Here is a 57671-nt window from a genome sequence, read left to right as displayed (position 1 = left end):
TCCCGTGAGAACAGCGGGGCCAGGCGGTCCCAGGCAGCCTGAAGCCCTTCCGGCACTACCCGTAGATCCGCCACGACCCCCATGAAATTCGTGTCACCGTTCCAACGGGGCACCACGTGGATGTGGAGATGGTCGTCAACACCGGCACCGGCCGCTTTTCCCAGGTTGATGCCGATATTGTAGCCATTGGGGCTGGCCGCATCCCGCAGGATGGAGCGGCAGAGCCGGACCGTGCGGAACAGGTCAAGCATTTCCGCGTCGGACAGGGAATCCATGTCGGCGGTATGACGCAGAGGAGCCACCATTAGATGACCGTTGGTATAGGGGTAGCGATTCAGCATCACGAGAGATAACGGTGTTCTGTGGAGGATGAGCCGCTCCCGGTCGCTGGCCTGTCCGTTACCGGGACAGAAGATGCATCCGGCGGGTTTTTCATCCACGAGGTATTCCATGCGCCAAGGCGCCCAGACACGTTCCACGACGGATCCTCCCTTCAAGAGCCATAGCTCCCGGTCGATTTTCCCCGGGATTATCCGTGAAAATACTCTAAATTACAAGCACGCCACGCTCCTTCAGTGTCCACACAGAAATAGAATGATTTTTTAGTGTAGCTGTAATTATCCCTTGACAAAGCATTGAACCTGAGAATAAGGTTGTTTAATTTCAATAAAAACGCTGGCGATAAAACCGTGTTGGGCTCGTCACAGCATATCAAAACAAATTTTAGCTTCACTAAAACGTGCGGGCCGCGAAAGGAGCGAACACCACATGAGCAAAAAGCAGGACGCCCTTGATTATCACTCCACAGGACGAAAAGGGAAGATAGAGGTAATTCCGTCAAAACCATGTCTTACCCAGCGCGACCTCTCCCTTGCCTACTCACCCGGTGTAGCCGAACCTTGTCTTGAAATCGAAAAAAACCCTGAAGACGCATATAAATATACTGCCAAGGGGAATCTGGTGGCGGTATTGTCCAACGGTACGGCCGTTCTCGGTCTCGGTGACATCGGCGCCTTGGCCGGCAAACCGGTCATGGAGGGCAAAGGGGTTCTCTTCAAGCGTTTTGCCGATATCGATGTCTTCGACATCGAGGTTGACACCAAAAACGCTGACGAAATAATCAAGGTCTGCCAGTTGCTGGAACCGACCTTCGGCGGCATAAACCTTGAGGACATCAAGGCACCTGAATGCTTTTATATCGAGGAAAAGCTCAAGGAGACCATGAACATTCCGGTCTTCCACGACGATCAGCATGGCACCGCCATCATTTCCGGCGCAGCCCTCATCAATGCCCTTGAACTGGTCGGCAAGAAGATCGAAGACATCAAGATCGTGGTCAACGGCGCCGGAGCCTCCGGCATCGCCTGCGCCCAGATGGCGGTTGAACTTGGTGCGAAAAAGGAGAACATCATTCTCTGCGATACCAAGGGCGTCATCTTCAAGGGACGTAGCGCCGGCATGAACGAGTACAAGGAGCGCTTCGCCGTCGAAACCGAAGACCGCACCCTGGAAGATGCCTTCAAAAATGCCGATGTGGCCTACGGCCTCTCCAGCAAGGGGGCATTCACCCCCGAAATGATCCGTGACATGGCGCCCAACCCGATCATCTTCGCCATGGCAAACCCCGATCCCGAAATCACCCCCGAGGAGGTGGCGGCGGTCCGGGCCGACGCCATCATGGCCACCGGCCGCTCCGACTATCCTAACCAGGTGAATAACGTTCTGGGCTTCCCCTTCATCTTCCGCGGCGCACTCGATGTGCGGGCCACGACCATCAATGAGACCATGAAAAAGGCGTGCGTCTTCGCTCTGGCCGAACTGGCCAAAGAGGACTGCCCGGACTCGGTGTGTCGTGCGTACGGCAATAAGAAATTCGCCTTCGGTCGCGAGTACATCATTCCTAAGCCCTTTGATCCCCGCGCGCTCCTGAGGGTGGCTCCTGCCGTTGCCAAGGCGGCCATGGAGTCGGGGGTCGCCCGCCAGCCCATTGCCGACATGGAAAAGTACATGGAGCATCTGGAGACGCTCCAGGGCAAGGCCAAGGAGACTCTGCGCCTCATCATCAACAAGGCGAAGACCGATCCCAAGCGGGTCGTCTTGCCCGAGGGCGAGAATGAAAAGATCCTTCGGGCCGCACAAGTGATGATCGAAGAGGGGATCGCCTATCCGATCCTCCTGGGCAATCGGCAGGAAATCCGCAAAAAGATCGAAGAGCTCAACCTTGATCTTAATGGCGGCGTCACTATCATTGACCCAGACGACAGCCCCGACACTGAGCGTTACTCCCAAGCCCTGTTCGAGCAGCGGCAGCGGAAAGGGATCACCCTGACCGAGGCCCGCCGCATGATCCGGCGCCGGGGCCGCACTTATTTCGGCTGCGAGATGGTCCGTTGCGGCGATGCCGATGCTCTGCTTTCTGGCATTGATGCCCATTATCCCGACATCATCCGCCCTGCCCTTGAAGTGATCGGCAAGCAGGAAGGCCTCTCCAGCGTCCACGGCCTTTACCTCATGGTTTTCAAGCGGGGCATTTTCCTGCTGGCCGACACCACGGTCTGCATCGAGCCTACCGCCGAGGAACTGGCCGAAACCGCCATACTGGCAGCCGAGAAGGCACGGCTTCTGGATCTCGACCCCCGTATCGCCATGCTTTCATTTTCCAACTTTGGTTCCGTCAACCACCCCCAGGCCCTCAAGGTCAAGCGGGCTGCGGAGATCGTCAAACAGCGGGCGCCGGAACTGATAATCGACGGCGAGATGCAGGCCGACACCGCCGTTGTGCCTGACATTCTGGAGTCCCATTATCCCTTTGCCACACTCAAAGGCGGAGCAAACATCCTCATTTTCCCCGACCTGAACTCGGGCAACATCAGCTACAAGCTCCTTACCCGCCTTGGCGGAGCCGACGCCATCGGCCCGATTCTCATGGGAATGAAGAAGCCGGTGCACGTACTGCAGCGCGGCGATGACGTAATGGATATCGTCAACATGGCAGCCATTGCCGTTGTCGACGCGCAAAGCAACTGAAGCGCCAACATATGGAAATGACAAAGGGGGCCGTCGGCCCCCTTTTTTTGTCGCAAAATCCGATAGGTAAACAAGAAATCGGGTTGTCACGGCCTTGGGGAAAAAGGTAGAATGACCACGTAACGTACCTACTCCGCCTGGGAGTCAGTCCATGGACCAGTTGATACAGACAAGACGAAGCGATGCGCCGATGCTCTGGACCATCGCCCTTTCCATTGCATTGCACGGAGCACTCTATTCCGTAACCTCACTCCTGCCGCGCCATGTGGCCGGCGTTGAAGGGATGCAGGTCGTTTCCGTGGATCTGTCCGGCAGTGAAATTCGCCCCGTTGCGCCATCACCGCCCGACAGCAAGCCGGCACCCGTACCTGAACCTGCTGTTGCGAGCGACATGAGTTTGCCGGTGGAAAACGAGCAACCACCTGCCGAAGAAGTTCTTCCGCCCCCCCAGGCGGTTGAGCCGCCTCCCCCGCCGGTGGTTTCGGCGCCCCCCTCGCCTCTTTCGCTGGGCATGTCCCGCGGCTTTTTCCGCGGCATAGCCGAAGGCGAATCCCTGAGAAGCGATGTCCGCGAATATTACTTTACGCTGCTGGAAACCATAAACGAGCGGTGGTGGACGGTTGCGAACGCGTCTGGAATGGATCTGGGTCGTTCGGAGGCGATGTTCACCATTGTGATGAAGAAAAGCGGCGAGATGGTTGACGTGCAGCTGGTGAAGAGTACGGGAAGTCCGGCCTATGACCGGTTGATTCTCCAGGCGATTCAAGCGGCTAACCCCTTGCCCCCCCTGCCTGACAGCTATACCAGCGAGTTGTTTTTGGCCCCGGTCCGACTTGTGGCGCCCCGGGGACTGCTCTTTTCGTAAAAGGCGTTACGGCGTTTCCTCAAGATCAACAAGATCCGCATCGGCAAGGCCGTCGTGGCCCAGATGCTCCAGCTTGCCGGCCGTGTCACGGAAAGCTGGGTCGACGTCGGCAATCTTGCGATACTCGGTCAGGGCCTTTTCCACGTCTCCCTTTTGCTCGAGGGTAAGTGCCAATTCATAGGTCAGACAGAGGAACTCCTCCGGCGAAAGCTCCGACAGCATCAGCCCCGAATTGAACAACTCCTCCGCCCGGGCCGGTTCTCCCTTGTCCCGGTAACATATCCCCTGAAGCGTGATGCAATCCACAAGGCGACGGGGGTCCTGCGCCGCTGCCTTGAACTCGGCGACGGCATCATCGTACAGTCCCATTTCCTTGTAAGCGATGCCGAGGTTGTAATGAGTCTCCGTGTCGCCCTGGTCGAGTTGTTCCCCCACCCCTTTTTTGAACGCTGAGAAAAGGCCGTCAAGCCCATACTTATCACCCTTCAAGCCGGGGGACGGCGGAACGGATGGGGGGGGCGGCACAAGATCGTTCAGCTCATCCTCAGTGAAATCAAGGGACAAGTCGTCCGTTAATGACGGAGCCTCGCTTTCGGGGCCGGCAAGCCAATCGGTCGATTCATCCAGCACGGAAACTTCGAGCTCGATTTCTTCAAGGTCGGCATCGCCGTCGCCTTCAAGCCCGATCTCAACCTCTTCTTCCCAGAGGGACTCATCGGAATCGAAGTCAACTTCTGCCACCCCGGCAGCGGGAGATTCAGGGACAGCGGGCGAGCCATCCGGCAAGGGAGCCGAATCTTCAGAAAACGATGCGAGTTCCTGCTCCTGTTCACCGGAGACTTCAACATCCTTGTCGGCTGTCCCGCGAACCCTGCGCACCCCTTCGGCAATAGCCTCATTATGGGGAGCGATCTCCTGGAGCGACAGGTAGAACTGTTCAAGGGTCTCGGGCTCGTGGCTGAGGAATTCGGGCTCAAAGCGCTTCAGGAGTTCAAGCGCCTCCTCCACATCACCCCTATGACGCAGACAGAACAAGAGCCCTTTGCAGGCGGTAAGCTCTCCGGGGTAGTTGAGCACGATGCGGTTGTATGCATCCGAAGCGGTTTTCAGGTCGCCCGCTGCCCGGGAAGCGTCGGCCAGAAGATAGAGTGCGCGCGGATTGAAGCGCTCGTCGTTCGCGAACTGCTTCAACAGGGGGAGAGCGGCGGCATGGTTACCGGCGGCCAGTTCATCTTCGGCAACGACGAGGAGAAACTCCCTCCGCTCCGGGAAGAGTTGCCCGATCCGTTCGCAGATGCGTCCGTAGGCAGCAGCATCGCCCTTCGCTCTGATTTCGCGGGCCAGGACGGTGAACTCTTGATACGCTTCATCTGTCTGGCCGATCTTGTTCCGAGTGTCGGCCAGTTTCAGGCGAATAGTGATGTTCTCCCGGTCCAGGGAGTGCATGCGCTCCAGGACCTTTACCCCTTCACGGAGCTGCCCGCTCTTTTCGTAGAAGTCGTAGACAGCCTTGTATTCAGCCAGGGCATTGCCGACAAGTCCCTGCTTTTCATTGAGGGTGGCAAGGGTGAGAGATGTGCCCGAATTGGAGGGGTCGATTTTCTGGATCTGCTTGTAGACCGCGATTGCCTTGAGGAAAAAGCCGTTGTCAGCGTAGAACTTACCGATGACTTCGAACTCCCGCAACGCCTCGTTCTTTCTGCTGGCGCGTACCAACAACTCGGCGTACTTCTGCCGGACCCGCACATCCTTGGGGTCGAGTGTTACTGCTTGCTCGTATTCACGGATCGCCCGGTCGACCTGTCCCTTGATAAGGAACTTCTGGGCACTGTCGAGATGTTTATCTTTTTTGGAGCTCACCGTCCATCCGTTGTCTGTGAAGGTCAAAATACATGTACTTGTAACCTAATGGAAAGAGTGTACCTTGTCAAGCGCGGACACCCTGCGAAATAGCGTAGCTTCGCGCACTATGGGCTGCTACGACGATGGTGCCTCCTGCCGATCTCTTCAAGTAATCGATCAAGGCGGCGGACCTCATCAGGGGTGAGACGCCGGTCGTGGTAAACCGCCCCACCGTAAATGGCGACGAACTCCGTTGCCGCCGGATCGTTCAGTCCTGCGACGACTTCAGACAGTCCCTGCGAGGGATCCGGATCCCGGGGAAGGCCGTAGAAACGGGTGAGCTTTGCACGGAGACGTTTCAGCAGCCGTTTCTCCCTGCCGGCAGGCCTGTGACGGCGAATAGCCAAGACGCACCCCAACGCCGCCAGTGCTCCGATTGTCGCCGCCGCGACCAGACGCACATCCCCCGGCATGCGGAGGTCTTTGAACCGGCTGTTCGCCGTGCGGACCAGCTCGATCTGTTTCTGGAGGTCATAGGTGATAACTGTCTGAATCCAGAGATAGGAGAGCGAGTCGACCACGCGGGTCATTGTGCCAAGCATCCCGGCTCTGGATGCTTCGCCCACTCGAGCGAAGTTGACGGCAAAGGCGCTTGGGTCGACCATTACCCAACCTCGTCCCTCTATGAACGCTTCCACCCAGACATGGGCGCGGTCTTCGGTAACCAGATAATAGCCGGCCAGTTCGTTGTATTCCCCGCCGTAGTAGCCCCCCACCAGCCTCGCCGGTACGCCCGCCACCCGCAACAGCCGGGCGAACGATGACGCAAAAAACTCGCAGTGTCCTCTTTTGCTGCCAAAGAGAAAGGCATCGACCGGATCGTCCGACAGCGGAAGCCCTGTGGTAGCGTAAGAGAATCCGGCATCACGGAACCACGCCTCGATCCTTTCTAGCTTGGCCGCATCGTTTGCTGCGCCGGCAGTCAACCGGCGTGCCAGGTCAATTGTTCTGCCGGAGATCCGTTCGGGCAGTTTCAAATAGCGGTTTCGGTCCACCGTCCCCCTGACGGCAATAGTGTCGGACACCACCGACTGCACCTCATACCTGATCCGCCCCCCCGGACGTCCCCGATTGACAAAGGTAAAATCATTGGCTTGCCTGTTTCGGATTCCGTCCATGCGAATCGGCACGTTGAGCCCCACCAGGTACGTGGTGCGCGAGGGTTCGGGATAGATCACCTGACGCACGGCTCTTCCCTGTGGCTGGGCAGGCGAATCCGCGGTCGGGGTCGTCCCGCGCACCCATCCAGCCGGGGTAGCCGTGTCCAGGACCAGTCCCCGCCAATACAACTCATTCCGCTCCAACCGCTCGCATTCGGCCCTGAACGCAACGGTGTGGACATCGGCTACGCTGGAGGACGTGCCCGGCTCCACGCGCTCACTGAGCCCTGTTGTTTTCTCCCCCGGGGCATTCAGAAAACTGAGGAGCGGAAACTGGGTCCGCGGCAGGATGGCGAAAAAAACGAGCAGTAGCGGCAGTGACGCGGCGGGCATGGCAAGGGCCGCCGTGACCACGCGCCTGAGTGCGCGGGAGGTGAGACTGATACCTTCGTCGACGCTATGAAAGGCCAGAAGAACGAGCGCAATAGCGATAAGGGCCAGCAGGAGCGTCAGATAGAACAGAAACAGGGCGCTCAGGCTGAAGAGCGATGACCCTGCCAGGAGAAAAAGGGAAAGCGCAAATATCTGAAGAAGGTTTCGCGGACTCTTTTCGTTGATCAGCCGCACCGACAGAAGCATGACGAGGAAGTTCACGACCGGCGCTGCCGGATTGGAGCGACTCCACTGGAGTAAGTACGCCGCAAAGGCAACGACCGTGAATAGTGTTGCCGGAATGCCGGCCAGAGGATGCCGTCCCCGGCGATCAAATGCAATGCCCAGCGCCAAGGCCAGCGGAGCCGCGAGTCGCGCTGGCCAGTCCGCATAGAGTACGACGGGGAGATACCCGAGAGCCGCCACGAGGTAGGCGAGAATGGTGATAACGGTCTTAACGGATACCATGGAGTGCCAGTTCCGTGAGCAGTCTGAGCCGATGGGCGCGGGAGGTGTCAGGAGCGATGGTCCGCCCGTCGACAAAAAGACCCACGGGACGGTTTGCCCGGATAGCCCGGTTTACGAGCCAGACCCCGCACCGGATGCGCTCCTCGCGATCGCTGCCCGGCAAGCGGTCCGGGTCGAGGATGATCGGCTCGTCCGCAACAGCAGTCATCCCTTTCACCTTCAGAGAACCGTGGCGTGCCGAAAGACGCCAGTGGATCAGCCTGAACGGCTCCGTACCCGTATAGTCGGAAATCCGGTCCACTTCCCCTTCGTAACCGGGTGAAAGACTCTCGCGCCCCCCTCTTCCCGCCTGCTCCGGCAGAACGGAAAAGCCGGCGCAAGGAAGTGGCGAGGGAAAAACAACGCCTCGAGCATCCAGGGGAAGGACCGTTGATCGGACAAAAAAATTTATGGGAAAAGGAGAGCTCACCACGGCTCGCCCCAAGGTAACGATCCCCCTGCGGGGAAACCTGATCGCGGCAGAACCGGCCTCGTCGGCCTGCCGTTCCACCAGGTTGAAATCGGCCCAGCCGCCCCCCTCCACTGACACACGCAACAGGAACGAGGGCACGAAACGCTTCCGGTTGACAATGACCAGGTAGGCAAAGGTCTCCTGATCAGCATAGATCTCGTCGGGCAGACGCACCTGGAGCGCAAGGCCGCGGATATTGAGCCATCCAGCAACCCCGGAAACGGTCATGAAGCCGAGCAGCGCCGAAACGATCAGATATAGAAGGTTGTTGCCGGTGTTGACCGCCGCGAATCCGATCAGGAGCGTTATGACGATATAGGCGATGCCGGGCCGTGTCAGTCTCAGGCCAGCGGAACGGGTATGGTGGCGAGAATGGCGTGTAATAGCTCCCCCTTGTCCAGGTTCTCGTTGTCAAAACCGAGGATCAGTCGGTGTGCACCAACCGGCGCCGCAATCGCCTTCACATCCTCGGGAATGACGTAGTCGCGCCCCTCCAGATAGGCGTGGGCCTTGGCGGTTTCGGCCATGGAAATGGCGCCCCTGGTGGAAACGCCCGACGTCACGGCACGGTGACTGCGGGTGGCCGCGACGATGGCATGGATGTAATCAACCACCTTATCGGACAGGTAGATGGATTCGCGGACCGTTCGTTGGGCCTCGATGATGTCGTTGACCGTCACAAGCGGCTCCAGGTGGCGGATGCCGTCGCGGATGCTCCCTCCCTTGATGATGGCCTTTTCGATGGCCTCGGGCGGGTAGCCGATGCCGCTGCGGACCATGAAGCGGTCCAGCTGCGATTCGGGGAGCGGATAGGTTCCCACCTGCTCCACCGGGTTCTGGGTGGCAATGACCAGGAAAGGCTCGGGCAGCGGATGGGTGGTGCCCTCCACCGTAACCCGTCGCTCCTCCATGGCCTCCAGAAGCGCGCTCTGGGTCTTGGGCATGGCGCGGTTGATCTCGTCCATCAGCACCACGTTGTTGAAGATGGGACCGGGCATGAAGGTAAAGCGGTTTTCGTCCCGGTTGAGGATGGAGAGACCCGTGATATCCGAGGGGAGAAGATCGCTCGTGCACTGAACCCGGCCAAAGGAGAGCCCCAGTGCCCGGGCCAGGGCGAGGGCCAGGGTCGTCTTGCCCAGGCCCGGTATGTCTTCCAGCAGGATGTGGCCGCCGGAAAGGAGCGCAATTACCGACAGGCGGACCGCGCGGACCTTGCCCTTGAGGTAATTGGTGGCCAGCGTGTCGATGACATTGAGCATTTCAGCGCGTTTAAAGAGGTGCATGAACAGAGCCTTTCAGGAGACGTGGGTCGAGTATCGCCTTCAATAGTACCACAGGAACAGCGGGAGCGACCGCTTCACTTTTCACGCGTTTGCTGCTAAGATGCCATCGCCGTGGCCTCAGGTACTTGGAGTACGGCAATCCTTTCAAGAACGGACCAGTCATGCGCTACATCAGCACCAGAGGAACCATTCAGCCCATTCGCTTCAAGGACGCGGTCATGATGGGGCTCGCCACCGATGGGGGGCTTCTTCTGCCGGAAACAATACCGGCCATCGACCGGGACACGCTCGCGGCATGGAAGACGTTGCCGTTCCAGGAACTCGCCTTCCGGATCATCTCCCGCTACGCCGACGACATCCCGGCCGATGACCTGCGGAGTCTCATTGAGCGCTCCTATGCAACCTTTGATCATCCCGACGTGACGCCGGTCGTGGAGCGGGGCGGCCTCCACATCCTCGAACTCTTCCACGGACCCACGCTTGCATTCAAGGACGTGGCTCTTCAGTTCCTGGGCAACCTCTTCGAATATCTGCTGCAGGAGCGGAACGAACGGATGAACATCGTCGGCGCCACGTCCGGCGACACGGGAAGTGCCGCCATTTACGGCGTGCGGGGGAAGGAGAACATCAACATCTTCATCCTCCATCCCCACGGCAAAACCTCGCCGGTCCAGGCGCTACAGATGACCACGGTACTCGATCCCAACGTGCACAACATTGCCGTGCGCGGCACCTTTGACGATTGCCAGAACATCGTCAAGAGCCTGTTCAACGACCTCCCCTTCAAGGAACGCTACGCTCTCGGCGCCGTCAACTCCATCAACTGGGCCCGGGTACTGGCCCAGGTGGTCTATTACTTCCTCTCTTACTTCCGCGTGGCAAAGACCATTGGCGACGAAGTTGTCTTCTCGGTTCCCACGGGCAACTTCGGCGATATTTTTGCCGGCTACGTGGCCAAGCGAATGGGACTGCCCATTGCCAGACTGCTCCTGGCCACCAACGAAAACAACATTCTCGCCCGCTTCATCAATGACGGAGACTATTCGCTGAGTGCCGTGGTGCCCACTGTGTCGCCGTCCATGGACATCCAGCTGGCTTCAAACTTCGAACGCTATGTCTACTATCTCTTCGGAGAAGACCCTGCCAGGGTCCGCGAGGCATTCGCCACGCTTCCCGCCCGGGGCCGGATCGTCTTCTCCGATGCCGAAATGGAGCACGTGCGCACCGAATTCCTTGCCTGTTCGGTTAACCAGCAGGAGACCGTCGACACCATCGCCTCCTTCAACCGTGAAACCGGCTACCTCCTTGATCCCCACACGGCAGTGGGTGTCCGGGCTGCCCGGCAACTGGTGACCGACGGCACGCCGGTCATCTGCCTTGCCACTGCTCACCCGGCGAAGTTCGCCGATGCCGTGGTGCGCGCAGTAGGGTTCGAACCGCCGCGTCCTCCATCGCTCATGGGAATTGAAGACCTGCCGAGCCGGTGCGAGGTGCTTGACGCACGTATCGAGCAGATCAGGACCTTCATCGAGGAGAAGGCCCGCTAAGGGCCTTTTTCGTTACGAACCGCCATGAAACTTGACTGGAACGGCATCGATACCGTGCTCCTGGATATGGACGGCACGCTCCTCGACCGCCATTTCGACGACCACTTCTGGCTCGAACACGTACCCAAACGCTATGCCGCCCAGAACGGCATCCCCCTGGACGAAGCGAAAAAACTTCTCTACGCTCTGTTCCGTTCCCAGGAGAGGACCTTGAACTGGACCGACCTGGATTACTGGTCGGAGCGACTCGGGCTCGACATCCCCGTTCTGAAGCAGGAGATCGATCACCTAATCGCGGTCCACCCCGGCGTGGTGGAGTTCCTGGTCTTTCTTCGCCGGCACGGCAAACAGGCCTGGCTCGTGACCAATGCTCACGGCAAGACCCTCTCACTGAAGATGCGCAAAACCCGGCTCGGGCCCTATTTCACCGGCATCATTTCCGCTCATGATCTGGGCCTTCCCAAGGAAGACGTGCGTTTTTGGGAAAAACTACAGGAGCGTGTCCCCTATGAGCCTTCCCGAACCCTGCTGGGGGAAGACAGCGAAACCAACCTCGGCACCGCCGAGGAGTACGGCATCGCCCACCTCATCTATGTGAGTCGCTACAGCTCAACAGTCACACCCACAGCATCGGATCGCTACGCCTCGATTCACTATTTTACGCAACTCATCCCAGCCGCCCATACCGACGAGACATGAAAAAAGGCAGCCTGCAACGGCTGCCTTTCTCTGTCACAAATTTCCGGCATTACGTTTTTATTCCAAGTTGTCCTCAATCCTGATGAACCTGCTCTTCTCGCTGATGAGCTCGAAGGTGTCGATTTCCTCAAGAGCAGCGCGAATGTCCTTTTCACGGGCCTCATGGGTCATGATCACGATGGGCACCGATTCACCGGCGCTCCTCCCCTTCTGAATCATCGATTCAATGCTGATATCGTACTTGCCGAGGGCCCCCGAGATTTTTGCCAGCACTCCGGGCTTGTCGACGGCACTGAAGCGAAGATAGTACTTGCCCTCGATCTCACCCATGGGCTTGAGGGCAAGCGTCGTGACTGCCTCGTCCCGATAGCCGAGGGGCGCGCACCGGCGGCTTACGCCGGCAATGATATTCCGGGCGATTTCAATGACATCGCCCACTACCGCACTGGCGGTGGGATCCATGCCGGCGCCGCGGCCATAGAACATCACTGGACCGATAAAATCGCCGGTGAAGCGGATGGCATTGAAAACCCCGTCCACATCGGCAAGTGGGTAGTTGACAGGGATCATGGTCGGGTGGACACGGGCTTCCACGGTATCGCCGGTGCGCTTGCCAATGGCGAGCAGCTTGATCTTGTACCCGAAATCCCGGGCAAAACCAATATCCGCTGACGAGATGGAACTGATCCCTTCGGTGTGGATGGCGTTGAAATCAACCTTTGTCCCGAAACAGAGGGAAACCAGCAGCGCCAGTTTGTGGGCAGTATCGACCCCCTCGATGTCGAAGGTCGGATCCGCCTCGGCATAGCCCAGTTCCTGGGCGGTCTTGAGGACATCGCCAAAATCGGCCCCTTCCTGAGTCATGCGGGTGAGGATATAGTTGCAGGTTCCGTTGAGGATGCCGAGCACCGTGGTGAAGTTGTTTGCCGCCATGTTACCCAGTATGGCCGAGATGACCGGGATGCCGCCGCCTACCGCCGCCTCGAAAAGTACCTGAACCCCCTTGGCAGCGGCCGCCGGGTAGATCTCCTCCCCGTGCAGGGCGAGCAGGGCCTTGTTGGCGGTAACAACGTGCTTGCCGTTGTTGATGGCACGCAGCACGAAACTCTTGGCCGGCTCATACCCGCCGATCAGCTCAATCACCACGCTGATCTCCGGATCATCGAGCACGTCGGCCACATTGCTGGTGAGCGTTCCCGGAGGGAGCTCGATGCCCCTGTCGGTGGTTACGTCCAGATCGGCAATTTTTTTAAGAGTAACCATAGCGCCGACCTTGTCGGCAATGAGGCCGGCGTTGGCCTGGAGGAGCTTGGCGACACCCGTGCCGATGGTGCCGAAACCGATGAGTCCGATCTTGATCTCTTTCATGATTCCTCGTTCTGGTGCCTGTCGGGATTAGTGAGGCCGCTACCCCTTATCAGGGAGCGTTGAAGCGATTTCGTCCAGAATGCCGTTGATAAAAGCCGGCGAGTCCTCGGTACCGAATTTCTTTGCCACCTCGATGGCTTCGTTTATGGTGACGTTCTTGGGAATATCGGACCGGAACAGCAACTCATACATGGCCATTCGCAGGATGCTCAGGTCGACCCGGGCCATGCGGCCGATGGACCAGTTTTTCGATGCGCCGGTGATGGCAGTATCGATCTCCTGGCGGTGCTCCAGAACTCCGCGGACCAGGTCGTCGGCAAAGCTTCGCCCCGCCGCCGCTCCGGGCTCTGATTCGTCCAGCACGAGCTCAAGGAGCGGCGCAGCTTCGCCGGCAGCATAGTCCCTTGAGTACAGCATCTGCAGGGCCAATTCCCTGCCGAGGCGGCGGGCGCCCACTAGCGGAGCTCCCGGTAGAGGCGCGCCGTTTCGATGGCGGTCACTGCCGCATCGAAGCCCTTGTTTCCAGCTTTGGTTCCGGCCCTTTCGATTGCCTGCTCGATGGTATCAGTGGTAAGCACGCCAAAGACGACCGGCACGCCGGTGGCCAGGGAAACATGCGCGATCCCCTTGGAAACCTCGGCAGCCACGTAATCGAAGTGAGGCGTGGAGCCGCGAATCACGGCACCGAGGCAGATTACGGCATCGTAGTTTCCCTTCTGGACCAGTTTCTGGGCCGTAAGCGGAATTTCAAAGGCCCCAGGGACCCTGACGACGTCGATGTCGCCATCATCGCCACCGTGGCGGACCAGAGCGTCCAGGGCACCCTCAAGAAGCCGCTCTCCGATAAAGCTGTTGAAGCGGCTCACAATAATGCCGAATCGAAGTCCGGTAGCGTCGAGCTTGCCTTCGATGAATCGGGGCATGGTATCCTCCTCAGATATTTTCCAGCAAATGGCCGAGCTTTTCGCGCTTGGCCTTGAGATAGTCGAGATTCGTAGTGGTGGGCGGAATTTCGATGGGAACTCGCTCCACGATATTGATGCCGTAACCCTGGAGGCCGATCAGTTTGCGGGGGTTGTTGGTCAGAAGCCTGATGTTCCGCACCCCCAGGTTCACGAGAATCTGGGCGCCGATGCCATAATCACGCAGGTCCGGCTTGAAGCCCAGGGCCAGGTTCGCCTCCACCGTGTCTTTCCCTTCGTCCTGCAGGGCATAGGCTTTTAACTTGTTGAACAGACCGATACCGCGCCCTTCCTGGCGCATGTAGAGGATGACCCCGCGCCCTTCGGCCTCGATCATTTCCATAGCCCGATGGAGCTGGCTGCCGCAGTCGCAGCGCAGGCTGCCGAAAACGTCGCCGGTCATGCACTCGGAATGCACCCGGACGAGCACCGGCTCATCCCCCCTGATCTCTCCCTTAACCAGCGCCAAGTGCTCCAGTCGGTCAACGTCGTTCTCAAATGCAATGGCCCTGAATTCCCCGAAATCCGTGGGCAGAAGCACGTCTGCCGCACGCCTCACCAGGGACTCGTGCTTGAGCCGATAGGCCACCAGATCCGCGATGGTGCAGATCCTGATTCCGTGCTCCTTGGCGAAAACCTTGAGTTGCGGCATTCGCGCCATGGTGCCGTCATCGTTCATGATCTCACAAATGACGCCGGCGGGCTTGAGTCCGGCAAGACGAGCCAGATCGACCGAGCCTTCGGTTTGGCCGGCACGAACGAGCACTCCGCCCGGCTTGGCCCGCAGCGGGAACACATGGCCCGGACGGGCGAGGTCATCTGCCTTTGCGTCATCGGCAACAGCGGTCAGAATGGTGTGGGCCCGGTCCGCCGCTGAGATGCCGGTTGTCACCCCCCGTTTTGCCTCGATGGATACGGTGAAGGCCGTGCCGAACGAGGAAGTGTTTGCCGAAACCATGAGTGGCAGTTGGAGATGATCGCACCGTTCGGTCGTCATGGTGAGACAGATGAGCCCCCGCCCGAACCGGGCCATGAAGTTGATCGCCTCGGGGGTCACCATTTCCGCGGCCATGGTCAGGTCGCCTTCGTTCTCACGGTCCTCATCGTCCACCAGAATCACCATCTTGCCTTGGCGGATATCTTCAATTGCTTCCTCAATACGTGCAACCGGCATTGGTCTCTCCGTCCCTTACATAGGTAATCATTTCATATCTCACAAAAATCCGTTCTTTGCAAGAAGCTCAAGGGTTACCCCGCCGTCCCCCTTTGAGGGTTCCGTACCGCCTCCCAGGAGTCGTTCGATGTATTTGCCGAGAATGTCCGTCTCAATATTGACCCGGTCGCCCGGCCGAAGGTGCTCCAGGGTCGTTTTCACCGCGGTATGGGGAATGACATTGACCGAAAACGAGTCGGCGTCAACCCTGTTTACCGTCAGGCTGATACCGTCCACGGCCACCGAGCCCTTGGCCACCAGGTAACGGCTGAATCCGGAAGCCATCCGGAAGGTGAACAGGATGTTGCCGGACACCTCGCGACGCCCCTCGACCGTTGCCACCAAATCCACATGACCCGTCACCAGGTGGCCGCCGAGACGGTCTCCAAGACGGAGAGCCCGCTCCAGGTTTACCGGAGCTCCCGTTGCCAGACTGCCGATCGTGGTACGTTCCAATGACTCGGGGGAAACATCGAAGGTGAGTTCGCCCCCCCCTTTTGCTACCACCGTGAGACAGGCACCATTGACCGCGACCGAGTCGCCCAGATTCACGGACTCAAGCGGCAGCGCTGTGGCCACGGCAAGGCGTGCCGCCTCTCCCCGGCGCTCCAACCGCCGCGCGGTACCCACGTCTTCAATCAATCCAGTGAACATGCTTCCTCCGGATAGGCCTCGATCATGACGTCGCCGCCGAAACGCCGCACCCGCGCCGTTTCCAGGCGAAATGCCCGCCCCATGCGCTCCACCGATTTTCCGCCGAACAACCCGATGCCGGCGGCACCGCCCAGAACTATGGGGGCGTAAAAGAGAATGAACTTGTCGATCAGTCCTTGACGGAGAGCCGCACCAGCCAGTTCGCTCCCCCCCTCCAGCAGGATCGACTGGATTCCCTTGGCGCCGAGGCGCTGCATGAGATCCCGCAGGTCCACGCGACCTTTGTCGGATGCGCAACGGATGACCTGCGCTCCCCGCGTCTCCAGAAACCCGATTCGCTCCTGATCATCCGACGTGGTCGCGATGATGGTGCCGCGGGCCAAGTCGTCTCCCAGCACCCGCGACTCATTTGGTATCTTTAGGCTGCTGTCCACAATGATTCTGAGAGGATTTTTCCCCTTCACGTGGCGCACGGTTAGTTCGGGGTTATCGGCCAGCAGGGTTCCGACTCCCACCATAACGGCATCTACCTCTGCTCGAAGCTGATGCACATATCGTCTTGATTTATCGTTAGTTATCCAGCGTGAGTCACCAAGCGCAGTAGCTGTCTTCCCATCAAGGGTAAGAGCGCTCTTGAGGGTGAGAAAAGGAAGCCCTGTTGACACGTGCTTCACAAAGGGTTCATTGATCAGCCGACACTCCTTACCCAACACGCCGGTAATTACCTGAATACCTACCGCTTCGAGGCGGGTGATCCCCTTGCCGCAGACCGTGGGGTTCGGATCGACCATGCCCACGAAGACACGTGCTACTCCCGCAGCAACCAGGGCATCTGCGCACGGGGGGGTGCGGCCGAAGTGGGAGCATGGTTCGAGCGTCACATAGACATCAGCTCCGCGAGCCAGCGGGCCGGCTTCGCGCAACGCGTGGACCTCCGCATGGGGGGTGCCGGCCTTGCGGTGCCACCCCTCTCCGACCACGACACCCTCACGCACGATCACACACCCTACCACAGGGTTGGGGGATGTCTTGCCAATGCCTTTCCGGGCGAGAGAAAGGGCACGCCGCATCATGTTTTCATGAAAAGATGTCATGGGATTGGGAGTGAGACTGCTACTTCTTGAGAAGATCCTGGAGCTCGGACATAAACTCGTTGACATCCTTGAAGGAACGATAGACCGAAGCAAAGCGGACGTACGCCACCTCATCTATGTCATGGAGCTCGGTCATGACCCATTCACCGATGGTGGTACTCGGCACTTCCTTTTCTCCGAGTTCCGGCAGGCGGGCCTCCAGCCGGTCCACGAGCCGTTCGATGGTTTCCCGGGACACCTGTCGCTTTTCACAGGCCTTCTGAATGCCTGCGATAAGCTTGAGCCGGTCGAATGGCTCGCGGCGTCCGTCTTTCTTGAGTACCAGGGGCAAGACTTCCTCGATCCGTTCGTGGGTTGTGAACCGCTTGCCGCACGACTCGCATTCGCGCCGGCGGCGGATAGCCGCCCCACCCTTATCGGGGCGCGAGTCCACCACCTTGCTGTCGAGTTGACCGCAGAACGGACATTTCATGACGCTCTTCCTTTCAAGTCCGAGAAACGCTCCACTGCTACGCCGGATTCGCCGATCATCTCGCGGGCAAGGTCATCCGAGTATCCCTCTTCGTACACGATGCGCCGGATGCCGGCATTGATGAGCATCTTCGAACAGATGATGCACGGCATGGTAGTGCAGTAAAGGGTGCCCCCGTCGATATTGGTGCCGTGCTTGGCCGCCTGGATGATGGCGTTCTGCTCGGCGTGGAGGCCGCGGCAGAGTTCATGTCGCTCGCCGGACGGGATGCCGAGTCTCTCTCTCAGGCATCCCACGTCGAGACAGTGGGCCACGCCGGAAGGTGCGCCGTTGTAACCGGTGGCAAGGATGTTCTTGTCCTTGACGATGACCGCTCCCACCTGGCGTCGCAAACAGGTCGAGCGTTTAGCCACCAGGTGTGTGATCTCCATAAAATATTCGTCCCAGGTGGGTCGGGTCATGAGGTCTCCAGTGCGGGAAATACGCGCCAGAATACACCGATGATCCCTGAAAGGTCAAGAAATTAGCCCTTTGACGCGGGGTTGCACCGGGCAAATGCATGATTGACAGAGGAACGCCAAGGTTCGGATAATGAGACATTACTGCCAGCGCGAAAGAGGTTTGCCCATGACCCCTGAAAACCTGCTCACTCGTCATTTCGGCCCGGCAACTACAGCCTGCGGCATCGTGCTCGCCCATAGCCGCCACGTGGCGGCCAAGGCCCTGGCAGTGGCGCGTCGGCTCCGGGACCCGTTGCTCGATCTTCGGTTCATAGAAGAAGCGGCCCTGCTCCACGACATCGGCGTCTGCCGGACCAATTCCACGGGCATCGGCTGCACCGGCGAGGCCCCCTATATCCTCCACGGCATCATCGGTCGGGAGATTCTGGAGGCCGAGGGGCTCCCCCGGCACGCCCTCGTCTGCGAACGTCATATCGGTGTCGGCCTCACCGTCGAGGACATCGAACGTCAGAGTCTGCCCCTGCCTCGGCGCGACATGGTCCCCCTTACCCGGGAAGAGCGAATCGTCTGCTTTGCCGACCTGTTCTTTTCCAAAAAACCCCGCTCCCTCGACCACGAAAAGCACCCCGACGAAGTGAGAGCGAATCTGCGGCGTTACGGCGACCATAAGGTTGCCATCTTCGAGGAGTGGTTGGCTGAATTTGCGGTATAGTTGAAACAGTGAACAGTGAAGGATTCACTCACAGGAGAGGTGAACGAGCCATGGCGGCACCGGCAGCGCTGAAGAGAATATCTGCAACGGTTTGGGAGCTTCCCGTAAGCTACAAAAAGGGAATGCTCGTTCCCGCCCGCATCATTGCCACGGAAAAACTCATCAACGCCATGGATGCTGGCGTTTTCGAGCAGGTATCCAACGTGGCCTGTCTGCCGGGCATCCAGAAATACGCCTTCTGCATGCCTGACGGCCACTGGGGGTACGGCTTTCCCATCGGCGGTCTGGCGGCCATGGACCCGGAGACGGGGGTCATTTCTCCCGGCGGCATCGGCTTCGATATCAACTGTGGCATGCGGCTGGTCCTGACCACTCTCACCTACGAAGAGGTGAAGCCGCGCCTGCGCGAACTGGTGGATGCCCTCTTCTACCGGGTGCCGGCCGGGGTCGGGAGCCATGGTTTTGTGCGGCTGTCCCACGATGAGTTCTGCCGCGTGGCCGAGCAGGGCTCATCGTGGTGCCTGAAACATGGCTATGCCTGGCCCGAAGACCTGGAGATGACCGAAGAACATGGCTGCTTCACTGGAGCCGATGCCACGAAGGTCAGCCAGAGAGCCGTTGACCGGGGATACAACCAGATCGGGACCCTCGGCTCGGGCAACCACTACCTGGAAGTCCAGGTGGCCCGCCCCGAGAACATTTTCGACGAGGATACCGCCCGGGCATTCGGCATTACCGTGCCGAACCAGGTGGTGATCATGTTCCACTGCGGCAGCCGCGGCTTCGGCCACCAGGTGGCCACCGACTATCTCCAGCTCTTCCTGTCGGTCATGGAGAAAAAGTACGGCATCCGCACCAATGACCGCGAACTCGCCTGTGCCCCCTTCCGCTCCCGCGAGGGGCAGGACTACTTTGCCGCCATGAAGTGCGCGGTGAACATGGCCTTTGCCAATCGCCAAGTCATCCTCCATCGCATCCGCGAGGTCTTCTCGGACGTATTCGGTCGCGACCCGGGCGATCTGGGCATGGATATGGTCTACGACGTGGCCCACAACACCGCCAAGCTGGAGACCCACCTGGTGGACGGGAAAAAACGCGAACTGCTGGTTCATCGCAAGGGGGCCACCCGGGCCTTTGGCCCCGGCATGGAGGGGATTCCCGCCCGCTACCGGGAAACGGGCCAGCCGGTCATTATCGGCGGCAGCATGGAAACCGGCTCCTATCTGCTGGCAGGCGACCCGGGAGGCGGCGACACCTTTTTCACCACGGCCCACGGCAGCGGCCGGACCATGAGCCGCCATCAGGCGAAAAAGTTGATCAAGGGACAGAAGCTGCAGCGGGATATGGAGGAGCGCGGCATTTACGTGCGGACCGCGTCCTGGGGAGGACTGGCGGAAGAGGCGGGGCAGGCCTACAAAAACATTGATGACGTGGCCGAGGCCACTGAGTTGTCGCATCTGAGCCGGCGGGTCGCACGGCTCGTGCCCATCGGAAATGTCAAAGGTTGAGCAGGTGATGCTGAAATTTTGACGCGGGCAATGGGCTCGTGCATTCAGATTTTCAGATCAACGACCAGGCCCTTGAGCTCAAGTATCTTGTTGGTGATGGCGAGACGATCTTTGTTCTCGGTCATGATGAGGCGATAGAGATTGTCGGCCTCCCGGTCGATCACGGTGATGATTTCGAAGCAGCGGGGGTTGAGGGTCGTCCCCCCTACCCGCTGGAGGCGGTAGGCATGGGATGTGACGTTTTTCGTGATTCGGCCGATGAGATCGCGAAACGTGCGGAAATTTGCAATGGTCGGCTCCCGCTCCAGCTCGTTGCCGACCTTATCCAGTTCATCCTTGAGGACCTGCAATTCCTGCTCGTAGTTTTCGAACTCAGACCGGTTTCGAGTAAGAGTCCGGACAAACGGTGATCCGGCAACGTCCGACCGGCTAAGAGATTCCTGCTTTCCCTTTTTGTCCACATCGCGGGAAGAAAGGCGATCACTGATCCTCATTGACTGACTCCTGTGTTCTCTGTGTTCTGCATATCGTTGGTGCGCTCCCAGGGCGAATCGGCAGGCGCGATGCAGTTGCCGCGCCAATCGACTGAGATGATGACGTCATCGTCATCCACGCCGATGGTCCTGTCGCAGCTCAGATTCACCATGCCGCCGTAGGTGTAGACCGCACCGCGGTCTTCGTACCAATGGTACAGCCGGTATCCCCCCATGTCGGCAGACACCGACGAGGGAGCCCCCGCTCGGATTATCAATTCGTCCAAAGGGGCGCCCTTCCAGGCCCGCATCTGGGTGCCCACGGGGGAGCAGCCCCAAAGAACCGCGAGTGATGTCAAAATGATCAGGAAATATTTCACGTTCCACCCACACCAGAGAGACGTTCCCGTTGCCGATGCAGGAACAGTGCCTTAGACGACGGCACGGCATTGACTTCGGTATAGTTTCGCCGGACATGGGCGGATAAGGCTCTTTTTTCGCCCCGTTGGGCATGCAATTGTGTATACTGCATGCAAAATAATGCGAAACAAAGCTGTCGGCACCGTATTCCGCGCAGCCGGCAGCCTTCATGCTTCCGAGTGAATTACCTACGCAATCGGGGGGACCATGGCCAAAAAAGTCTTTATCGGCGCTACAGGACAAAACTGCGGAAAAACAACCATGAGCGTCTCGCTCATGCACTTGGCGCGACAGAAATACCAGAGGGTCGGCTTCATCAAGCCCATCGGCCCCAAGATCGAGATGTACAACGGCCTCACCGTCGACATGGACGCCATCCTCATGGCGCGGACCTTCGGCCTGGAAGAAGACCTGGCCCTCATGAATCCCGTGCCCCTCCCCAAGAACTTCACCCGCGACTACCTGAGCGGCAAGTTTGACTGCCATACTCTCAAAAAAAAGATTGTCGAAGCATTCGAAATACTTGACCAGAGCTATGACTTCCTGATTATCGAGGGTGCCGGCCACTGCGGAGTCGGCTCCGTCATCGGTCTCAGCAATGCCTGTGTAGCCCATATGCTCGGGGCACCGGTAATCGTGGTGACTGACAGCGGTATCGGCAGCGCCATCGATGCCGTGCACCTCAACCTGGCCCTCTACGAAAAGGAGGAGGCCGACGTCCGGATGGTCATCGTCAACAAGCTCCGCTCAGACAAGCGGGACTCGATCCTCGGCTTCCTCAGGCGGGGGTTCCCGGGGCGTTCACTCCAGGTTACCGGTGGCTTCAACTATTCTCCCGTCCTGGCAAACCCGACCCTTTCCCATATCGGAAAACTTCTCAATCTCCCCGTTCATGGCGACGCGGACGGGCACAGCCGGATCATCCACCACATTCACCTGGGAGCGGCATCGTCCCAACGGGTGGTGGACGCCCTGGAGGATGCCACACTGCTGGTCCTCACCAGTTCACGGGATGAGCTGATCGTCACCCTGTCGTCTCTGTATCATATCCCATCCTATAGGGACAAGATCGCAGGCCTCGTCATTGCTGGTCACATGCCGGTATCGGAAATAACCCAGCAGATTCTGGACGACAGCATGATCCCCTACATCCGGGTTCATGACTCCACGGCGCGAGTGTTCACAACGCTTATGGAGGACGTTTCCAAGATCACTGCCGAGGACCAGGAAAAGCTCAACTGGATCAGGGCAAATGCCGAGAACGAAATCGATTTCGAGGCAATAGACGCTCTGCTCTGATTGCCTGCGCCATGCCCTATCGCTATCTGCCAGATATCGCCACGGCCGACGTCGCCTTTGAAGCGTGGGGTGAAACTCGTGAAGAGATGTTCTGCGCTGCGGCTGATGCCCTCACCAATGTCATGGTCGACGACCTCGCGTCGGTCACCCCGACTGAAGAGATCGTCATCTCTCTTGCAAACGAAGAATTAGACCTTCTTTTGTTCTCGTTTCTCCAGGAACTGATCTTTCTTAAAGACGCCCGATGTTTCCTGCTCAGGGTCCCCCGGATCATGATCACCGAGACCGAGGAGGTCCTGCACCTCGATGCCATCGCCCGCGGCGAGCGGATCGATAATGAGCGCCATCCCATGATGGTCGATGTGAAGGCGGTAACTCTGCATCTTTTTTCGGTCTGGCGGCAAGAAAATGATTGGTGGGCCCGGGTGGTGCTTGATATATAGGGAGAATAAACTCAAGCCATCCGCGGAGGATGTTTTTAATGAAGATCAACTCGATCACGGCAGTTGCGGCATGCCTTATCCCCTGTTTTCTGGCCAATTCAATGGCCTTCGGCGGTACATGTGACTTCATGAGCCTCACTTCCGCTGGCGGGAACGACTATATCATCAAGACCAACGGTTCAATCTCCAACGTCCAATCGATTATCCTGAAGGTCGGTTACAGTGATGAAAATAGGCTTGCGAGCAAGCAACCGGTTTCGCAAGAGGGAACCGCCCAGTGGACTTTTTTCAATTCCACTCCCCGCTCGGACGGACTTCTGATTTACGCGTCAACGCAACAGCCCCTCCATCTTTCAGGCACAGTGGCGCGCATCCGCTTCGCCCGCGTAACGACACCCCCAACCCTTGCATGCACCATCACCGCGGACTACGTCAAATCGGAAAAGAATCAGGACACGTCGAACAACTCGACTACTTCCGGTTCCTCTGGCAATTCTAGCGCCACAGTTGCTGACGAAACAGTGAAAAGTGGTGATAGTTTTACGACCCAGAATGATCAGGGCACATCCTCTAATGGTCTGGAGACCTCTCAATTTGGCGCAACCTCGATGACAGTTCGCCCAGACGTCCACGATGGAGGCGAAACTCCGCCTCCCCCCCACGAGGAACAAGAACAACCCGAGGATGAACTGCAGCACGATGAAGAGGTCACGCCGACGGCTCAGCCAGAGCTGCCGTCGCAGCCCGATGCTACGCCCCCCCCTTCACCCAGCAGGTCTCCCGAGCATGTCGAGTACCGGAGCATCCTGAGCCGTTTCCAGGCAGAAGCAGGTGAAAGGACTCCGTCCGCGCTCATGGATCTTTTCAGCGAGCCCGTCGCGCAGGGGATCTCCCAGACGCCACCGATCGGGCTCAGTGACGGCGAATCCATTGTGACTCTCACTCTGAAGGCTACCGGGGACGATGGAGCAACGCCCCTTTTCATTCTGAAAGGTGCGCGCCTCCTGGCTCTGACACGTGAGCCGGGCGGGTTTTGGGCTGTCAAGACTCTGCCCGACAGAGGTGTCAGCGAGGCAGTCCTGACCGTCTTGTCAGGAGAGGACAGTGTGGTCTACCCCTTGACGGTGGCCCCCCGCATTAATATCAAACCGAAGGAGGGGGAACCTCTGACCGAAGCCGACTTTACGGCGTTCATCGCTCAACGGGGCGGAGAGCAGGGGCAGGCAGGCGATCTGAATGGTGACGGCAAGCGCGATTATCTGGATGACTACATCTTTACCGCGAACTACCTCGCCGCCACCTCAACACCCCTTTCTGGAGCTCGGACAAAAGAACCATCCCCATCGCCAGCACAACCGTAGCGACAAGTGCTCGGACCGATAACGGTTCCGTGTGAAACAGGGGATTGAGGGCCGGGGCAGGCAGGCGATCTGAATGGTGACGGCAAGCGCGATTATCTGGATGACTACATCTTTACCGCGAACTACCTCGCCGCCACCTCAACACCCCTTTCTGGAGCTCGGACAAAAGAACCATCCCCATCGCCAGCACAACCGTAGCGACAAGTGCTCGGACCGATAACGGTTCCGTGTGAAACAGGGGATTGAGGGCCGGGGTAAAAACGACGGCAAGCTGAAGACAGAACGTAATAACGATGGCACCGACGAGGGGCCGGTTGGACATAATGCCGATGCGCAGCAGCGAAGTCCGGTCGGAGCGGACCGCAAGCACCACTGCCATGCGGTTCAAAACCAAAAACGTGAAGACCATTGTCTGCCACGGCAGCCTCATCCGCAGGGCAATAGCCTGAAATGCCAATGCCGCGGCCCCGATCACCAAGCCATAGCCGGCCGCGTAATATCCTCTCCCTCCAGCAAAAACCCCTTCCTTCGGGTCGACGGGCGGTCGACTCATCACATCCCGCTCAGCGGGTTCTCCTGCCAGGGCAAGCCCCGGCAGGCTGTCGCAAAGAAGGTTCAGCCAGAGTATCTGAATGGGGAGCAACGGCAGCGGCAACCCGAAAAACGGTGCAAGCGTTATGGCCACGAGAGTCCCGATGTTCGAGGTGATCGAGTAGGTAATAAACTTGAGGATATTGGCGTAGATCCGGCGCCCCTCCCGTACGGCCCTGACAATAGTGGCGAAATTATCGTCCAGCAGCACCATGGCCGATGCCTCTTTTGAGACATCCGTGCCGGTTATTCCCATGGCAATACCGATATCCGCGCGCTTGAGCGCCGGCGCGTCGTTGACCCCATCGCCGGTCATGGCCACGAAATGCCCCCGGTTCTGGAGCGCCTTGACGATCGTGAGCTTCTGCTCGGGGGCCACCCGCGCATAGACCCGGATCTGCTCCACCCGCGCCTCAAACTCTTCCGGGCTCAGTTCCGCCAGATCCCGTCCGGTCAGCACCGCGTCGCCGTCATCTTCAAGGATTGCCAATCGCCGGGCAATGATACGGGCCGTGAGCGGGTGGTCGCCGGTTATCATCACTGGGGTGATGCCCGCGTTCCGGCACTGGGCAACCGCCTCGGCAGCCTCCTCGCGGGGGGGATCCATCATGCCGGCAAGACCGAGAAAAATCAGATCGCTCTCAACCTCATCACTTTCCAGCCGGTCGGGCAGATACGGCCAGCGGCGCATGGCCAGGGCAAGCACCCGGAGGCCACGGGCGGCCATTTCAACCGTTACGCGCTCGATCTCTTGCCGGTCCAGGGGGACCTCCCCGTTGTTGGTAAGCATCGCCACCGACCGGGCCGTGAGCACTTCGACCGCACCCTTGGTAAAGGCCAGGACGGTATCGCCATCCCGGTGAAAGGTAGTCATACATTTGCGTTCAGAATCAAAGGGAAGTTCGGCCACCCGCGGGTGGAGGGCCTCGATTTCGGTGCGGATCACGCCGCAGGCACGCCCGTAGGCAAGAAGAGCCGTTTCGGTGGGGTCGCCGACAAGACCTCCTTCCGAGTCTTCACGCGCATCGTTACACAGGACCAGAGCCGTCGTGAAAAGTGTTGCGGCTGATACGCCGGATGAGCCGGCGTCGGTACCCTCAAGATCGCCCGGCCAGACGTTCTCCACGGTCATCTTGTTAAGGGTCAGGGTGCCGGTCTTGTCGGAGCAGACATAGGTGACCGAACCGAGGGTCTCCACGGCGGGAAGTCTGCGGATAAGGGCATTCTGGCGGACCATCTTGCGCGCACCCAAGGCAAGAGTGATGGTCACCACTGCCGGCAGAGCCTCCGGGATAGCGGCAACTGCCAGGGATATGGAGGTTAGCAGCATGAGGAGGAGAGGCTCTCCCCGCAGCAGCCCCAGTGTGAATACCACCGCGCAAATGGCGAGCACCGCCAGCGCAAGGCGCTTGCCGAAATCGGCGAGACGCCGCTGGAGCGGGGTTTTTGTTCCTGCCTCCTGTTGCAGCATCGCGGCAATCCGGCCGAGCTCGGTTCCCATCCCCGTGGCGACTGCGATGCCGATGCCGCGGCCGTAGGCGACCACCGTTCCCTTGTAGGCCATATTGCGCCGATCGCCCAACGGCAAATCCGAATCGAAAAGCTGTTCCGAGAGTTTCTCAGCGGGAAGCGATTCCCCGGTAAGAGCCGCTTCCACGGTCTTCAGATGCACCGCTTCCGCAAGGCGTACGTCGGCCGGCACCACGTTTCCCGCCTCCAGAAGGACCAGATCGCCAGGGACGATCTCTCGGGCGGGCACGCTCAGATGCTCGCCGCTGCGCAGCACCGCAGCGTAGTTGCCGGACATCTCCCGAAGGGCGGCCATGGCGCGCTCGGCGCGATATTCCTGAGCAAAGCCGATAACGGCGTTGAGCACGACAATGGTGATGATGGGCGCAGCGTCCCCCGGCTCGCCGATGATGCCGGCCACCACTGCCGCGCCGATCAGCACAATGATCATGAAATCGGTAAACTGGCCAAGGAACATAACAAGGGGCGTCCGCCGGGCCTTTTCCTCCAGTTCATTCGGACCGTATGCCGCCAGGCGCCGGCGGACCTCATCACTATCAAGCCCGGTGAGGGAGGTTTCGAGTCTGGTCAGAGCATCTTCAATGGATATGTGGTGCCATTCCGTCAATTAGAGATCCTCCACGGCCGTACGCGCCGCAGCGACTATTTCAGCAGGTGACTCCAGGGTAAAGCGGATGGCCTTGCCAAAGGTCACCCGCACTTCGCCCCTGGCGGGCCAGGAGGCTCCGCGGGGAAATACCTGTTCAAGCCCACGGATTCGCACCGGAACCACGGGAATGGCCAGTTCCCGGACCATCACCCCGAGACCCGGTCGAAACGGCAGCAAGGTACCGTCGCGCGAACGTTCGCCCTCGGGGAACACCAGTATGCTCATTCCCCGGTCCGCCAGTCCCCCCATGAAACGAAGCGCTCCCCGGAAACCGCGACTCTGGGGAAGCGGAAACACGGTAAAGGCTACCGATGCGTACTCGTAGGCAAGGCGTTTCCAGATCTTTTGCGCGAAGTTCTTATAATTCCGGAAGAAAAACTCCTCCCAAGCAGCCGTGGCGGTTGTATAGCGCCATTCCGAGGGAAGAGCGGACATGATAACAGGGTGATCGAAGTAACTGAGGTGATTGGAGACGAACAGGACCGGACCGTCCAGCCCACCCAGATGTTCCCCCCCTTCTACCTTCAAACTGGCGTAGTGCCTGATCAAAGGACCATGAAGGATCATGTCCAACACCCGCCGTACAGCCAGTGCCACGGGGCGGGCGGTCCAGAACCTAAACCGCTCGCGGCTGTGGACCTTTGACCGGAGACGGATGACCTCCCGAAGTTCGGCCACCCGCGTGTGGGGGCCAATGACCGTGTCCTCCAGATCGAGACGAAATTCCATCTCTATCGCGTTGACCAGTTCGAGCCTGCCGATGGAGGTGAGCCCCAGATCGGTTGTCAGCACCGCGTCGTCCGTTACCTTTTCAGCCGGGTTCCCAGTGATCCGGGCTATCATCAGCGACAGTCTGTCACTGGAGCCCCCTGCCCCGCCAGTACCATCTCCCTGGGCAACCCGTTCCTTGACAAGAAATTTCCTGATCTTGAGGGTGGTTGTCTTGGGAAACTCAGCGTCGGGCCAGATGGACCAGCCGGTGATCCGGTGAAGATCGTCAAGCCGCCCGTTGATCTCGTTGATGATCTCCTCCACCTGACGACCGCTCTCATCGGGGATCAACACGGCGTGAACCTCTTCCCCTTTCCCGCGGTCCAGACCGATCACGCAGGATTCGCGCACGCCGGCAGCCCGGTTGAGCATGGACTCGATCTCGTCGGGGAACACATTGACACCTGCCCCGGTGACGATCAGCTCCTTTTTTCTGCCCAGAATCCGTAGCCACCCCGCACCGTCGAATTCTCCCAGATCGCCCGTGCGGAACCAGCCGTCGTCAAAGGCATCCCGGGTGGCCGCTTCGTTGCGGTAGTAGCCGGGGAAGACGTTGTCTCCCCGGGTCATTACTTCACCGTCAACGAGCTTCAACTCGACCCCCGGAAGTGCCGGTCCCACGGAGCCGGCCACCTGCCGCTCAAGCGTATTAGCCGTGAGGACCGGCGCACATTCGGTGAGACCATATCCCTCCAACACGGTGAATCCGAGCCCGGCCCAGAAGCGGAACACCTCCGGGGCCAAGGGCGCTCCCCCTGAAACGAACAGGGAAAAGTGGCGTCCGAATTTCCGGTGAATCGGGGCGAACAGCAGCTTGCGCCTTTGGGCCGGCAGGCGCTCGGCAACAGTCAGCAGTCGGGCCAGTACAGGCCCGAGCCCCCGGGCATCAAGCTCCCGCTCGATGGAATCCTTGAGTAACTGGAGAAGGCGCGGCACGGCGATAAGCGCATGCACATCCTCTTCTCCCAGAGCTTCCATGATGGCCGACGGCTTGAGGGTACGGATATAGACCACTGATGCGCCCTGGTACAAGGGGGTCAGAAACCCGCCCATCTGTTCGAACATGTGCGACAGGGGCAAGAGCGAAAGAAACACGTAGTCGCTGCTGACAATGGAGATGTGACGGTTCACCTGGAGCAGGTTGGCAACCAGGTTCCGGTGGGTGAGAATGACCCCTTTCGGCGTTCCGGTGGTGCCGGAGGTGTAGATCAACTCGGCGATATCGTCCGGATCGGGCACGTGGCGGGTAGTTAGCTGCGGGCACAACTCCAGAAGGAAGGGCAGTTCCTCCAGAAGCACCGCAGGCCGGCCGGCGAGTCGCTCAAGCTTGTCCCTGCTCTGGATAACGAGTCGGGCATCGGTGAGGCCGGCGATGGTATCCGCCCGGTCGGCACCGGACATGAAGTCGACCGGCACCACAATGGCGCCGCGGGCAATGATGCCCCAGAAGGCAATGCCCCACCAGGGTGAATTGGGTCCCCAGAGCACGACACGATCCCCGGTCCCCACCCCCCGGTCGGCAAGCCAGGCGTTCATCCTGAGCGAGTAATCATGGAGGAATGCATAGGTATAACGGTACCGCCGCACGCCGGTCCGAAACACGAACGCCGTGTCAAGGCTTCTGCCGCTGAATGAAGAGAAAAGGTCTGCCAGGGTTTTCATGTCGTGTCCGATACCGTCATCAGTGAACTGAAGAACGAATAGAGTATAAGGACGAAACCCTGTCATGCAACTGTATACGTGATACAGGCGCACCTGGCGGGACGATATGCGGACACGGCAACCAATGTCTGGGGGAAATGCCGGGGTGAACCGGCAGGAGTCCGCTGGTCAGCGGGAGATACACTCGGCAATGTGGGCGGAATGCTCTACCACGTCGCGGACAAAGTCGTCCCGACGCTGAAGGCGTGTTCTCCCCAGATACGAGATATACCCCTTGAGGGAGGAATCCATCAGGTACGCGCGACGGACGAGCCTGATCTCACTGTAGAGCAGAAGAGCAAAAACGGGCACGGCTATGTAGGCGGCAGCATTCCTGACCAGCATGGCCGTTCCGCCGACAATGATCAGGCAACCGAGTCGCATGAGACTGCGGGACAGGGCATTATCGAAAACATCGCCCCGCAATTCAATCAGGTGGGAAACGAGGCGTGCCTCGTGGTGGTCGAAAAAACGGGAGGCATTGTAGTGAACGGCAGGTCGATCTCCCCGCCGGGCCTTGGTTTGCACGAGGAAGTGGATGTCGGTCAGCTGTTCATCGGCCGCAATGAATGCTTTGAGCGTGGCACAGGTCATAAGCCGTCTCGGTGACGCAGGCGTCGTTACACAACAAAACCCACTGATAAACAGACCTGTTTAGTGTATACCAGCCTTTTCGCCATGCGCAATCACAAATTTATCTCCCGGAAACGTCATCGTTCCCACTCTCTGCGTGTGCGGTGGGCGAGAACGGCGTTCTCGAAATCGATCTCCTCCAGAATACGCTCGGCTTCTCCCCGAGTGAGACCGACGCTCGGTCTGTTGCCCATCCAATGAGTCAAGTCATCAGTCGGGGGATTGAGGGGCTGCGGTTTCGGCGGCCCCGGAATCAGTTTCCCGTTGATGAAGAGAGCAGCTTCATAGGCCCCCTCCTTCCTTACCAACAGGAACTCGGCGAGACCGCCGGAACTGAGATGTTTTTTCAGGATCAGTTTCTTGACGATCATTGATAGCTCCATGAACAGCGATCAACTTGATATTCTGCGAGATTTTGGATACAGTTTACCAAACTGGCGGATTCAGCCGCCAGTGGCGGTGCCGGGAGGTTTCATGGGCAGATACATACGGGAAGAGCGAACAGCCAAAGAGAAAATCCAAGACACGGTCAACACAATAATCGCTTTTTTTCTCATGATCGTTGCCTCGGCTCTCGTGGTTCTCTTGGTATTTCTGTTCTACGAAAACTCCAAAGGCTGATCCAAGACTCTTTCTTGCCGGCTCGGGCCGTCATCTTTTTTGATGACGGCTTTTTTCATTTCAGGAACCGGCTGTTAACCACGTTCTGGGGCTCTCCCGCCAGGAACGTTGCCACGTTGGCCGCCAGGATTCCCATAAGTCGACGGCGGGCTGCCAGGGAAGCCCATGCCAGATGCGGCGTGAAAATACAGTTCGGCGCCCCGAGGAGTGGGTTGTCGGGACTCATCGGCTCGTGGGCGACCACATCCAACCCCGCGCCGGCAAGTTTTCCGCTATGCAGGGCAGCGGCCAAATCGACTTCATTGACCAAGCCCCCGCGCGCCACATTGAGAAAGAAGGCGCTCGGCTTCATGAGCGAGAGGAGTCGGCTGTTCACAAAGCCGGTATTCTCAGCAGTTTGGGGACAGTTGAGGGATACCACGTCGGAACCGGCGAACAGTTCGTCAAGAGAAACGAACCGGACGGGCACCGGCCCAAGGTCTGCAGGAACGCGGGGGGCATACGCCATTATCTTCATGCCGAAGGCCGCCCCTACTCGCGCCACGGCCCGGCCGATGGTGCCGTACCCGACAATGCCCAGCGTGAGGCCGTCAAGCTCGACAATGGGCGTCTTCCAGAATGAGTGGTCCGGCGAACGGACCCACTCGCGGGCCTTTACGGCTGAATCATGGATCCCCACGTGTACAGCCAGTTCAAGAAGAAGGGCAAAAGTGGTCTGCACAACCGATTCGGTGGAATAGGCCGGGATATTGGCCACGGGAATGCCGCGCTTGCCGGCAGCCTCCACGTCAACGTTGTTGTATCCCGTGGCCAGCATCGATATATAGCGCAACTTGGGCAGCGCCGCCAGAGTAGCCTCGTCGAGCTTGACCTTGCTGGTCAGGACAATATCCGCATCCTTGGCCCGCTCCACCCGCAACTCGGGCGGGGTCCGGTCATAAATAGTGCAGTCGCCCAACTTCTCCAGCGGAGTCCAGGGGTTGTCACCCGGATTGATGGTATAGCCGTCCAGGATGACGATGTTGGGTTTTTGTATCATATATGTCACGCTCCGATTCCTGATATGGGTATGTTGAGAAAGATACGTGTGGAAAGTAGCAGCAGGCAACGATGCTGTCAATGGTCTCAAAACCATCCGGAGTATCCTGATTGCACTAAAGAAATCACGCATTCTGCCGAAACGGTTGGAGAGGAGTCAACAATGACAGATGCCATTACGGATGAAACACGCGCGCCGCGCTTCCCTTTTCCCATTCTCATCGTTGACGACAACCGCCTGCTGCGCACCATGCTGGAAACCAGCTTGAAATCTGCCGGTTACGATGTGGTAATGGCGGAAAACGGCAAAGAGGCCCTGGAAATCTTCAACAAGGGGTACTACCCTATCGTCATGACGGACTGGGTAATGCCGGAAATGGATGGGCTCGAACTCTGCCGGGCCATCCGCGCCGACTGTTCCGGCCGTTATACCTACATTATCCTCCTCACCTCCCAGGACTCGAAGAACGATGTCATCGCAGGACTTGAAGCGGGTGCAGACGAATATCTCGTCAAACCGGCCCACCAGGTTGAGCTGTTGACCCGTCTTAAAACCGCCAAGCGAATCCTCGACCTGGAAAGCTCACTGAAAAAAAGCCTGGAAGAGATCGGCAACCTCTCCCGGATCGACACGTTGACCGGCGTCTACAACCGCCGCTACCTGGATGAGCGCCTTTCCCCCGAAATCAAGCGAGCTTACCGCTATGAACGGGCACTGTCCCTGATTCTTGTCGGGATTAACGACTTCAGCGGGATTACCTCTGCCCACGGACATTACGCGGGCGAGCTGGCTCTCAAGGGGTGCGCCGACGTTCTCGCCGAATCGATCCGCAGGGACATCGACTGGCTGGCACGTTACGATGACGACAGATTCGTGGTTGTTCTTCCTGAAACAGACGCCTCGGGAGCCATGATTCTCGCCAAGAGGCTCCGGATTCGGATTGCGTCGATGGCGCTGAAACTGTACGACAAAGAGATCAAGGTCAATGCAGCCTTCGGGGTAGCCGGTTTTACCGCAACCCAGCAAAAAGAGGGAATGACGCCCCACATTCTGCTCGACAAAGCGGACCGCTCATTGCGGGAAGCCTTGGAAGAAGGGGGTGAAATGATCAAGGGAGTCCAGCTTCATTGATGGGCAAAAATATACCTATTCACCTGTAAAGAACCGCTTGATGCTCCTGCCCATTTCGCGGAAAGCCTCACCGGTTTTCCTGCCGGTTTCCCGAAACCACTCCCCAACGCTCCTGCCGGTCTTTTTGGCCTCCTGACCGGCCTCTTTGCCCATCTGTTTTACGCCCTGACCGATCTCTTTGCCCCCTTCCTTGAATGCCTGGCCCGTCTCCTTGCCAATGGTCTTGAAACCCTCTCCGACCTTCTTACCCCCTTCCTTTATTCCTTCATCGGCACCGGCCGCGCATCCCAGCAGCAAAGCAACAGCAACCACGACTACTGAAAGCACAGCCCGAATTCTCTTACCTCGCGGGAAACCGTTATTTGTTCGCACTATTCGTTACCTCCTTTGCCTCGAATGAGAAGCTCTTCCGCTCGAGGTAGATCCTCTTCGGCCACATAGATTTCCAGCATACCCGTGTCACCTCTTTCTCGACGGAGAAAATACTCGATGCCGCCTTTTCTCAGGACGGTTTCCACACTGGAACGATCCGTTTCATCTTTAGGGTCATAAAAACGTGCCATGATCAGGACCTCCCTTCCCGTATGCCCGAAGGCCGGTTGAAATCGGCCTCCCTTTTGGAGGCACACCTTCATCTAATTAAATAGTAGCATGAAACCGCAAGAAGGATTGCGCCTTTCATCATTAGCCGGAACAGTGAAAAGTATTGGACGCTTAACTATTCATGCAGTATGCTGGCGACTCCGTATACGGCAGATACCGTGAAACGCCAAGGCCGACGGCGCCTGAAAGGAGCGGGATATCATGTTGCTGGAGGATGTGGGAAATGAGGTCTACAAGACATGGAGCAATACCAAACGGCGGGACGAAATAGCCAAGCTTGTCCAGGGATATCGGTCAGGGCTGCCGGCGTTCATTCTCTGCCGAATGACGGAGGCCATTGCCGGCAGTCGCAAGCGTGCCAGGAAGTTCCTGCACGAAATGATGCCCCCTGCGGAACGGCAGGAGGCGGTGACGCGGGAAAGCGGTCCGATGGCGGAGTTTGTGAAGGATTGTCTGCTCTGATTGCGGTGTTACATTCTACAGAAGCTGAACTTCACTCACCCGTACGATCAGCACATCCTGCCGGAAACGCTCGGTGAGCTCCTCGCGAAACCGGTGCCACCAGGGCCGGTCCAAATGCTCAGCCATCACCTCGTAGATCACGATGTCATCGTGCACGGTAGTGGTGGCTGAATCCTTCCACAACCCCTTTGCCGGCGATCTCACATAGGTGGTTATTCCGCCGTAGCGCTCTGTCAACTCGTCCCGGACCCGGACGAATTCCTCCTGGGGGAAATTAGTGCCGTCATTGTCGTAGAGCGGCAGCAGTATCTGGAAGAGATACATGGCCTATCCTCCTTCCGCTCGCTTATTCTGCTCACCGGGCATGCCGACAGTACCGCCGCGGATTGCCTCGAAGGGGCACTCCGTCACGCATCGGCCACAGGCGCTGCATCGCTCGGAGTAGTCGAGCACCACTGTTTTTTTCCCATCTTTTACTTCAAGGCTCAGAAGCCGGCTCGAACAGGCTGCCACACATCTACCACACCCTTTGCACCGCCCCGCATCAATCTCGATCATGGTGTGTTACTATCTCCTCAGCGCCAGCTTGTTTTCCGCGTAACGCCTTGATATCCCGACACGTTTGCGACTGACCAAAGTTTTTTTGACAACAGGTATCGCAATAACGATCGACACTGATTACCATGTACGTATGTACACCACCTCTGAACAGCTGATGCCCTTGCCCGATCTGTGGTTGCCTTTGCCCTCCGACTCGGGAATCGCCACCGACATTCTGACCGCACAGAATGCGCGGCTCTGGGCGCTGGTGCTGGAGGCGCGGTACGTGCCCGTCCGGGTGGAGCAGAACAGCGCCGGCTGGCGAGTGCTCGTTCCGGCGTCGGCTTTTGCACGAGCTCTCAGGGAGGTGCGCCTCTTTGAGCAAGAGAACAGCAATTGGCCCCCTCCCCCACCACCGGCTCGCCCATTGGAAGAGAACACCCTCTCCACCCTTTCAGTACTGCTTCTGCTCGCGATTTTCCACAATCTTACCCGGTTCGGCGTAACCTTGCCCGGTCACGCTTCCTCCGACTGGTTCGACCTCGGTAATGCCAATGCAGCTGCCATTCTCGACGGGCAGTGGTGGCGAGCCGTGACCGCACTGACACTCCATGCCGATGTTTCGCACCTTGCAGGCAATCTCGCCATCGGCGGCTTCATCGCCGTCCTCCTCTGCCGTGAGCTCGGAGCGGGCTTGTCATGGGCGCTCCTGCTCGGCTCCGGTATTCTCGGCAACCTCACCAACGCTTACTTTCAGCTTCCTGCTCATCGCTCAGTGGGGGCCTCGACTGCAGTTTTCGGCGCAGTCGGTATCTTCGCTGCGCTCAGTGCTATGCGCTACGTCCATCACCCGAACCGGCGGGGGTTGATTCCCGCCGCCGCAGGACTGGCCCTGCTGGCCGCGTTAGGCACGGAAGGCGAGCACACCGACCTGGGCGCCCACCTTTTCGGATTTCTCTGGGGAATCGGATTCGGCATTGCGGCGGAATTCAGGCTGGCAACCAGCGGTCGGCCGGGACGGATGGTCAACGCGTTGTTGGCACTGGCCAGCGCTCTTATCGTTATAGTTGCGTGGTGGAAGGCATTCACCGCGGGAAGCTGAGTTATTTCACTCTATGCCCTTCCCCGCCCGGGACGGCCACGAGCACCATTCGGGGGAAGAGGCTGCGATCCGCCTCGGCCATCCGTTCCGGGCCCAGCCGGCTCAACTCCTCGCGCAGACGGTCCGCGGCGGATATCAGCCCGGCCACATCCACCCGTTGGCAGACCGGTCGTACCCGCCGCAGGTAGCCTGCCCCCCCTTGCAAGAGACTCATTGCCCCGCCCAAATTACCGTTGCGCCAGTGATGGAGGGCAACAGCCAGTTGCAGCGCACCCTGGTAAAAATCCCGTATCTCTCCCTCGCTGCCGATCCAGAGATCTTCCAGAGTTTCGTGACATTCGAACCAGTCGCCCCGATTGAACTCACCGAGCGCCTGGAGCAGCTTGCCTGAAATCGATTGCTCGCACAGATCCATGGTTCCTATGATCGCCTCTGCCTACTCAATCTATTCTCACTGACAAGTGAAACAATCTTCGTACAAAGGTCAAGCCAATGCACCCGACTTGGCTCGCGCATCTCCGTATTCCTTGAATGCCCGCAGAATGAGCCGGGCGCCGTCCAGCACCTGACGGCGGTAATCAGCCATGAAAACACCACTCGAACGTTGATTGATCACCACACACACCACGGCGGCACGGTACCTCATCCCTCCAAGAAAATGAAGGAAAAACCCTGCTTCCATCTCCATGTTCTGGAGTTCGAGCCCCGGCCAGGGACTGGCAAGGCGCTCGAAAGCGTCGAGCAGATTCACCTGGGTAGTGCCGACACGTGCAACGCCTCTCCCCTGTTCCGCAAAGAAACCCGCACTGGAGATGGTGAGGCCCCGGGTCCAGTTTAACTCCAGGGTGCTCGCCGCAGCAGTGAGCGAAGCCAGCAGGCCTCGGTCGGACCTAGCGGCATACGGGGCAATTTTACCGGCAAAGCGCGCGCCCGGCAGTTCTGTGCCGGTAAGGACAGAGCCAACCTTCTCTTCCAGCAGGGCGCAGGCCTCATCGGGTAACGGGATGTCATAGTAAAGGGCGGTGTTGTCCAGGCCCACCACATAGTCGGTCAGGATTAGCGTGCCGACAGGGGTGACCGGATTGAGCCCGCCGGAGGTACCGAGGCGCACAAGGGTCAACGGTTGCCACCGCTCGCGCCGGGTCATTGAGGCAAAATCAACCTCGTTGAGTGCTGCCAGTTCATTGAGGACAATTTCCGTTGATGGAGCGCCGATCCCCGAGGTGACAAAGGAAACCCGTTGGCCGGTTTCAGCGGTCACACCGGTAATGGTGCGAAAACCACGGTGGAAACGGTCCACCTCTCTTAGTGCCAGTAACTCCTCAGCCAGCACAGGGACCCGATCGGGGTCCCCCACCACGATCACGCGCCGTGCCAACTCTTCAGGCGCCAAATCGAGATGGTACACTCTGCCCCGTACAATCGGCAGGTCATCCGGGGTGAGCAGTTTGCCCATATATGCCCCCTTCATCGCATAAATCTTGAGGTTACTGTATCGGTGAATTGCACAAAGGCAAGCCTCGCCCCGTCAGATTTCAAGCCCATTGGAGGCGAATCACCCCCTTACTCCTTGACTTGTTCATAAACAGCGATACGTTTCCAGTGATTGCCCCGATGGAATTACGGAACGGCCGGAGAATCTGCCACAATGTCAAGCCAGATCCAGCGCGTGTGACGTGCCGCTCCACGGTGTGTTTTCGCAATCTGGATACGTACCCGTGAAATCCGTGCCGGATGCAGTCCGGCGCATGTCGCGCCGGCGGGAGGTGGCTGTGAGATTTCCATCTGCCCTTGAAGATCCCAACATTTCGGTTCGCCTGCTGAGTGCGGAAGAGACGATCCACTCCCTCCAGAAACGGGAATTTATCGGAGAAGAGCTGGACTCCTGCCATTTCTGGCTGCAGGAGGGCAAGGAAGTCTTCAGGGACGCCGTGTGCGGCATCCTTCCTTATGACAGTTATGACAAGATATGGGCAACGCTCAACCAGATACGCCATATGTTCTGCAGAATAGTGCCACGGGAGGAGCTCCAGGCGCTCGTCGTGGAAATCAGGGCCGGGCTTTCCTACGTGGCGGCAAGAAAATGTCGTGACGAATACGACAAGGATCTGAATGAAATCGAGAAGTCTCTGGGTCTTTCAGCGCATCACAGCCCCACTCTCCAGAATGAACGTGAGCTCAGAAGAGCACTTGAACGATTATCGAGAATCGCAGCCGATGCTCGGGAGAGCCACTGGCGCAAGGTAAACCTCTTTCGCAAACGGTTGTTCCTCACATCCCTGTCCCTTATGGTGCTCCTGCTGATGAGTCTTGTGCTCCTGCCGTTCGTGCTGCCCGCAGGAGCCCCATCTTGGATCGAAATTTTCCTGATCATCAGCTTCGGCACGATGGGGGGACTGGTCAGCGCCCTCAACTCACGAGAACCCCTGGAGAGCCAGACATCCGCCTACTACATCCAGCGTACGCTCCTTTTCCTGCGCCCTTTCATCGGCGCAACAGCGGGCCTCATCGTCTGCCTCATGCAGGCAACCGGCTTAATTTCTCTCCTGCCTGCAATGGCAACGGGAGCCGACTCCCGGGTGTTTCATCCGGCGTATTTGGTGTTGGCTTTTGTTGCAGGGTTCAGCGAACGCTTCTTTATTACCCAACTTGAGAAAGTCAGCGGTGGGGCCAGAGATAGGAAAGACTAGCGATAACACTGTCATGCGACGGCATTATTGAATTATATAGAAGGTCAACCTGAGGCGATACGACCTAGGTCAGACCTAGTCACCGATTGTGGAGGCTTCATGCGATACCGTATCTTAGCAATTGCGATGGTGTCCCTGCTCGCTGCGCTGCCTGCCGCCGGCGCAGACGTGAGAGACTTGGCCACATGCACCACAAAGGTCTTCAACGAGATAAATCTGACTCGCCAGTGGTCCGGTAAGGCTCCCGCCGGCTGCACGGCCACAGTTGCCGTTGAAAAGCGGGCGGACGGCATCTTCGTTACCGCATGGACCGTCGAGGCCACTGCCGGCGGTTGGGTGCTGACCGCCTTATCATCAGCAGCCGGCTATGCCGAGGTGGCCGATAAAAAAATACTCGCCAGGGCCAATCGCGAGATAGTCAGTCGGGCCGCGCGCCTCGGCAAGTGCCTTGATTCGATCAAAGCTGTCAATGACCCGCTGGAGTGCCGCACTCATGCCACCAAGTCCTACCTTGTTGATGAGGTGACCGGCACCGAACACAACCGTCTCATCTGGCTCGACGACAATGGAAGGCATACCGTCGTCGAGTACAGTTTCGGTGATACGGAGGCAACGCCGACGCCTCCGGCCGATCTGTTTGAAGGCACTCCCATCCAACCCGGCGTGATCATTCAGCTGTACCGCGAGGTGAATGCACTACCTTCCCTGAAACCCAATTTCGCCTCATGATACCCTGAGCATGGTATATGAAGAGACCCCCGCCCGGGCATGCCCGAACGGGGGTCTCTCGTGTCACGTCCTCAGCCTTTCGGCGGAGGCGCTTCTACCTGGTGATCTACCGGTACTCAGGCATTTCGTCAAACTGCAGGTATTTGTAAATCGCATCCTTCTTCGGCTCCACCTTCTCCTTGATCGCGGCGAAATACTCCTCCTTGGTCGGGATGCGGCCGAGGTTGGTGCAAATGGCACCGAGTTCGGCGGAGCCGAGGAATACCTGCGCTCCGTCGCCCATCCGATCGTCGAAGTTACGGGTGGAAGTGGAGAACACGTTTGACTTGTCGGGAACGCGGGCCTGGTTCCCCATGCAGAGGGAGCAGCCTGCGATCTCAATCCGGCAGCCGACGGCGCTGTAGATGGAGAAAAGTGCCTCATCCTTGAGTTGCTGCTGATCCATGCGGGTCGGCGGGCAGATCCAGGTACGGACGCTCGGGTTGAACTTCTGGCCGCGCCAGATCTCGGCAGCGGCGCGGAAGTGGCCGATATTGGTCATGCAGGAGCCGAGGAACACGTCGTTGATCGGGGTGCCGGCCACATCGGAGAGGAGTTTCACGTCATCCGGATCGTTGGGGCAGGCCAGAATCGGCTCGGTGATTTCGGCCAGATCGATCTCGATCACATCGGCATAGGCGCCGGTCTCCGCGGCGTTCTTGTCGGCTTCGAGAAGCTGCGGGTTCTTCAGCCACTCGTTGACCGCATCGATACGGTTCTGGAGGGTCTGGGCATCCTGGTAGCCGTCGGCGATCATCTTCTTCATGAGGGCAACGTTGGAGCGTAGATAGGTGGCAACCGACTCCTTGGAGAGCTGGATGCAACCGGCAGCGGCTGAACGCTCGGCAGCGGCATCGGTCAGCTCGAATGCCTGCTCCACGGAAAGATCGGGCAGACCTTCCATCTCAAGGATGCGGCCGTTGAAGATATTGATCTTGTTCTTCTTGGGCACGGTCAGCTTGCCCTGCTTGATGGCCCAGTAAGGAATGGCATTGACCACGTCGCGCAGGGTGATGCCCGGATTCAGTTTGCCTTTGAACCGGACCAGGACCGATTCAGGCATATCCAGCGGCATGAAGCCCATGGCGCCGGCAAAGGCCACGAGGCCCGAACCTGCCGGGAAGCTGATACCGATGGGGAACCGGGTATGGGAGTCACCGCCGGTACCGACGGTGTCCGGGAGCAGCAGACGATTCAGCCAGGAGTGGATGACGCCGTCGCCGGGCTTGAGGGGCACGCCGCCACGCTCAATGATGAACTCAGGCAACGTTTTGTGCATCTTCACGTCTGCCGGTTTCGGATAGGCGGCGGTGTGACAGAAGGACTGCATGAACATGGGCGAGAGGAACTTGAGGCAGGCCAGTTCCTTGAGCTCGTCGGCCGTCATGGGGCCGGTGGTGTCCTGGGATCCGACCGTGGTCATCTTGGGCTCACAGGCTGTGCCCGGCAGTACGCCGGTCACGCCGCAGGCCTTGCCGACCATCTTCTGGGCGAGGGAGTAGCCCTGACCAGGCTTCGGCTCAGGGTTCACCGGCTTGGTGAAGACATCGGTGTCGCCAAGGCCGAGGGCCTTGCGGGCTTTCTCGGTAATAGCGCGGCCGATGATGAGCGGGATACGGCCGCCGGCGCGGAACTCGTCGGCCAGGGTGTTGGGGTTCAGTTTGAAGGTGGAGATGACCTCACCGGCAGCGTTGGTGATTTCCCCCTTCTTGGTGTTGATGGTAATCACGTCGCCGTCATTCATCTTGGTAACGTCGGCCTTGAGGGGCAGTGCACCGGAGTCCTGGGCGGTATTGAAGAAGATCGGGGCGATGACGCCGCCGATAATGACGCCTGCGGTCTTTTTGTTGGGCACGCAGGGGATATCCTGGCCCATGTGCCAGAGGACCGAGTTACAGGCCGACTTGCGGGAGGAACCGGTACCGACCACGTCGCCGACAAAGGCAACCTGGTGACCGGCGGCACGCCAGTCGGCAATATCCTTCAGGCGACCGGGGAAACGGGTTTTGCCCATGGCAAGCGCATGCAGCGGGATGTCGGGGCGGCTCCATGCGTCGCCCGCCGGAGAGAAGTCATCGGTATTGATCTCGCCTTCAACTTTGAAAACCTTGACCGAGATGGTCTCGGGTACGCCGGGACGATTGGTGAACCACTCGGCGTTGGCCCAGGATTCCAGAACCTTCTTGGCGGCGGCGTTGCTCTTGCTAAGCTCAACTACCTGATCGAAACCGTCATAGACAAGGGTCATGCCGGAAAGGGCGCAGGCGGCCTCGTCGGCCAGTTCTGCACTCTTCAGGGCCTCTACCAGAGGAGACACGTTGTAACCGCCGATCATCGTACCCAGGATGCGGACAGCGTCAACCTTGGAGACAAGGGGAGATGTCTTGGTTCCGGCAAGGATCTCGGCCAGAAAGGCGGCCTTGACTTTGGCAGCGGGGTCAACACCAGGGGAGACTCGTTCCTTCAGGAGGTGGAGCAGGAATTCTGCTTTTCCGGCCGGAGGGCTCTCCAGCAGCTTGCACAGATCAGCGGTCTGCTCGGGGTTCAGCGGCAGGGCGGGAATACCCTGGGCCTTGCGTTCGGCTTCGTGGGCGAGATAGGCTTCGATCATAGTCCATTCCTCCTGTGGTTTTACTACTTGAATAGGTTGTTATTTCGGGATGTTGATACGCTCTTGCCCCAAGGGGGAAATGGATACTGTATACAATTTTTGCAATGGGTTGTCAATTGCTTAAGTGGGTTTAAGAAGTAATCATCCCGTGGAATCAGAAGAGAAAAAAGAGCCGGGACAACGCGTATCGTCGCCCGGCTCGCTTTCCGTCCAATGCAGGTATTGCTATTACACCGTCACGTTATTCGTGCGGCGACCTCTTCCGGCGTCAACGGGACTTCCACCTGGACACCGGTGTCCATTGCCTTGAGTACAGCCGCCCCTATTGCCAACTCATCACCACCGATGATCAGGGTAAAACGCGCGTTGAACTTGTCCGACCGGCGCATCTGGCTCTTGAGGCTCTTGCCTTCATAGTCCATTTCCACGGCCACCCCGTTTCGCTGCAGGCCGCACATGAGGCGAAACGCCTCGTCCTGGGCCTCCTCGCCAAGGGCGGCTATGAAGAGATCCGGCCGGCCGACGAAGTGTTGGTCCCCCAGCAGGAGGGCTATCCGCTCCACCCCCATGGCAAATCCAATACCGGGAATGGCGGGCCCGCCAAGGTCAGAGATAAGACCGTCGTACCGGCCTCCAGCAGCAACCGCGCTCTGAGCACCAAGCAGGCCGGTCACCAGTTCGAAGGTGGTTCGGGTATAGTAATCAAGCCCGCGGACCATCCGGTTATTGATGCTGTAAGTGGTGCCTGCCCGCTCCAAATGGCGTCGGGTAGCGGTGAAATGATCGTCGCAGCCTGCACAGAGGCTATCAAGCATGGCCGGAGCGGAGGCGGTCGCCTCCTTGCAGTGGGCCGATTTGCAGTCAAGCGCACGCAGGGGATTGGTCTGATAGCGGCGCTTGCAGTCTTCGCAGAGGCTGTCGAGCCGTTCCCGGAGGAAATCGATCAGGGCTTGACGATATGCGGGACGGCATTCGGGGCATCCGAGGGAGTTGATCTGAAGTGTCGGTTCAGTCAGTCCAAGCTCGGCGAAATAGTGGCAGAGCATGGTGAGAACCTGGGCATCGACCTTGGGGTCGGTAACTCCGGTCACCTCGGCACCGATCTGGTGGAACTGGCGGTAACGCCCTTTCTGGGGCCGCTCGTATCGAAACATGGGGCCCATGTAGTAGAGCTTTGCCACCGGATCCTGGGCATAGAGCTTGTGCTCTATGTACGACCTCATTACGCTTGCTGTCCCTTCAGGACGCATGGTTACAGCGTTCTCTCCCTTATCCACAAAGGAGTACATTTCTTTTTCCACGATATCAGTGGTATCGCCGATGGACCGCCGGAACAATTCGGTTTTTTCAAGAATCGGGATGCGGATCTCCGAAAATCCGTAGAGACTGAAAACCCGGCGTGCTGTGGCTTCGATGTGCTGCCACCGCTCCACTTCCCCGGGAAGAATGTCGTTGAATCCCTTGATACCTGTAATCATGTACGTACCTACTCCTTTAATTGCATTGAAACACACTCAAGGTCAACGGATTGCCGTTGCCCGGAATACACGGTTTTTGCCCTCTTCCTTGCCCCTATACATGGCTTTGTCCGCCAGTTCGAGAAGTTCCATTTTGGACTGGGTGTCAAGGGGATAACAGGCGTAGCCGAGACTTGCGGTGAGCCGGACATCGAGCCCTTCAGAGGCCAGAAAGTGGTGGTCCTCGATGGAGCGACGAATCCTTTCAGCCACGGTTGCAGCGCCCTTTTCACCGGTTTCCACCAGAATTATGGTGAACTCGTCGCCACCGTAGCGAATGATTACATCGACCTCACGGACCGACTTCTTGAGCAATTGACCTACTTCATGGAGGACCTGGCTCCCAAAAAGATGGCCGTGGGTGTCGTTGACTCCCTTGAAGTGGTCCATGTCGATGAAGATCATGGAAACTACCGAGCCGAATCGGTCAGCCCGCTTCAACTCCCGGTCCAGCGAGATGTCAAGGTAACGGTAGTTGAAGAGTCCCGTGAGTTCGTCAACATAGAGCATGTCGCGGGCGCTGGAGTAACGCAGGGCGTTGTCGAAGGCAAGCGATGCCTGCTCCAGCAAAAACTGGATGCTTTTATGTTTGAACACGGCAGGGAACGGCTTGCCCTGGTCATTGACCAGCAGAAGCACTCCCTGCAGGAGCGTACGCTGGCGGATGCTAACCACAAGGGCGCCATTAATCCCCGCAGTTCGCAGGAGACCATCGGAAAAATGGGAACCGTCGAGCCGTCGAAAGCCCCCTGCCGTCTCCGCGGCGTCACTGCAAAGGGTAAGAGCTTTTTCGGCAAGAGCGGCTGCAACTTCAGGCTCAAGCCCCCTCAGCTCCTTGAGGGCGTGGGGTTCGCTCTTTTCGGGAAAGAGGCCGATAGCGCGTGAAACTCCGACCTCCTTGCAGAAAGCATCGACCACAACCGCAGAGAGCCGTTCCAAGTCGATACAGTTGGCTATGTTCTGCCCAACTTGAAAAAGATTCAGCAGCTCCTTGAGCTCGTAGTTTTCGTTGATAAGCCTCCGCTGCTCAAAGCAAAGTGCCACGGTGTGCTTGAATTCATCATGGTTGAACGGTTTGAGAATATAATCGCGGGCACCATTCTTGAGGGCATAGACGGCCGATTCGAGGTTGGCGTGACCGGTGACGAGGATGACATCGACGTTCGGAGCTTTCTGCTTGACGCGGGACAACACCTCGATACCGCTCATTCCGGGCATGACCAGGTCGGTAATGACGAGGTGGTATTCTTGCTTCTCAAGCCGCTTCAACCCCTCGGTGCCCGATGCCACGGTATCGACCTCGTATCCCTCCTCTTTCAGGAGATCAACATACATCTGACGAAAAAAACGGTCATCTTCGACAACGAGAATCCGTTCCATGCACAACTCCCGGGGTAGTGGCAAGTCTTCCCAAGACTATCAGATAATGCGGTCCACTTGTCAACGAAAATGCCCTTTCGCGAAGGTACCCACCGCCCACGTCTCCCCGGTGAAGGTAACCTGCACCGTACCATCCCGGTCAGTACGATAAACATCTATCCCGCGGGCTACCAGGCGGGTGAGCGTTTCAGGTGCGGGAAGCCCGAAGTTGTTTCTGCGCCCGGCGGAAATCAGGGCCACTTGAGGCGATGCTGCGTCGAGAAAGCAAGGGGATGATGAGTAGCGGCTGCCATGGTGCGGCACCTTCAGCACCGTGCAACGCAGACGCGCCGGATCGTTCGCAAGGACATCCTCGGCCGGAGCACCGATATCGCCGGTGAACAGGATGGACGTGCCGCCAAGGGCAAGTCTGAAAACCAGTGAATCATCATTATCAGCCCCCTTCCCCGGGCTCTTGTCGCATGGCCAGAGCGGTTCCACCCGAGCACCGCCGACAGTGAACGGCGCTGTTGCGGCGGACAGGTGCTTGATGGGCACTCCCTGCGCGACCAATCGGGCCCTCAACTCTGCCAGTGACGTGTTTTCCGTGGACTGCCCCGTTTCCCAGAACTCACCAACGGGCATAGCCGTTGCCAGATAGAGAAGGCCTTCCAGGTGGTCGGGATGAGGGTGGGTCAATACAAGATAATCGATAGATTCCACCCCCATACTCCAGAGAGCAGGCACAAGAAGTCGTTCCCCCACATCGGTTCCGCCTCCATGAACGGCTCCTCCCCCGTCCACCAGCATGATCTTGCCGTCGGGAAGAGAAACGAGCGTTGACTCCCCCTGCCCTACACTCAGAAAGGTGATTACGAGCTTGGCATCGCCTCCCGCCATGGCAGGCAAGTGAAGAGCGGAAAGTGCTAAGGCGCCAATTCCTGCGACCAGGATCCGCGCACGGCGACCGGGCAGCAAAGTTAATCCCAGCAGCACCAGAAACGACACGAGCAGATCACTCCTGGTGACGCTGTGAAGGGGGACCGGGGGAATCCGTGCCAGCCACTCGATAATCCGGTTGGACAATGCAACGAGCCAGGAAGCAATAGTAATGAGCGGCCCGGCCGCAACCGGGGCAACCGCAATGAGCGGCAACGCGGCGAATCCGGCCACCACCGCTCCGTACCCCATCAACGGTACGATGAAAACGTTGCTGATAATCCCTGCCACAGTTGCCCGATGAAAGGCATGCCCCACGGGAAGAAACGTGACGAGGGTCGCTGCAGTCGAAGCGGCCAGCAGCAGGATGACGTTCTTGACCACTCCATTATCCAGAGTGCACAACGGATGAGTGAAAACCGGCGTCAGGACCACAAGTCCCCAAAGGGCGAGAAACGACAACTGGAAGGAAATATCGAACAGCGACGGGGGATTGGCAGCGAGCATTGCGAGGGCCGCCATGGTCAATACGTTGATCGGGTCTGTTTCACGCTCCAGCCAGAGCGCGAGGGTGATTACGGCTATCATCAGCACGGAACGGACCGTGGCCGGGGCGGCACCGGAAAGAAACAGGTAGAATGTAACAGGGGGAAGTGTCGCCAGCAGTGCTGTCCGCCGCAGGTTGAATTGCAGGGCAAGGCGCTCGAAGCGACTGAGCAGTAGAAGCAGAGCCCGGTAGATGACCAGAGCAATAATTCCCACATGGAAACCGGAGATTGAGAGGATATGATTTACACCGGCACGTGCGTAGGCCTCTTCCAGCTTTTTAGAGACGAATCCCCGCTCCCCCAGCAGGAGCGCCCGGAGAACGCCTCCTTCGTTGGGAGAATACCGACCGATGACATCGCCGAGCTTGGCTGCCGATCGATCGAAAAAACGTTGCACCGGAAAGGCCACTGCTTGTCGCATCAACAGGATATCGTCGGCATGCCTTACAAACGCCGTGGCGTGGATGTCCCGATACGCCAGGGAGCGCCGATAGTCATATTCGCCCGGAATTCCATAATTGGAGGGCTCTGCAACCTTGGCCCGAAAACGCACCCGATCACCAGTGAGAAACGGTACCATTCCTGCCTTCACATAGACTATGAGCCGTCCGCTTGCGGGCAGTGTCGAACCGGCGGCTATGACAGATTCGGCGGCCAGGCAAAACTTCCCTTCACTGGGGCGGACGTCGGGCCGTGAATCGACAATACCTTCGATGATTACCGGTCCGTAGCCGGTGTATCTGGCCACATGGGTAGACGACAGATCCGGATAGAGAAAAGGGGCAAGGGACGAGGCTCCCCAGACGAAAAAGGTGAGCCCGACAGCAACTATAAGAGGGACTGCGCTCCTGAAGAAAATGAGCGCCGTTGAACCCGCAAGGCAAAGCCAGGCAAGCCAGGGAGGGAACATCAGATCAAAATGGTGCGTGGCGCACAAACCTCCCATTAGGCCGAGCAGCGGCACGAGGAAAGGCCGTTGATGCACTCGATATCCCTACCGGCCGCCCCGCACCGTGCCGAACGGATGCATGAGGAGGGAAACTGGCTTGGCAACGGCACGTGCCGCCATGAGCACCTCACTCGCGGCGGCAGTCATCGCAGTATTTTTGTGACAAACAGGGTTCATCACACAAGACACGGGCTACTCCCTTGAAAGTTTTGGGTAATTTTGGCACCTTATAGCACAGCTTCCTCCATTTGCCAATTGGCATTGGAATGTTATTACTATATACATAAAGAAAATGCGTGGGATATCAGAAGTCATTTGCAGCGTGTCGCCAGTGCCGGACTCAGGCACCATGGAGTCTTTTTTGCCCCCTCCGCTTCGTGTACTCATACTTGAAGACTCGGAAGATGATTACTTCCTCCTCGTGAGAGCTCTCAAGCGCGAGTTCGATATCGTCCCCGAGCGGGTTGATTCGGAAGAGTCGCTCCGCGCCAATCTCTGCGAAAAGAGATGGGATATCGTATTGTCGGATTATTTCATGCCACAATTCGATGCCTTGGCTGCCTTAACCCTCATCCAGAGCATGAACCTGGATATCCCCTTCATCATCGTTTCGGGCAAAATCGGGGAATTTGAAGCGGTTAAAGCGATGAAAGCCGGCGCTCATGACTATATCATGAAGGGCGATTATACCCGCCTGATCCCCGCTATCCGCCGAGAACTCCGCGAAGCCGTGATCCGGCAGGAACAACGTCGGACCGACCACGAACTCCGCGAACAACTCCACTTCCGACAGGCGCTGATTGACGCCATTCCCGCCCCTATCTACTTCATGGATACCACGGGAATTTTCCTTGGCTGCAACAAGGCGTTCGAGGCATTTTCGGGCCACACTCAGGATGAAATCGTCGGGAAGACAATCTATGACCTGATGCCCCCCTCGCTCGCAAAGCACACTGACAGTGCGGACAGGGAGCTGTTCGAGCACGGTGGCATCCAGATCTACGAGAGTGTCATATCCTTTGCCGACGGTGCACTCCATGACGTGATCTTTTATAAAGCCACGTTCACCACAACAGAAAAAAACATCGGCGGCCTTGTAGGGACCATCCTCGACATTACCGAAAGGAAGCAGACTGAGGAAAGACTTCGTTACATGAGCACCCACGACACACTGACGGGACTTTACAACCGAGCCTATTTTCAGGAAGAAATGGAGCGACTTGAGCAGGGAAGGCAATTCCCGGTCAGCGTAGTCGTATTTGACGTGGACCGGCTGAAATACGTCAATGACAGCCAGGGACACGCTGCGGGGGACGAATTGCTGATTCGAGCTGCCTTGGTGCTCAAAGGCGCCTTCCGTGCCGAAGACGTGGTGGCGAGAATAGGAGGAGACGAATTCGCCGTTCTCCTTCCCTCAGCAGACGCCGATGTAGTGCAGGAAGCCCTGCGAAGAGTGATTGGCAAAATAGAGCAGAGCCAGACGGAAGACCATCCTGTTCCCCTCAGTATCTCTTTCGGCGCTGCAACGGCCAGCAAGGGCGACCGCCTCGAAGAGGTACTCAAGCTTGCCGACCGTAGAATGTACGAGAATAAGTTTAAAAAATGCTGCGTATTACCTGCATAAATTGCACTCATGCTGTCTCCTTCCCCGTTAAATAGACAGCTGTTGGGCCATACAAATGGATCGACAGTGCTAAACGTATCCTGATTTTTGCCGATGAGACATTAAGAAGCAGTCCATTCCGGGATTGTTCACCGAAACGGAGCACGAATTATGGAGTTGCCACCTCTTCGCGTGGTGATCGTTGATGACTCTTCCCTGGATGCCGAGCTGATCCTCAGGGAACTTAATCGCAGCTTTGCGACCGAATTCGTGCGCGTGGACACCCCCAGCGGCATGAGCTCCGTGATTGAGGCTGAGCCATGGGACGTAATAGTCTCCGACTATTTCATGCCCCAGTTTAGCGGACTTGATGCCATTGCCCTGCTGAAGAAACTCAACAAGGATATCCCGATCATCATCGTCTCCGGCAAGCTGGGTGAAGATTCGGCGGTTGAGACCATGCGCGCCGGGGCAAGCGACTACATACTCAAAGACAACCTTGCCCGCCTGGTGCCGGCCATACACCGGGAACTAAATGAATTGTCGGTCCGCCGGCAGAAAAGGCGGGCAGAAGAAGAGCTCCGCAAGCTTTACCACGCCGTTGAACAGAGCCCTGTTTCAATTGTCATTACTGATCGGGAAGGCACCATCGAATATGTTAACCCGAAATTCAGCAAACTGACCGGATATGATTCCCACGAGGCCATTGGTCAGAATCCCCGCATCTTAAAATCGGGAGAAACCCCGGCAGAGGAATACCAACGCCTCTGGCAATCCATCAAGGCAGGGCACGAATGGCACGGTGAATTCCTCAACAAAAAGAAAAACGGCCAACTTTTCTGGGAGCGGGCCTCCATTTCCGCCATAAAAGACGAAACCGGCACAATCACTCATTTCGTCGGCATCAAGGAGGACATCACGGAGCAACGCAGGACCAAGGAAGCGGAACTCCGCAGCTGGAAGCTCTCCGAGGCCATGGCGTCTGCGAGCCTCTGCTTCCTGGAAACCGAAAACATCAGCAAGATGGCCCAGATACTGGTTGACCGCTGCGTAGAGATCACCAATGCGTCCTTCGGCTTTTTGTACGAACTGGTGTTCGGCGGCGACGCACGTATTCTCGCCGTCTCGTCCACGGCGGCCGTGCCTGCCGGTGGACTCTGTGCCCAGGTAAAGGGACATATCGAGCGTGAAGGTTTTTTTCTCGTCACCCCTAGTGACGGCCTCCTGTTTGAGCCGGTCAAGGCCGGCACGACGGTTCTCACCAACAACCCCACAACCCTGGATCATCTCATTTGCCGCGACAGCGGGAACCTCGGCCAGATCAATTCCTTTCTCGGCACCCCGCTCAAGGTGGGCAGCCGGGTCGTCGGTATGATCGGGCTCACTGACCGGCCGGATGGCTTTACTGACATGGAGCGCCGGGAAATCGAGGCATTCGCCCAGACTGCAGCGCTTGCACTCCATAGCGCCAGGGCTGAGATCGAGCATAAAAAGGCCATGGATCAGCTTCGCCAAGCGCAAAAAATGGAGGCGATCGGCCAGCTCGCCGGCGGGATTGCCCATGACTTTAACAACCTGCTGACGGTCATCAACGGGTACAGCACCCTCCTGATCCATGAGATGCCCAACGACTCACCGTTCAAGGTTGAAGTCGAGCATATTCTCCAAGCCGGCGAGCGGGCGGCGGACCTCACTCATCAGCTCCTCGCCTTCAGCCGGCGCCAAATCCTCGAGCCCAAATACATCGACATCAATCTTCTTGTGAAAAACGTCGAAAAGATGCTGAAACGGCTCATACGAGAGAATATCATCCTCACGACCCGCCTTGCCGAACAGCTTGGGACCGTAAAGGCAGATCCGGGCCAGGTCGAGCAGATCATCATGAACCTTGTGGTCAATGCCCGCGACGCCATGGAGGAGGGAGGCATTCTTACAATAGAAACAGCGAATGTGGAGCTGGACGGCGCATTCGCCCTGAACAATCCCGGGGCAGTCCCGGGGCGCTACATCATGCTCACCGTAACAGATACCGGCATCGGCATGTCGGAGGAAGTGCGGCGCAAGGTTTTTGAACCGTTTTTCACTACCAAGGCTCAGGGCAAGGGAACCGGATTAGGCCTTGCGACGGTCTATGGTATCGTGAAGCAAAGCGACGGTTACATTCAGGTGTTGAGTCAGCCGGGTAAGGGATCATCGTTCCGGGTTTTTCTCCCGCGCGTCCAGGGCAAAAGCGAGGGGGACATCCTGCTGGATGACGCGCCTGAGATGCTGGGGTCTGAATCGGTTCTTGTGGTCGAAGATGAGGAAGGTGTCCTCAATCTTGTGGTCCACACCCTCTCTGCCCGTGGCTACCGGGTGTTCAGTACGGCATCCCCCGTTGAAGCCATGGAGATATTCAGCCGCAACCGGGAGCGGATCTGCCTCCTTGTGACCGACGTGATCATGCCGGGGATGAGCGGCCCCCTCCTGGCAGAAAACCTCAGAGGGCAGCGAGAGGATCTCAAAATATTGTTCATGTCGGGGTATACTGATGATACCGCAATACCAAGCGAGGCGTCGGATGAACGGACTTCCTTCATCATGAAGCCGTTCACCCCCGATGCGCTGGCCGGAAAAGTTCGCGAATTGCTCGGCACTGTTTCGTGATTATACCGGCATACAGGAGGGAAACCACATGAAAGCCACAATCCTGACGGTCGACGATGAGGAGATGATCAGGGACCTGCTGGTGACGGCGCTGTCCCGCGAGGGCTACGACTGTTTCCAGGCCGGAAGTGCCGACGAAGCGCGGGATGTGTTGCTGAACAACCGGGTGGAACTCGCCCTGCTGGATATCATGATGCCCGGCACATCCGGGGTCGATTTGCTCAAGGAAATAAAGAAGATCAGTGCTGACACGGTTGTGCTGATGGTAACCGCCATCAGCGACATGGAAACGGCCATGCGCTGCATCCACCTGGGCGCCGATGACTACATTCTGAAACCCTTCGACATCGAGCGGGTTCTGCTCACCATCAAAAACTCCCTGGAAAAGCAGCGCCTGCTGATTGAGAACCGGGAGTACCAAGCAAATCTTGAGAAAAAGGTTCTGGAACAGACGGGACAAATCCGCTCGGCCATGGAGGAACTCAACCTCACCTACGACCACACGCTCACAACGCTCGTGCGTGCTCTGGATGCCCGCGAAAAGGAAACCGGCTCCCACTCGGAACGAGTCATGAACTACACGATTCTCCTTGCGGAAACCATGGGAATTCGTGCTGCAGAGGTGGCAATCATGGCCCGGGGGGCGCTCCTGCACGACATCGGCAAGATTGGCGTCTCAGACAACATACTGCTCAAACCGGCAAAACTCGACGAAGTTGAATGGCGCCACATGAAACAGCACCCGCAGATGGGATACGACATCCTCTCAGGGATCAAGTTCCTCAAGGCTCCGGCGGAAGTGGTCTACGCCCACCATGAGCGTTACGACGGAACCGGCTACCCAAAAGGGTTGCGCGGAAGCGAAATCCCGCTCGGCGCCCGGATATTCTCCCTGGTGGACACTCTTGACGCCATGACCTCGGACAGGCCCTACCGCAGGGCACTGCCGTTTTCCGCAGTGTTGGCCGAAGTCGAGCGCTGCATCGGCAGTCAGTTCGACCCCTCGATTGCCGCTACGTTCCTGTCCATTCCAAAGGATAAATGGGAAAAGGCGGGCAAGCGGCTGTTTCTTGACTAGGGGAAGTCCCGCATAGTCCCAGATCATCCCGGAACCTGCAACGCGAGCCCCTTAGCGCAACGGACCGCCCGTACGACTCGTGACCAACCACCGGCGATACCGGCTGTCACCCTTCCGAGCGGGCCAATCGGTCGCGTAGGGTATTTCTACTTATGCCGAGAAGGCGGGCCGCCACTACCTGATTGTTGCCGCATCGTTCAAGGGCCAGCCGGATCAATGCTCCCTGCAGACTACTGCTGACGGTTTCGAACACGGCCCCTTTGCTCTTCCGGCACAGGGTATCAAACTCCGGCTCTAGAACCTTCCTGAAAAATCCGAAGTAATCGTCACCCACACCTCCCTCGACCTTTCGCGGCAACACGGCAGCGGGCAGTAGTGGCGCGAAGTCCTCGGGCATGAGAAAGTCTCCCTTGCAGAGGACAGTTGCCGAATTGATGACATTTTTCAGCTCGCGGATGTTTCCTTCCCAATGTCCCACCTTCAGCATCTCCAGTGCCCTGGGGGCGATTCCTTTGATCTTCTTGCCGTGTTTCCGGGAAAAGGTCTTGATGAACAAATCAGTCAGAAGGGGGACGTCCTCGACCCGCTCCCGCAGGGGCGGCAGGTAGAACGAGACCACGCGCAGACGATAGAGGAGGTCGAGACGGAAGGCTTTTTCCTTCACGGCCTGCACTAGGCTGCGATTAGTGGCAGTGAGCACGCGCACGTCGACCCGAACCGTCTCGTTCCCCCCCACCCTCTCGAACTCCTGGTTCTCAAGCACCCGCAGGAGCTTCCCCTGGTTGGCGAGGCTCATCTCCGCCACTTCATCGAGAAAAATCGTTCCGCCGTTGCACTGTTCGAACTTGCCGATGCGACGCGAGTGGGCATCGGTGAAGGCACCCTTTTCGTGGCCGAACAGTTCGCTTTCAAGCAGCGTTTCGGGCAGAGCCGCACAGTTGACCGCAAGAAACGGACGGTGGCGCCGACGTGAATAGTGGTAAATGGCTCGGGCGAGAAGCTCCTTGCCGGTACCGCTCTCCCCCTGAATCAGCACCGATGCATCCGAATCGGCGACCCTCCCGACCATCTTCCAGACTTCGAGCATCTCCGGCGAAGACCCGATCATCACGTCTTCATAATCGACATCGTCGTCGATACCGCCGCCGCCACCGGTGAAGCGGACCGTCCGGGTCATGAGGTTGCATTCGACGGCCTTGCGGACCGTCTCGGTCAGAGCCGGCAGGTTGAACGGCTTGATAATGTAATCGTAGGCTCCCTGCCGCATGGCCTCTATGGCATTGCGGGTGGCCCGGGAGCCGGTGGTGATGATTACGGCGAGGGCATGGTCGAGCCGTTTCGCCTCACGCAGCACATCGAGCCCCGAGGCGCCCTCAAGGTTCAGATCGATGATGGCCACGTTCGGATGTTCAGCAGCGATGATGCGATAGGCCTCCCGATCCTGGCTGACGGTAAAGACTTCATAGCCTTCGGCGCCGAAGACCTGCTTCAGTTGTTCAAGAACCACCGAATCGTCGTCGAGTACCAGAAGTTTGGTCCCCATACTCCCTCCATACAATGCATTGGATCCGCATTTATCACTTAATTACAATATTCAACAATTACAAGAAGTTGCACGCGGCCACTAAAAAAGGGGCCTCCGACATCGGCAGGCCCCCCATAATGCTTACAATTGCACCAGCACACTACTCTTCATCCTCTTCGCCGTATTCATCAACGCCGAACGCTTCATCATAGCCGAGGTCGTCGGCGCCTTCAGCATCGTCGAGTTCCTCGGCGAAATACTGCTCGGGTGAGCGGTCATCATCCGCAATGGCCTCAAACCGTGCCAGCAGGTCACCCTTGGTGCAGTAACGTCCGTCGCGATGACCGCACACATCGGCGGCACCCACTTCGCAGAGATCGAACAGCTGGATCTCCGAACAGAGTCTTGGCTGCTTTTGGCTCTCTTCCATGATCATCCCCCTCTTGGTTGAAACTGCGGCATGAATCAGCCGCCCATGAACTCCATGGCCGTGGCTACGTCATTGGAGCAACCAATGAAAATGGGAGCCCGCTGGTCGAGAGATTGCGGCTCGATGTCGAGGATGGGCGTCTTGCCGTCAGTGGCCGCCCCTCCTGCATTTTCGATGAGGTAAGCCATGGGGTTCAGCTCGAAAAGTACGCGCAGTTTGCCGTTAGGTGAACCGTTGAGGGCAGGATACATGAAAATACCCTTCCCTTTCATCAGTACCTGGTTGATGTCGGGCACAAAGCCGCCCGAATAGCGAAGCTTGGATCCCTTACTCTCAAGGTGCTGCACGAATTTTTCCGTTTCCGGCAGGTACTTTTTGCGCAGTCCGCCAGGGGAGTAGATGTCTCCGTCCGGCTTCATGGTGACGTTCTCCCGGCTCAGGGTGTACTCCATGAGATGGTTCATGGTGAACTCGTGAACGCCTTTGCCCACGGAATACACCAGCGAAACACGGGGGCCGTAGAGTATGTACATGGCTGCCACCTGATTACGCCCCTTCTGGAGCAGGTTGCACCCTTCGTAAATCGACACGATGGTTCCCACGGCAAGATTCACATCAACGAGCGACGAGCCGTCGAGGGGATCGTACGCCACCGAGTAGAGACCGTCGGCGTCGGCCTGGGCCTGGAAGATCTCATCCATCTCCTCGGATGCAATGTTGCAGACAACTCCTGAATGGATGAGCCGTTTTCTGATGATCCGGTCCGAAAGCACGTCCAGGGCCAACTGCTCCTCACCGTAGAGGTTCGAGGTACCGGCCACGCCGAGATCACCGGTGCGGACTGCGTTGATCACATACTTGCTTGCCTCGGCAATCTCGCAGATCAGGTGCACGAGGTTATCGCTGATATCCTGATTTCGCAGATGACGGCGTAGGTCTACCTGGAATTTCGTCTTGCCCGGCTCGCTGAACGGCATTCGCATCCTCCTGAAGTATCGGATAGGTGAAAACGCTCAAAGATTACATGTAAACATGGCGTAGAATCAAGCGAAATGTAACCTCTGCAGCCCATGCCGCCGTTGGGTCGACACGTACTTGCGATTGCAAACCGGGGCTCAACCGCTATACTAAGAGCTTGTTCGCAACTAACGTTGCACGGAATCGTTCCCGCGTGCGCAACTGATGCGACCGGGCCGATTAAGCACAACCGCAGGCGTAGCAGAACTGCATCAAGGATTGTGCGAGGACCTGCATGCCGTGACGGCGCGAGGCGTACCCTCACCGCTCTGGTTGCACCAAGCTCTAAAACGCGAAACTGATCTGATGGAGGTCCCATGCAGGCCAGCACGAGACGAACGTTTCTCGGATATTGCCTCGGCGCCATCGCCCTTGCAGGTGGTGCGGCGGCAACCTACCCCGTGTTTCGCTATCTCGCCCCGCAGGGTGAGAGCAACAGTGGCAGCAAGGTGACCTTCCCCGAAACGGAAATCCCGCCCGATGGGGCAAAATTCTTCGATTTCCACGGCACTACCGGCGTCGTTGTCAAAACGCGGGCCGGCGGTCTGATGGCCCTGTCCGCCGTCTGTACCCACCTGGGGTGCATCGTCCAGTGGGAGAAGGAGAAGCAGGACTTTCTCTGCCCCTGCCATGGCGGCCGTTTCAGTGCCGATGGATCAGTCCTTTCGGGACCTCCGCCCAAGCCGCTCGCCCGGCTTCCTCTCGCCGTGGAAAACGGCATCGTTACCATCGGATAGGAGGCCACATGTCTCTGCCGGATAAACTCCGAGAATGGTTCGAAGTGCGCCTCGGTATAGCAGAACTGGTTGAGAAACGCCTGACCGGCTATCTGCTGCCCCGCAACATCAACGCTTGGTACTCCCTGGGAAGCGTCCTGCTGGTAATCTTCGGCATCCAGGTGGTCACCGGCATCCTGCTTCTCATCTACTACGTTCCGGACGCGGACAAGGCATTTCGCAGCGTCACCGCCATAATGAACGACGTTCCTTTCGGGTGGCTCATCCGGATGTGCCATGCGGTCGGTTCAAACATGATGGTGGCGGTGCTGCTGCTCCACATGCTGTCGGTCCTGTTCATGGGGAGCTACAAGCGCCCGCGGGAACTGAACTGGCTCACGGGATTCATCCTTTTCAACCTGGTATTGGGAATATCCCTTACCGGCTACCTCCTCCCTTGGAGCCAGCTCTCATTCTGGGCAACCACCGTGGCCACCAACAGCGCCGGCGCCATACCGGTCATCGGCGGCTACCTGGTGGAATTCCTGCGGGGCGGCAAACTCGTCGGACCGCCGACCCTCGGCCGATTCTTCGCCGTCCACGTGGCACTGTTACCGCTTCTTATCGCCGCGCTCATCGGAGCACATCTCTTTTTGCTTGAGCGGATCGGCGTTTCCGCGCCTCCCTTCGGCCTCGCCAATACGCGCACCCGCTGGGCCGGGGACCGGTTCCGCCATGAATCCCATCCGGACGGCATCCCGTTCTACCCCACCTACCTGCTACAGGATGCAACCTCCATTTTCATCTATCTTGCGCTATTCTTCGGCGTGGTATTCTTCAATCCCTACTTGTTCTTTCCCCCCACCGCCTTTATCCCGGCCGATCCATTCAAGACCCCACCTCACATCAAGCCGGAATGGTACTTTCTAGCAAACTATCAGACCCTCAAGGTCTTCCCCAACGAGCTGCTGGGCCTCATGGTTCAGGGGGCGGTCATGAGCTTGCTGGCCCTGCTTCCCTTTATCGACCGCGGCGCAGAGCGGCACCCTCTCAAGCGGCCGCTTTTTCTCGCCTGTTTTATCGGTGGCATCTGCGTTTATCTTGCCATGACCATCTGGGGGCACTACTCATGAGATTCGCGTTCCGTTCACGGGCCGGAGTCCCTTTCATACTTTCGATCCTTGCTCTCTTGGTTGCAACCTTGGAGCCACCGCACGCTCATGCCCTTGAGACGGTCTGCATTCAGTGTCACGGCAGCCAGCCAGGCAAAGGTGGCGTGCCGGTGGGACAGTGGCGGGGCAGCATTCATGAGGAAAACGGCATATCGTGCCACGACTGCCACGGCGGAGATCCCCGCGATGCGGTCAACGCCATGAGCCCTGCCCGGGGATTCATCGGAGCCCCGGCAGAACAACAGATCCCGGCATTCTGCGGTCGATGTCATGTGGGAATCACGGAAGATTATCTGAAGAGCGCCCACGGCAAAGCTCTCGGAACCGGCGGTCCTACCTGCGTCACCTGCCACGGATCACACCGCGTAGCGGCTGCAACCCTCGACATTATCAATGAAAACCGTTGCGGCACGTGTCACTCCTTTGATCGGGCAGCGGCAATCAAAGATGCCATGA

General features: G+C 58.3%; 54 protein-coding genes (2 of these 54 cut by a window edge). 21 read left to right on the top strand and 33 right to left on the bottom strand.

The window, feature by feature from the left end:
- Positions 1 to 479, bottom strand: partial view of an HIT family protein gene (locus tag GS_RS08490; protein WP_010942345.1) — the 5' portion only. It extends 10 nt beyond the left edge of the window; the window shows 479 of its 489 coding nt (coding positions 1-479); its start codon is at positions 477 to 479; the stop codon falls past the left edge of the window.
- A 289-nt stretch (positions 480 to 768) separates the two neighbouring features.
- Here GS_RS08490 and GS_RS08485 point away from each other — a divergent pair, with 289 nt between their 5' ends.
- Together GS_RS08485 and GS_RS08480 are read left to right on the top strand one after the other, a co-directional pair.
- Positions 769 to 3027 (top strand): NADP-dependent malic enzyme, encoded by a 2259-nt coding sequence (locus tag GS_RS08485; protein ID WP_010942344.1) that lies wholly within the window; start codon positions 769 to 771, stop codon positions 3025 to 3027.
- A 151-nt stretch (positions 3028 to 3178) separates the two neighbouring features.
- Positions 3179 to 3892: an energy transducer TonB gene (locus GS_RS08480; protein ID WP_010942343.1), complete on the top strand. Its 714-nt coding sequence runs from the start codon at positions 3179 to 3181 to the stop codon at positions 3890 to 3892.
- Between the two features lie 6 nt (positions 3893 to 3898).
- Here GS_RS08480 and GS_RS08475 read toward each other — a convergent pair whose 3' ends face one another.
- The 4 genes from GS_RS08475 to GS_RS08460 all read right to left on the bottom strand — a co-directional run bounded on the left by GS_RS08475 (position 3899) and on the right by GS_RS08460 (position 9588).
- On the bottom strand, positions 3899 to 5752 hold the full coding sequence (locus GS_RS08475) for a tetratricopeptide repeat protein (protein ID WP_010942342.1): 1854 nt from the start codon (positions 5750 to 5752) through the stop codon (positions 3899 to 3901).
- A 107-nt stretch (positions 5753 to 5859) separates the two neighbouring features.
- Positions 5860 to 7794: a transglutaminaseTgpA domain-containing protein gene (locus GS_RS08470; RefSeq protein WP_010942341.1), complete on the bottom strand. Its 1935-nt coding sequence runs from the start codon at positions 7792 to 7794 to the stop codon at positions 5860 to 5862.
- On the bottom strand, positions 7781 to 8533 hold the full coding sequence (locus GS_RS08465; protein WP_235045016.1) for a DUF58 domain-containing protein: 753 nt from the start codon (positions 8531 to 8533) through the stop codon (positions 7781 to 7783). The genes GS_RS08470 and GS_RS08465 overlap by 14 nt, the downstream gene beginning before the upstream one ends.
- A gap of 113 nt (positions 8534 to 8646) precedes the next feature.
- Positions 8647 to 9588, bottom strand: a complete 942-nt coding sequence (locus GS_RS08460) for an AAA family ATPase (RefSeq protein ID WP_010942339.1) — start codon at positions 9586 to 9588, stop codon at positions 8647 to 8649.
- 161 nt (positions 9589 to 9749) lie between these two features.
- Here GS_RS08460 and thrC point away from each other — a divergent pair, with 161 nt between their 5' ends.
- Positions 9750 to 11135: a threonine synthase gene (gene thrC / locus GS_RS08455; RefSeq protein ID WP_010942338.1), complete on the top strand. Its 1386-nt coding sequence runs from the start codon at positions 9750 to 9752 to the stop codon at positions 11133 to 11135.
- Positions 11136 to 11159: 24 nt separating this feature from the next.
- Positions 11160 to 11834, top strand: a complete 675-nt coding sequence (yrfG, locus tag GS_RS08450) for a GMP/IMP nucleotidase (RefSeq protein WP_010942337.1) — start codon at positions 11160 to 11162, stop codon at positions 11832 to 11834.
- A 57-nt stretch (positions 11835 to 11891) separates the two neighbouring features.
- On the opposite strand, the gene GS_RS08445 is transcribed toward yrfG, so the two are convergent.
- Genes GS_RS08445 through GS_RS08410 form a run of 8 tightly spaced genes read right to left on the bottom strand, consistent with a single transcriptional unit; the run spans position 11892 to position 18058 of the window.
- Positions 11892 to 13202, bottom strand: coding sequence for a homoserine dehydrogenase (locus GS_RS08445; protein ID WP_010942336.1), 1311 nt, complete (start codon positions 13200 to 13202; stop codon positions 11892 to 11894).
- Between the two features lie 39 nt (positions 13203 to 13241).
- Positions 13242 to 13658 carry a transcription antitermination factor NusB gene (gene nusB, locus GS_RS08440; protein ID WP_010942335.1) on the bottom strand — a complete coding sequence of 139 codons (417 nt, stop codon included), beginning with the start codon at positions 13656 to 13658 and terminating at the stop codon, positions 13242 to 13244.
- Positions 13658 to 14125 (bottom strand): 6,7-dimethyl-8-ribityllumazine synthase, encoded by a 468-nt coding sequence (gene ribE / locus GS_RS08435; protein ID WP_010942334.1) that lies wholly within the window; start codon positions 14123 to 14125, stop codon positions 13658 to 13660. The genes nusB and ribE overlap by 1 nt, the downstream gene beginning before the upstream one ends.
- A 10-nt stretch (positions 14126 to 14135) precedes the next feature.
- Positions 14136 to 15338, bottom strand: coding sequence for a bifunctional 3,4-dihydroxy-2-butanone-4-phosphate synthase/GTP cyclohydrolase II (locus tag GS_RS08430; RefSeq protein WP_010942333.1), 1203 nt, complete (start codon positions 15336 to 15338; stop codon positions 14136 to 14138).
- Between the two features lie 39 nt (positions 15339 to 15377).
- On the bottom strand, positions 15378 to 16031 hold the full coding sequence (locus GS_RS08425; protein WP_010942332.1) for a riboflavin synthase: 654 nt from the start codon (positions 16029 to 16031) through the stop codon (positions 15378 to 15380).
- Positions 16016 to 17125: a bifunctional diaminohydroxyphosphoribosylaminopyrimidine deaminase/5-amino-6-(5-phosphoribosylamino)uracil reductase RibD gene (gene ribD / locus GS_RS08420; RefSeq protein WP_010942331.1), complete on the bottom strand. Its 1110-nt coding sequence runs from the start codon at positions 17123 to 17125 to the stop codon at positions 16016 to 16018. The genes GS_RS08425 and ribD overlap by 16 nt, the downstream gene beginning before the upstream one ends.
- Positions 17126 to 17144: 19 nt before the next feature.
- Positions 17145 to 17597, bottom strand: coding sequence for a transcriptional regulator NrdR (gene nrdR, locus GS_RS08415; RefSeq protein ID WP_010942330.1), 453 nt, complete (start codon positions 17595 to 17597; stop codon positions 17145 to 17147).
- Positions 17594 to 18058: a deoxycytidylate deaminase gene (locus GS_RS08410; protein ID WP_010942329.1), complete on the bottom strand. Its 465-nt coding sequence runs from the start codon at positions 18056 to 18058 to the stop codon at positions 17594 to 17596. Before GS_RS08410 ends, nrdR begins: the two co-directional genes overlap by 4 nt.
- Before the next feature lie 166 nt (positions 18059 to 18224).
- Here GS_RS08410 and GS_RS08405 point away from each other — a divergent pair, with 166 nt between their 5' ends.
- Together GS_RS08405 and GS_RS08400 are read left to right on the top strand one after the other, a co-directional pair.
- Positions 18225 to 18770: an HD domain-containing protein gene (locus GS_RS08405; RefSeq protein ID WP_010942328.1), complete on the top strand. Its 546-nt coding sequence runs from the start codon at positions 18225 to 18227 to the stop codon at positions 18768 to 18770.
- Positions 18771 to 18820: 50 nt separating this feature from the next.
- Positions 18821 to 20278 carry an RtcB family protein gene (locus GS_RS08400; RefSeq protein WP_010942327.1) on the top strand — a complete coding sequence of 486 codons (1458 nt, stop codon included), beginning with the start codon at positions 18821 to 18823 and terminating at the stop codon, positions 20276 to 20278.
- A 44-nt stretch (positions 20279 to 20322) separates the two neighbouring features.
- On the opposite strand, the gene GS_RS08395 is transcribed toward GS_RS08400, so the two are convergent.
- Positions 20323 to 20772, bottom strand: a complete 450-nt coding sequence (locus GS_RS08395) for a YaaR family protein (protein ID WP_010942326.1) — start codon at positions 20770 to 20772, stop codon at positions 20323 to 20325.
- Positions 20769 to 20999: a hypothetical protein gene (locus GS_RS17580; protein ID WP_235045015.1), complete on the bottom strand. Its 231-nt coding sequence runs from the start codon at positions 20997 to 20999 to the stop codon at positions 20769 to 20771. Before GS_RS17580 ends, GS_RS08395 begins: the two co-directional genes overlap by 4 nt.
- Positions 21000 to 21378: 379 nt before the next feature.
- On the opposite strand from GS_RS17580, the gene GS_RS08385 reads away from it, so the two are divergent.
- From GS_RS08385 to GS_RS08375, 3 genes are read left to right on the top strand one after another with little or no spacing between them, the layout of a single operon-like run.
- Positions 21379 to 22470, top strand: a complete 1092-nt coding sequence (locus GS_RS08385; RefSeq protein WP_010942324.1) for a phosphotransacetylase family protein — start codon at positions 21379 to 21381, stop codon at positions 22468 to 22470.
- A gap of 11 nt (positions 22471 to 22481) precedes the next feature.
- Entirely contained in the window at positions 22482 to 22913 is a 432-nt protein-coding gene (locus GS_RS08380; RefSeq protein WP_010942323.1) for an archease, read from the top strand.
- A 38-nt stretch (positions 22914 to 22951) separates the two neighbouring features.
- Positions 22952 to 24274, top strand: a complete 1323-nt coding sequence (locus GS_RS08375; protein ID WP_010942322.1) for a hypothetical protein — start codon at positions 22952 to 22954, stop codon at positions 24272 to 24274.
- A 112-nt stretch (positions 24275 to 24386) separates the two neighbouring features.
- Here the strand turns inward: GS_RS08375 and GS_RS08370 are convergent, their stop codons facing one another.
- From GS_RS08370 to GS_RS08355, 4 genes are all read right to left on the bottom strand, one after another.
- Positions 24387 to 27002, bottom strand: a complete 2616-nt coding sequence (locus GS_RS08370; protein ID WP_010942321.1) for a cation-translocating P-type ATPase — start codon at positions 27000 to 27002, stop codon at positions 24387 to 24389.
- Complete coding sequence (locus GS_RS08365) at positions 27003 to 29477, bottom strand: AMP-binding protein (RefSeq protein WP_010942320.1); 2475 nt, start codon at positions 29475 to 29477, stop codon at positions 27003 to 27005. It lies immediately after the preceding gene.
- Between the two features lie 168 nt (positions 29478 to 29645).
- Positions 29646 to 30110, bottom strand: coding sequence for a hypothetical protein (locus tag GS_RS08360; protein WP_010942319.1), 465 nt, complete (start codon positions 30108 to 30110; stop codon positions 29646 to 29648).
- A gap of 116 nt (positions 30111 to 30226) precedes the next feature.
- Positions 30227 to 30520: a hypothetical protein gene (locus GS_RS08355; protein WP_010942318.1), complete on the bottom strand. Its 294-nt coding sequence runs from the start codon at positions 30518 to 30520 to the stop codon at positions 30227 to 30229.
- Between GS_RS08355 and GS_RS08350 the strand changes: the two genes are divergently transcribed.
- Positions 30510 to 30770, top strand: a complete 261-nt coding sequence (locus GS_RS08350; RefSeq protein ID WP_162470144.1) for a hypothetical protein — start codon at positions 30510 to 30512, stop codon at positions 30768 to 30770. The two genes, GS_RS08355 and GS_RS08350, sit on opposite strands and share 11 nt — an antisense overlap.
- Before the next feature lie 55 nt (positions 30771 to 30825).
- Here the strand turns inward: GS_RS08350 and GS_RS08345 are convergent, their stop codons facing one another.
- Complete coding sequence (locus GS_RS08345) at positions 30826 to 31809, bottom strand: D-2-hydroxyacid dehydrogenase (protein WP_010942316.1); 984 nt, start codon at positions 31807 to 31809, stop codon at positions 30826 to 30828.
- Positions 31810 to 31971: 162 nt separating this feature from the next.
- Between GS_RS08345 and GS_RS08340 the strand changes: the two genes are divergently transcribed.
- Positions 31972 to 32940 carry a diguanylate cyclase domain-containing protein gene (locus tag GS_RS08340; protein WP_010942315.1) on the top strand — a complete coding sequence of 323 codons (969 nt, stop codon included), beginning with the start codon at positions 31972 to 31974 and terminating at the stop codon, positions 32938 to 32940.
- A gap of 15 nt (positions 32941 to 32955) precedes the next feature.
- On the opposite strand, the gene GS_RS08335 is transcribed toward GS_RS08340, so the two are convergent.
- Both GS_RS08335 and GS_RS08330 read right to left on the bottom strand, forming a co-directional pair.
- Complete coding sequence (locus tag GS_RS08335) at positions 32956 to 33267, bottom strand: hypothetical protein (RefSeq protein ID WP_235045014.1); 312 nt, start codon at positions 33265 to 33267, stop codon at positions 32956 to 32958.
- Positions 33268 to 33311: 44 nt separating this feature from the next.
- Complete coding sequence (locus GS_RS08330) at positions 33312 to 33503, bottom strand: hypothetical protein (protein ID WP_010942313.1); 192 nt, start codon at positions 33501 to 33503, stop codon at positions 33312 to 33314.
- A 241-nt stretch (positions 33504 to 33744) separates the two neighbouring features.
- Between GS_RS08330 and GS_RS08325 the strand changes: the two genes are divergently transcribed.
- Complete coding sequence (locus GS_RS08325) at positions 33745 to 34005, top strand: hypothetical protein (protein WP_010942312.1); 261 nt, start codon at positions 33745 to 33747, stop codon at positions 34003 to 34005.
- A 15-nt stretch (positions 34006 to 34020) separates the two neighbouring features.
- Here GS_RS08325 and GS_RS08320 read toward each other — a convergent pair whose 3' ends face one another.
- Positions 34021 to 34329, bottom strand: a complete 309-nt coding sequence (locus GS_RS08320; protein WP_010942311.1) for a hypothetical protein — start codon at positions 34327 to 34329, stop codon at positions 34021 to 34023.
- Between the two features lie 3 nt (positions 34330 to 34332).
- On the bottom strand, positions 34333 to 34563 hold the full coding sequence (locus tag GS_RS08315; protein WP_010942310.1) for a 4Fe-4S dicluster domain-containing protein: 231 nt from the start codon (positions 34561 to 34563) through the stop codon (positions 34333 to 34335).
- Between the two features lie 133 nt (positions 34564 to 34696).
- On the opposite strand from GS_RS08315, the gene GS_RS08310 reads away from it, so the two are divergent.
- On the top strand, positions 34697 to 35647 hold the full coding sequence (locus GS_RS08310) for a rhomboid family intramembrane serine protease (protein WP_010942309.1): 951 nt from the start codon (positions 34697 to 34699) through the stop codon (positions 35645 to 35647).
- Between the two features lies 1 nt (position 35648).
- On the opposite strand, the gene GS_RS08305 is transcribed toward GS_RS08310, so the two are convergent.
- Positions 35649 to 36062: a DUF309 domain-containing protein gene (locus tag GS_RS08305; protein ID WP_010942308.1), complete on the bottom strand. Its 414-nt coding sequence runs from the start codon at positions 36060 to 36062 to the stop codon at positions 35649 to 35651.
- Between the two features lie 69 nt (positions 36063 to 36131).
- A complete protein-coding gene (locus GS_RS08300) occupies positions 36132 to 37103 on the bottom strand; it encodes a uridine phosphorylase (protein ID WP_010942307.1) in 972 nt (323 codons plus the stop codon).
- 316 nt (positions 37104 to 37419) lie between these two features.
- Here GS_RS08300 and GS_RS08295 point away from each other — a divergent pair, with 316 nt between their 5' ends.
- Together GS_RS08295 and GS_RS08290 are read left to right on the top strand one after the other, a co-directional pair.
- Positions 37420 to 38337 carry a hypothetical protein gene (locus GS_RS08295; protein WP_010942306.1) on the top strand — a complete coding sequence of 306 codons (918 nt, stop codon included), beginning with the start codon at positions 37420 to 37422 and terminating at the stop codon, positions 38335 to 38337.
- A gap of 99 nt (positions 38338 to 38436) precedes the next feature.
- A complete protein-coding gene (locus GS_RS08290; RefSeq protein ID WP_010942305.1) occupies positions 38437 to 39066 on the top strand; it encodes a hypothetical protein in 630 nt (209 codons plus the stop codon).
- A gap of 106 nt (positions 39067 to 39172) precedes the next feature.
- Here GS_RS08290 and acnB read toward each other — a convergent pair whose 3' ends face one another.
- From acnB to GS_RS08270, 4 genes are all read right to left on the bottom strand, one after another.
- Complete coding sequence (gene acnB, locus GS_RS08285) at positions 39173 to 41716, bottom strand: bifunctional aconitate hydratase 2/2-methylisocitrate dehydratase (RefSeq protein WP_010942304.1); 2544 nt, start codon at positions 41714 to 41716, stop codon at positions 39173 to 39175.
- Positions 41717 to 41952: 236 nt separating this feature from the next.
- Complete coding sequence (gene hisS / locus GS_RS08280; protein WP_010942303.1) at positions 41953 to 43194, bottom strand: histidine--tRNA ligase; 1242 nt, start codon at positions 43192 to 43194, stop codon at positions 41953 to 41955.
- A 42-nt stretch (positions 43195 to 43236) separates the two neighbouring features.
- On the bottom strand, positions 43237 to 44613 hold the full coding sequence (locus GS_RS08275) for a GGDEF domain-containing response regulator (protein ID WP_010942302.1): 1377 nt from the start codon (positions 44611 to 44613) through the stop codon (positions 43237 to 43239).
- 60 nt (positions 44614 to 44673) lie between these two features.
- Positions 44674 to 47025: a DNA internalization-related competence protein ComEC/Rec2 gene (locus GS_RS08270; RefSeq protein ID WP_235045013.1), complete on the bottom strand. Its 2352-nt coding sequence runs from the start codon at positions 47023 to 47025 to the stop codon at positions 44674 to 44676.
- A 352-nt stretch (positions 47026 to 47377) separates the two neighbouring features.
- Between GS_RS08270 and GS_RS08265 the strand changes: the two genes are divergently transcribed.
- The 3 genes from GS_RS08265 (at position 47378) to GS_RS08255 (ending at position 52355) form a co-directional block, all read left to right on the top strand.
- Complete coding sequence (locus GS_RS08265) at positions 47378 to 48652, top strand: sensor domain-containing diguanylate cyclase (protein WP_238525143.1); 1275 nt, start codon at positions 47378 to 47380, stop codon at positions 48650 to 48652.
- A gap of 150 nt (positions 48653 to 48802) precedes the next feature.
- The gene (locus tag GS_RS08260; protein ID WP_010942299.1) at positions 48803 to 51277 is read left to right on the top strand and encodes a response regulator; all 2475 of its coding nucleotides are present in this window, start codon (positions 48803 to 48805) and stop codon (positions 51275 to 51277) included.
- Positions 51278 to 51305: 28 nt separating this feature from the next.
- On the top strand, positions 51306 to 52355 hold the full coding sequence (locus GS_RS08255) for an HD domain-containing phosphohydrolase (protein WP_010942298.1): 1050 nt from the start codon (positions 51306 to 51308) through the stop codon (positions 52353 to 52355).
- Between the two features lie 106 nt (positions 52356 to 52461).
- Here the strand turns inward: GS_RS08255 and GS_RS08250 are convergent, their stop codons facing one another.
- From GS_RS08250 to GS_RS08240, 3 genes are all read right to left on the bottom strand, one after another.
- The gene (locus GS_RS08250; RefSeq protein WP_010942297.1) at positions 52462 to 53898 is read right to left on the bottom strand and encodes a sigma-54-dependent transcriptional regulator; all 1437 of its coding nucleotides are present in this window, start codon (positions 53896 to 53898) and stop codon (positions 52462 to 52464) included.
- 142 nt (positions 53899 to 54040) lie between these two features.
- Positions 54041 to 54310 (bottom strand): hypothetical protein, encoded by a 270-nt coding sequence (locus GS_RS08245; protein WP_010942296.1) that lies wholly within the window; start codon positions 54308 to 54310, stop codon positions 54041 to 54043.
- A 35-nt stretch (positions 54311 to 54345) separates the two neighbouring features.
- Entirely contained in the window at positions 54346 to 55287 is a 942-nt protein-coding gene (locus GS_RS08240) for a class 1 fructose-bisphosphatase (protein ID WP_010942295.1), read from the bottom strand.
- Positions 55288 to 55644: 357 nt separating this feature from the next.
- Between GS_RS08240 and GS_RS08235 the strand changes: the two genes are divergently transcribed.
- The 3 genes from GS_RS08235 to GS_RS08225 all read left to right on the top strand — a co-directional run.
- Complete coding sequence (locus GS_RS08235; protein WP_010942294.1) at positions 55645 to 56064, top strand: ubiquinol-cytochrome c reductase iron-sulfur subunit; 420 nt, start codon at positions 55645 to 55647, stop codon at positions 56062 to 56064.
- 8 nt (positions 56065 to 56072) lie between these two features.
- Positions 56073 to 57176: a cytochrome b gene (locus GS_RS08230; protein ID WP_010942293.1), complete on the top strand. Its 1104-nt coding sequence runs from the start codon at positions 56073 to 56075 to the stop codon at positions 57174 to 57176.
- A 68-nt stretch (positions 57177 to 57244) separates the two neighbouring features.
- On the top strand, positions 57245 to 57671 hold the 5' portion of the coding sequence (locus tag GS_RS08225) for a cytochrome C (RefSeq protein WP_235045011.1). 314 nt of this gene lie beyond the right edge of the window; the window shows 427 of its 741 coding nt (coding positions 1-427); its start codon is at positions 57245 to 57247; the stop codon falls past the right edge of the window.

Origin of the sequence: Geobacter sulfurreducens PCA, from assembly GCF_000007985.2 — a bacterium.
Lineage (GTDB): Bacteria > Desulfobacterota > Desulfuromonadia > Geobacterales > Geobacteraceae > Geobacter > Geobacter sulfurreducens.
This window is presented reverse-complemented; position numbering and strand designations above follow the sequence as displayed.

Coding starts and splice junctions, on each gene's coding strand:
- GS_RS08485 (WP_010942344.1), top strand. CDS start 769: ATGAGCAAAAAGCAGGACGCCCTTGATTATCACTCCACAGGACGAAAA.
- GS_RS08480 (WP_010942343.1), top strand. CDS start 3,179: ATGGACCAGTTGATACAGACAAGACGAAGCGATGCGCCGATGCTCTGG.
- GS_RS08470 (WP_010942341.1), bottom strand. CDS start 7,794: ATGGTATCCGTTAAGACCGTTATCACCATTCTCGCCTACCTCGTGGCG.
- GS_RS08465 (WP_235045016.1), bottom strand. CDS start 8,533: ATGACCGTTTCCGGGGTTGCTGGATGGCTCAATATCCGCGGCCTTGCG.
- GS_RS08460 (WP_010942339.1), bottom strand. CDS start 9,588: ATGCACCTCTTTAAACGCGCTGAAATGCTCAATGTCATCGACACGCTG.
- thrC (WP_010942338.1), top strand. CDS start 9,750: ATGCGCTACATCAGCACCAGAGGAACCATTCAGCCCATTCGCTTCAAG.
- yrfG (WP_010942337.1), top strand. CDS start 11,160: ATGAAACTTGACTGGAACGGCATCGATACCGTGCTCCTGGATATGGAC.
- GS_RS08445 (WP_010942336.1), bottom strand. CDS start 13,202: ATGAAAGAGATCAAGATCGGACTCATCGGTTTCGGCACCATCGGCACG.
- ribE (WP_010942334.1), bottom strand. CDS start 14,125: ATGCCCCGATTCATCGAAGGCAAGCTCGACGCTACCGGACTTCGATTC.
- GS_RS08430 (WP_010942333.1), bottom strand. CDS start 15,338: ATGCCGGTTGCACGTATTGAGGAAGCAATTGAAGATATCCGCCAAGGC.
- GS_RS08425 (WP_010942332.1), bottom strand. CDS start 16,031: ATGTTCACTGGATTGATTGAAGACGTGGGTACCGCGCGGCGGTTGGAG.
- ribD (WP_010942331.1), bottom strand. CDS start 17,125: ATGACATCTTTTCATGAAAACATGATGCGGCGTGCCCTTTCTCTCGCC.
- nrdR (WP_010942330.1), bottom strand. CDS start 17,597: ATGAAATGTCCGTTCTGCGGTCAACTCGACAGCAAGGTGGTGGACTCG.
- GS_RS08410 (WP_010942329.1), bottom strand. CDS start 18,058: ATGACCCGACCCACCTGGGACGAATATTTTATGGAGATCACACACCTG.
- GS_RS08405 (WP_010942328.1), top strand. CDS start 18,225: ATGACCCCTGAAAACCTGCTCACTCGTCATTTCGGCCCGGCAACTACA.
- GS_RS08400 (WP_010942327.1), top strand. CDS start 18,821: ATGGCGGCACCGGCAGCGCTGAAGAGAATATCTGCAACGGTTTGGGAG.
- GS_RS08395 (WP_010942326.1), bottom strand. CDS start 20,772: ATGAGGATCAGTGATCGCCTTTCTTCCCGCGATGTGGACAAAAAGGGA.
- GS_RS08385 (WP_010942324.1), top strand. CDS start 21,379: ATGGCCAAAAAAGTCTTTATCGGCGCTACAGGACAAAACTGCGGAAAA.
- GS_RS08380 (WP_010942323.1), top strand. CDS start 22,482: ATGCCCTATCGCTATCTGCCAGATATCGCCACGGCCGACGTCGCCTTT.
- GS_RS08375 (WP_010942322.1), top strand. CDS start 22,952: ATGAAGATCAACTCGATCACGGCAGTTGCGGCATGCCTTATCCCCTGT.
- GS_RS08365 (WP_010942320.1), bottom strand. CDS start 29,477: ATGAAAACCCTGGCAGACCTTTTCTCTTCATTCAGCGGCAGAAGCCTT.
- GS_RS08360 (WP_010942319.1), bottom strand. CDS start 30,110: ATGACCTGTGCCACGCTCAAAGCATTCATTGCGGCCGATGAACAGCTG.
- GS_RS08355 (WP_010942318.1), bottom strand. CDS start 30,520: ATGATCGTCAAGAAACTGATCCTGAAAAAACATCTCAGTTCCGGCGGT.
- GS_RS08345 (WP_010942316.1), bottom strand. CDS start 31,809: ATGATACAAAAACCCAACATCGTCATCCTGGACGGCTATACCATCAAT.
- GS_RS08340 (WP_010942315.1), top strand. CDS start 31,972: ATGACAGATGCCATTACGGATGAAACACGCGCGCCGCGCTTCCCTTTT.
- GS_RS08330 (WP_010942313.1), bottom strand. CDS start 33,503: ATGGCACGTTTTTATGACCCTAAAGATGAAACGGATCGTTCCAGTGTG.
- GS_RS08325 (WP_010942312.1), top strand. CDS start 33,745: ATGTTGCTGGAGGATGTGGGAAATGAGGTCTACAAGACATGGAGCAAT.
- GS_RS08320 (WP_010942311.1), bottom strand. CDS start 34,329: ATGTATCTCTTCCAGATACTGCTGCCGCTCTACGACAATGACGGCACT.
- GS_RS08315 (WP_010942310.1), bottom strand. CDS start 34,563: ATGATCGAGATTGATGCGGGGCGGTGCAAAGGGTGTGGTAGATGTGTG.
- GS_RS08310 (WP_010942309.1), top strand. CDS start 34,697: ATGTACACCACCTCTGAACAGCTGATGCCCTTGCCCGATCTGTGGTTG.
- GS_RS08305 (WP_010942308.1), bottom strand. CDS start 36,062: ATGGATCTGTGCGAGCAATCGATTTCAGGCAAGCTGCTCCAGGCGCTC.
- GS_RS08300 (WP_010942307.1), bottom strand. CDS start 37,103: ATGGGCAAACTGCTCACCCCGGATGACCTGCCGATTGTACGGGGCAGA.
- GS_RS08290 (WP_010942305.1), top strand. CDS start 38,437: ATGCGATACCGTATCTTAGCAATTGCGATGGTGTCCCTGCTCGCTGCG.
- acnB (WP_010942304.1), bottom strand. CDS start 41,716: ATGATCGAAGCCTATCTCGCCCACGAAGCCGAACGCAAGGCCCAGGGT.
- hisS (WP_010942303.1), bottom strand. CDS start 43,194: ATGATTACAGGTATCAAGGGATTCAACGACATTCTTCCCGGGGAAGTG.
- GS_RS08275 (WP_010942302.1), bottom strand. CDS start 44,613: ATGGAACGGATTCTCGTTGTCGAAGATGACCGTTTTTTTCGTCAGATG.
- GS_RS08270 (WP_235045013.1), bottom strand. CDS start 47,025: ATGGGAGGTTTGTGCGCCACGCACCATTTTGATCTGATGTTCCCTCCC.
- GS_RS08265 (WP_238525143.1), top strand. CDS start 47,378: ATGGAGTCTTTTTTGCCCCCTCCGCTTCGTGTACTCATACTTGAAGAC.
- GS_RS08260 (WP_010942299.1), top strand. CDS start 48,803: ATGGAGTTGCCACCTCTTCGCGTGGTGATCGTTGATGACTCTTCCCTG.
- GS_RS08255 (WP_010942298.1), top strand. CDS start 51,306: ATGAAAGCCACAATCCTGACGGTCGACGATGAGGAGATGATCAGGGAC.
- GS_RS08250 (WP_010942297.1), bottom strand. CDS start 53,898: ATGGGGACCAAACTTCTGGTACTCGACGACGATTCGGTGGTTCTTGAA.
- GS_RS08245 (WP_010942296.1), bottom strand. CDS start 54,310: ATGGAAGAGAGCCAAAAGCAGCCAAGACTCTGTTCGGAGATCCAGCTG.
- GS_RS08240 (WP_010942295.1), bottom strand. CDS start 55,287: ATGCCGTTCAGCGAGCCGGGCAAGACGAAATTCCAGGTAGACCTACGC.
- GS_RS08235 (WP_010942294.1), top strand. CDS start 55,645: ATGCAGGCCAGCACGAGACGAACGTTTCTCGGATATTGCCTCGGCGCC.
- GS_RS08230 (WP_010942293.1), top strand. CDS start 56,073: ATGTCTCTGCCGGATAAACTCCGAGAATGGTTCGAAGTGCGCCTCGGT.